Raw genomic sequence first — 57,671 nt, 5'->3', positions numbered from 1 at the left:
CGTACGCGCAAGAGATTTTGGACGCGTCGTATTCGCTAAGCGAGGAGTGAGAATGGTTCCATCGCAGCATTCCGTGCTAAAGGGTGCCTTTGAGTGGATCGTGGTCGTCGCGATTGCGCTCGTCGCCACCTTTTTGATTCGCTCGTTTGTGGTTGAACCCTTTGTGGTGCCTACCGGCTCCATGGAGTCTACGATCGAGATTGGCGATCAGATTCTGGCGCAAAAGGTGAGCCTCGAGCTCGGTCAGCCCGTCAAACAGGGCGATATTGTGGTATTCCACAACCCCGATGGCACCTCCGAGCACGATGTTCTCGTCAAGCGAGTTATTGCCACGGCCGGCCAGACGGTCGACCTTCAGGACGGACACGTGGTCGTCGACGGCCAGGCGCTCGATGAAGACTATACGACCGGCATGAGCTGGCCGCTTTCGGTCCAGGCGCCCGCTGCTCAGGTGAGCTATCCTTACACCGTCCCTGACGGGTGCGTGTGGGTGATGGGCGACAACCGCGAGAACTCTGCCGACTCCCGCTACTTTGGCCCGGTCGACCGTTCGGACCTGATCGCCGTGGCGCTTGTTCGCTACTGGCCGCTCAACCGTATCGGCGCTATCGACTAAAAACCGCTATAGTACAGTACCTAACCGTGTAATCGTTTCGACGAGGGGATATTAGAGGCATGAACGCTTCATCGCTTTCCTTCCAAGACATCATCCTGCGTCTCCAGCAGTACTGGGGCGAGCAGGGCTGCGTCATTATGCAGCCCTATGACTCCGAGGTCGGTGCCGGTACCTTCCACACCGCGACCACGCTGCGCTCGCTCGGTCCCGCCGAGTGGCGCACCTGCTATGCGCAGCCCTGCCGCCGTCCCGCCGACGGCCGCTACGGCGAGAACCCCAACCGCATGCAGCACTACTATCAGTTCCAGGTGCTCATCAAGCCCTCGCCGGTTAACGCCCAGGAGCTCTACCTGGGGTCTCTTGCCGCCATTGGCCTGGATCCCAACGACCATGACGTCCGCTTTGTCGAGGACGACTGGGAGAGCCCGACGCTCGGCGCCTGGGGCCTTGGCTGGGAGGTCTGGCTCAACGGCATGGAGGTCACGCAGTTTACGTACTTCCAGCAGGTGGGCGGTATCGAGGTCGACCCCGTGCCCGTCGAGATCACCTATGGCCTGGAGCGTATCGCCATGTACGCTCAGGGCGTCAACTCGGTCTACGACCTGGTGTGGAGCTACCTGCCCGACGGCACGCCCATGACCTACGGCGACGTGTTCCTCGAGAACGAGCGCGAGTTCAGTGCCTATAACTTTGAGGTCGCCAACGTCGAGATGATGCGTCAGAAGTTTGACGACTACGAGGCCGAGTGCCACTCCTGCCTGGAGCGCAAGCTGCCGCTGCCCGCATACGACTGCGTCATGAAGTGCAGCCACGCTTTCAATCTGCTCGATGCCCGTGGCGCGCTGTCCGCAGTCGAGCGCGCCAACTACATTCTGCGCGTCCGCGCCGTCGCCAAGGCGTGCTGCGAGGCCTACATGGCCGAGGTCGCTGGAGTCAACGAGAATGCCGACCAGGAAGGCGAGGTGGCGTAAGCCATGGCAGACGCTAAGGATTTCCTGTTTGAGATCGGTACGGAGGAAATGCCCTCTGCACCGCTGAACAATGCCGTCAAGCAGCTTGGCACCATGATTGCCAAGGGTCTCGACGAGGCCGGTCTGGCCCACGGCGAGGTCCGCGTGATCTCGAGCCCGCGTCGCCTGGCTGCGCTCGTTGCCGACGTCGCCACCGCGACCGATGAGGTTCACGAGGTTAAGCGTGGCCCCGCGGCCAACATCGCCTTCGACGCCGACGGAAACGCCACCAAAGCCGCCCAGGGCTTCGCCCGCAAGTGCGGTGTGGCTGCCGAGGACCTGGTCCGTCGCGAGGACACCGACGGCCGTGAGTACGTCTTTGCCGAGAAGAACATCCCTTCCGCCCCGGCCACCCCGATTCTGACGGCCCTGTGCGAGAAGACCATCGCCGGCCTGCAGTGGCCCAATTACCGCTCTCAGCGCTGGGGTCACCAGCACGCCACGTTCGTGCGTCCGGTCCGCTGGATCTGCTGCCTTTTGGGCGAGGATGTCGTGCCCGTGTCCTTTGCTGACGTGACGAGCGGCAATACCACGCGCGGCCATCGCGTGCTTGGCCCCGGTGACCATGTGGTCGCCAGCCCCGCTGTTTACGAGCAGGTGCTCGAGGACGCCGGCGTGCTCTCTGCCGAGCGCCGTCGCGAGGCCATCCTTGCCGGAATCGCCGAGGTCGAGGCTGCCCGTCCTGGCTGCCACGTCGATACGCCCAAGAAGGTCTTCGAGGAGGTCATCAACCTCTGCGAGTGGCCGACGGTGCTCGTCGGTACCTTCGATGAGGAGTTCCTCAAGGTCCCGCACGAGATCATCTGCGAGTCTATGCTCACCAACCAGCGCTACTTCCCGATTTATGACGGCGAGGGCAAGCTGACGCGTGAGTTCGTGATTGTCTCCAACAGCAAGCCCGAGAACGCCGAGCGCGTGATCGACGGCAACGAGCGCGTTGTGCGCGCCCGCCTGGATGACGCCAAGTTCTTCTACGAGGAGGATCTGAAGATCTCCCTCGACGAGTTCCGCGAGCGTCTGGCCAAGGTCGCCTTCCAGGAGAAGCTCGGCAGCGTGCTCGCCAAGTCCGAGCGTATTGAGCAGCTCGCGCTCGCTATTGCCCGCGAGGCTCACCTGGGTGCCCACCTGGCCGCCGATGCCGGCCGCGCCGCTCACCTGTGCAAGGCCGACCTGGTGTCCAACGCCGTCGTCGAGTTCACGAGCCAGCAGGGCGTGATGGGCGGTTACTACGCCATCGCGATGGGGGAGAACGACGAGGTCGCCCACGCCATTCGCGATCACTATCGTCCCCGCTTCGCCGGCGACGAGCTGCCCGAGGGTACCGCTGGCTGCATCGTGGCCTGCGCCGACAAGCTCGATACCATTGCCGGTATTTTTGCCATCGGCGAGCCCCCGACCGGCTCTTCCGACCCGTACGCGCTGCGTCGTGCCGCCATCGGCATCATCAACATCCTGCGCGACCGTCTGCCGATCGACCCCACGTCGCTCATCGACTTTGCGCTCGAGCTCTATAGCGAGCAGGGCATTGAGTTTGACGCCGCCGAGGTCGCCCAGCAGGTCCGTGACTTCTTCCACGGCCGTCTGGTGAGCATGGCTCGCGATGAGAAGATCCCGGCCGACACCGTTGCCGCCGTTTCCGCGGTGCACATTATTGCCCCGTCGGTCTTCTTCGCCCGCTGCGCCGCCCTCGACGAGGCCCGCAAGAACGACGCCGAGACCTTCGACAACCTGGCGACTGCCTACGCCCGCGCCGCGCATATCTCCAAGCCCGAGCTGGGCGTGGAGTACGACCGCGCCCTGATGGGCGAGGTCGAGCTTGCGCTTGCCGACGCCTCCGAGGCCGCCCAGACCGCCGTCGACGCCGCCCTTGCTGCCGAGGATTACCCTGCCGCGTTTGCCGCCCTGGCCGCCCTGCGCGCGCCCATCGACCGTTTCTTCGACGAGGTCATGGTCATGGACAAGGACGAGCAGCTCCGCGATAATCGCCTTAAGCTGCTTAACCGCTTCGAGGCTGTTTTCTCCGGCATCGCCAACATCGGTGAGCTTGCCCGCAAAAAGTAAGCTAGCCTGCGCATAAGCGCAAAAGGAGCCCCGCATGGATTGCCCGGTCACCGCTCGTCCCACCGTTATCGTTATCTCCGACTCGCTCGGTGATACCGCTTGTGAGGTGGTGCTTGCGGCGTCCGGGCAATTTGATGAAGGGGCTTTTCGTGTTTTACGTCTGTCTAAGGTGACCTCGGTGGAGCAGGTCAAGTCGTTTGTGGGCCCGCGAGTCGATGCCGACCATCGTGATATCGCCGTGTTCCATACCATCGTCGATCCGGCGCTTCGTGCTCGCGTGCTCGACTACTTGGGCATGCTGCACATTCGCTCGGTCGACCTGATCGGCCCGACGCTTGCCGTGCTGTCGTCGCTCATCGGTGTGCCGCCCAAGGGCGTGGCCGGCGTGATCCACAAGACCGACGACCGCTATTTCCATCGCATCGAGGCCATGGAGTATTTTGTCGAGCACGATGACGGACGCGGTTGCGACGATCTGTCGGACGCCGATATCGTGTTACTGGGTGTGTCGCGCACGTCTAAGACGCCGCTTTCGATGTATCTGGCCTATCAGGGCTACAAGGTCGCAAACGTTCCGCTGGCGCACGGCATGGAGCCGCCCAAGTCGATTTACGAGGTCGACCCGATGCGCCTGTTCGGCCTGATATCGACTGTCGATGTGATTTCCGAGATCCGTGATAGCCGCCTGGGCGATGACTACGCCCGCGCCGTTGCCGGCTCCTACGCCGAGCCCGAGAGCGTGCGCAGTGAGCTCGAGGAAGCCCGTGCCCTCATGAAGCGTCTGGGTTGCTTTGTAGTGCGCACCGACGGCAAGGCCATCGAGGAAAGCGCTGCCGAGATCATTAGTCACTTGGAGGAAATCCGGGAAGCCCGTGCCCGCCGTACCGCCCGCCGAGACCAACAAAAATAGCTAATTTGGGACGGGGCTTTTTTAGCTACCCCCGTCGGCAATCGGTCAAAAACTTCGCGACCTCAGCCGGGGTAGCTAAAAAAGCCCCGTCCCAAATTAGCTACTTATGGTAAAGCGATTTAGCAAAAACATCGCATCTGACCTGCTAATTTCTTGTAGTGGTATCTTCATAAGGTAACCACCTTTACCTACCGTTTACCGCTAGTTTTAGCACGTTTACCAAACCGCGTATCCTCTGCTCAAGCCCATTCAAAACCCGCCGTATAGTTCCCTCACGGCCCGCATCCGGCGGGCCGATTCGTTACCACGGTCGTGCGCGAGATCGCATGGAAGGGGAAGTATCGTGAGCGATTGCAAGAGGGTTTACCGTTTTGGAACCGATGCCCAGGGCACCTGTGTCACTGAGGGCGACAAGTCTATGAACTTCGTACTTGGCGGCAAAGGCGCTAACCTTGCCGAGATGAGCCGTATCGGCCTGCCGGTTCCCGGTGGCTTTACCATTACCTGCCAGACCTGCGTCGAGTACTCCGGTGCCGGCAACGTCTGGCCCGAAGGCGCGCTCGACGAGATCGTTGCCGCCGAGGCCGACCTCGAGGCTCGCTGCGGCAAGAAGCTCGGCGATGCCCGTGACCCGCTGCTCGTCTCGGTGCGCTCGGGCGCTCCGTTTTCAATGCCCGGCATGATGGACACGGTCCTCAACTTGGGCCTCAACGACGAGTCCGTTCAGGGCCTTATCGCCCAGACGCAGAACCCGCGCTTTGCCTGGGACAGCTATCGTCGCTTTATCCAGATGTTCTCCAACGTCGTCATGGGTGTCGATGCCGACTTGTTCGAGAATGCCCTGACCCAGGCTCGCCTGGTCGCCGGCGTTCGCGTCGATTCTGAGCTTTCGGCCGAGGACCTGCAGGAGCTCGTCGAGACCTTCAAGTGCATTTTCTCCGACAACGTCGAGGCCGCCCAGTACCCCGAGCTCGAGGTCGCGGAAGGCAAGCCCGTCTTTCCGCACGATCCGGAGCTCCAGCTGCGCCTTGCCATTCAGGCCGTCTTTGGCAGCTGGATGAACGAGCGTGCCTGCATCTACCGCAAGCAGCACGGCATTTCCGACGACCTTGGCACCGCCGTCAACGTCCAGGCTATGGCCTTTGGCAATAAGGGCGAGACCTCGGCGACCGGCGTCGCCTTTACGCGCAACCCAGCCGACGGCACCAAGGAATTCTACGGCGACTTTCTGGTCAACGCCCAGGGCGAGGATGTCGTCGCCGGCATCCGCAACACCGAGCCCATTGCCGACCTCAAGACCACCCCGGGCCTCGAGTCCGCAGGTGAGGAGCTTGAGCGTGTCTTCCTGACGCTTGAGGATCACTACCGCGATATGTGCGACATCGAGTTCACCATCGAGCAGGGTAAGCTCTGGATGCTCCAGACCCGAGTGGGCAAGCGTACCGCAACCGCCGCCCTGCGCATCGCTATCGAGATGGTCGAGGAAGGCCTCATCACCCGTGAGGAGGCCGTGAGCCGCATCGATCCCGCGCAGCTCGACCAGCTCCTGCACCCGCAGTTCGATTCCTCCAAGAAGTACGAGGCGCTCGCATGCGGCCTTAACGCCAGTCCCGGTGCCGCCGTGGGCGAGGTCGTGTTCTCGAGCGATGACGCCGTCGCGCGTTCTGCCGAGGGTCATAAGGTCATTCTGGTCCGCTGGGAGACCAACCCTGACGACCTGAAGGGTATGGTCGCCGCCGAGGGTATCTTGACGAGCCATGGTGGCAAGACGAGCCACGCCGCCGTTATTGCCCGTGGCATGGGTACCCCTTGTGTCTGCGGTGTCGAGCGTTTCCATATCAACGCTGCCGAGAAGGTCGTTCGTATCGAGGACAGCGATCGCGTGCTGCACGAGGGTGACATCATCTCCATCGACGGCACTCAGGGCATCGTCGTCGACGGCGCCGTCGATCTGGTTTCGGCCGAGCTCACTGGCGACTTGGACACCATCCTGTCCTGGGCTGACGAGATCCGTCTGGACGAGACCGACGGTCATGCCAACCACGTGCGCGTCAACGCCGACAACCCCGAGGATGCCGAGCTCGCGCTCGAGTTTGGCGCCGAGGCCATCGGTCTGTGCCGTACCGAGCACATGTTCCTGGGCGATCGCAAGAACATTATCCAGAGCTTCATCCTGTCCGACGACGAGGCTGTGAAGCAGCAGGCCCTGGCCGATCTGCTCAAGGTTCAGACTGAGGACTTCTTGGCGATGTTCAAGACCATGTCCGGTCGCGATGTGGTCGTTCGCCTGCTCGATCCGCCGCTTCATGAGTTCCTGGACAATCCTCGCGAACTCGAGGTCGCCATCACCAAGAAGGAAGCCGCCGGCGCCAGCGAGGAAGAGCTTGCCGCCCTGCGTGCCCGCCTGCGCCGTATCGACGGCATGGTCGAGTCCAACCCGATGCTCGGCCTGCGCGGCGTGCGCCTGTCAGTCGTCTTCGGTGATCTGCCGCTCATGCAGGTCCGTGCCGTGGCAACGGCTGCCGCTCGCCTTATCAAGGAAGGCGTCGACCCGTGCCCCGAGATCATGGTTCCGCTTGTTTCCATCACGGCCGAGCATGTCCAGACCCGCGAGGTCATCGAGCGCGTGATCGCCGAGGTTTCCGCCGAGGAAGGCGTCGAGCTCGACATTCCCGTGGGCACGATGCTCGAGCTGCCGCGCGCCTGCATGGTCGCTGACGAGATCGCACAGCACGCCGACTTCTTCTGCTTTGGCACCAACGACCTTACCCAGACGACCTTTGGCTTCTCCCGCGACGATGCCGAGGCCAAGTTCATTCCGCTGTACCTGCACAAGAAGATCTTGAAGGACAACCCCTTCGAGACCATCGACTCGGCGGTGCTGGAGCTCGTGCGCATGGCCGTCGAGAAGGGTCGTGCCACCAACCCCGGCATGCACTTTGGCGTGTGCGGTGAGCACGGCGGCGACCCCAAGTCCATCAAGGGCCTGTTTAACGTGGCCGACGTGGACTACGTGTCCTGCTCGCCCTATCGCGTGCCCCTCGCGCGCCTGGCTGCCGCTCAGGCCAAGCTCGAGGCCAAGCGCAACGCCTAGCGCCCCGCACATCGACGTCTAGTGTAGCCCCCCTCATGCCGCCCGTCTCATTCGTGAGGCGGGCGGTTATCATGTGCGGGTTTTGTCTTTTTGTCTGCGTAAAAAATTGTTCTTGCAGCAGAAACCCGCGCGTGTATACTCGAATACGTTTGTTCAACTACGTGCCGGCCAAGATGGTACGGCACCTCTAGAAGAGTAAGGAATTGCACATGGATTACATCCGCGCAATCGAGCGTCAGCAGATCCGCGAGGACATTCCTCAGGTTCGCGTCGCCGACAACGTCAAGGTTCACTACCGCATTAAGGAAGGCGACCGCGAGCGCATCCAGGTCTTCCAGGGCGACGTCATCCGCATGGCCGGCGCCGGTGCCCGCGAGACCTTCACCGTCCGCAAGATGTCCTTCGGTGTCGGTGTTGAGCGTACCTTCCCGCTTCACAGCCCCAAGATCGCCAAGCTCGAGGTCGTTCGTCATGGTCGCGTCCGTCGCGCCAAGCTGTACTACCTCCGCGACAAGGTGGGCAAGGCTGCTCGCATCCCCGAGAAGCGCTAAGAAGATCGCAGCGTCTGTCCACTCGTTTGGACACAAGGGTCACCTTCGGGTGGCCCTTCTTTTTATCTGATTTGCATGCAAGGAGGGCCTGGTATGGCCAACATGACGAGCTCGGTTTCGGCATCGCAGGTTGCCGGTGAGTTGGCGAGCGCCACGTTTGAGGAGATTCCCGCCCTCGTGGAGCATTATCGCGAGGACCCGCGCCAGCAGGTGATCAAGGCTTGCGAACGCGCCCTCAAACGCCATGCCAAAGAGCTTGCCGAGCGCGAGCGCGTCAATGACATGTACGAGCTTATGCATGAGCTTGGCGGCGATGGAGTGGTCGTTGGTGTCGACGAGGTGGGTCGCGGATCGGTGGCCGGTCCTTTGACGGTATGCGCTGTCTGCCTTCCTATGGAGCCGCGCGTCTGGGGCATCAACGATTCCAAAAAGCTCACGCCGGCGCGCCGCGAGTTGCTCTCAGTGAAGATTGCCGAGGTGGCGACGGCGATCGGTTTTTGCCATATCGCGCCTAAGGATATCGATGAGATGGGCATGGCCCGTGCTATCCGTACCGCCGTTGCGGGCGCCGTGGCCGATACGGGGCTCGAGCCCGATTGCGTGCTTATGGATGGCAACCCCTTGGGCGCCGTTCCTAACGAGCGCGATGTGGTGAAGGGCGATGCCAAGATCGCCTGCATCGCCGCGGCGTCCATCATGGCCAAGGTCACGCGTGACGAGATGATGGTCGAGTACGACGCCGAGTATCCCGAGTACCATCTGGCCGAGTCGAAGGGCTATGCGAGCCCCGAGCACATCGAGGCCATTCGCAAACATGGACTTTGTCCGCTGCACCGCGTGAGCTTTTGCGGAAACTTTCTGCAGACTGAGCGCCTTTTCTAGGCCAATTGTGGAGATAGGGACCCCTGGGGTTTTATAAACCTGCTGGTAGCGGGCCGTATGCAACACCATCGCTGCGTACGGCCCGTTTTTTGTCGGCATTTGGTCAGCTTTTGGTTTGCTTCCGGTACTTACCCGCATGAAAGGTGCCCTCATCATCGGGGCAATGCAGTGTGCGGGAAAGGAGACCCCATGAGTGCCGCAAGCAAAAAGAGCAAGACGCAGCAGCTCAAAGAGCGTTGGGAAAACGGCGAGCTCGACTGCGGAGCGATGACGCCCGAGTTTATCAAGGGACTCAGTCCTCGCGAGCTGGGCATGCTGGGTGAGCTTATCGCAATCGACTACTTTAACGAGCGCGGCTACACCTTGCTGGAGCAGGGCTATCGTTGCACCGAGGGCGAGGCCGACCTGGTGCTGCTCGATGAGCTCGACGATGTCGTTGTGATGGCCGAGGTCAAGACGAGACGCGTCGCCCTGGATTGCACCACGCGGGTCTTTCCCGAGGAGGCCGTGGATGCCCAAAAGCAACGCCGCTACCGCCGCATCGCAAGCTGCTATCTCATGGAGCATTATCCGCTCAAGGCGATTCGCTTCGATGCCGTGGGCGTCACCATTCGCGGCGGGCATATCGCCGAGATCGAGCACCAGTACAGCGCGTTCGATTGGCAGGTGTCGTGATGGCGTTCGAGACGTTTGCCGTTCACGCGGCCTGCATCCGCGGCGTCGAGGCGATTCACGTCACGGTCGAGGTCTCGCTTGCCGGTGGCATCCCGGGCATCCAGATGCTCGGCATTCCGAGTATGGAGGTGATGGAGTCACGTGGTCGTATTCGTTGTGCGATGCGCTCCGCCGGGTTCGAGATCCCACGCTCGGGCATTACCGTTAACCTGGCACCCGGCGATATCCGCAAGACCGGTAGCGGCTTTGACCTGCCCATCGCCATCGCGGTATTGGCGGCCGATGGGCAGATTCCCCGTGACAACCTCGATCGCTGCCTTATCGCAGGTGAGCTTGGTCTGGACGGTACGGTGCTTCCCGTCAAGGGCGAGGTGGCGTTTCAACTATTGGCGCGTGATATGGGGCTGTCTTTTATCGCCGGCAGGTCCGACCAGCATGTGCCACTCGCGGGCGTGGATTGTGGATTCATCGATCATTTGTCTCAGCTTGCTCATGGTATGGGCGATGCCGCGCGGCACTACTTGGATTCTGAGGGCGTCGAGGCGACCTTTGAGCCTGAGCTCGACTATGCAGACGTGCTGGGGCAGGAAGTCGCTAAACGCGGCATGGCGCTTGCGGCGGCAGGAGAACTCGGCTTGCTCATGATTGGGTCCCCGGGATCGGGCAAGACGATGCTTGCGCGCCGTATGACCGGCATCCTGCCCGAGCTTTCCGTTGAGGATCAACAGGAGGCGCTGTGCATCCATTCGGTTTTGGGTGAGAACATCGATGGACTGCTTGCGGGGCATCGCCCCTTCCGCAGCCCGCATCACAGCATTTCGACCGCGGGCCTCATCGGCGGCGGACGTCCAGTGCATCCGGGCGAAATTAGCCTGGCTCATGGCGGCGTGCTCTTTTTGGACGAGCTTGCCGAGTTTCCCACGGGTGTACTGCAGGCGCTGCGTCAGCCCATCGAACGCGGTTATGTGAGGATCGTACGCGTCGACGGGGCCTTTACCTTCCCGTCGCGCTTTCAGCTGCTCGCTGCGAGCAATCCCTGCCCCTGCGGCTTTTTGGGCGATCGCGAGGTACCGTGTCGCTGCTCGGCGGCGATGGTCGAGCGCTATCGGGCAAAGCTGCGCGGTCCTTTGGCCGACCGTATCGACATGATGATCGATGTGACTCGTCCCGACCCTCAGGTGATTATCGAGGGCGCGGAGGGTATGTCGTCGGCCGAGTTACGTGACTACGTTGTGCGCGGTCGCGCTTTTCGCGCTTGGCGCGAATCCCGTATGGACGATGCGGATGCCGAGGCCGAGGATGACGAGACGCGGTCCATTGACGGCGTCGTTTCGACCTTTGAGCTCGATGATGCTGCCGAGAAATGCGTACTCGGCCTGTCCAAACGCACACATCTCACAGGGCGTGGCACCGTGCGCCTGGTTCGCATTGCGCGTACGATCGCAGATGTCGCCGAGAGCGAGCAAGTGACGCAGGACCACGTGCTCGAGGCGGCGATGTACCAGGGAAGGAGGGACCAATGATGGCCGAGGGAACCTTCGAGCTGCATCCAGGCGATGCGTTGTATCCCGAGACCGTTTTGGAGCTTTCTGATATACCCCAGACGCTTTATGTGCGCGGCAACCCCGAGGTACTTTCGACGCCCGCGCTCTCCATCATCGGCGCGCGCAAGGCCTCGCCGTATGGTCTTGCCGTGGCAGAGCTTGCGGCGAAGGTGGCGATCGAGGCAGGAGTGACGGTTGTTTCGGGCGGCGCGGTCGGTTGTGACCAGGCCTCGGGTTGGGCTGTGGTCAACGCCGGCGGCAAACACGTCGTGGTGCTGGGGACGGGCGCCGACGTGGTCTATCCGCGTTCGAGCGCGGGGCTTATTACGCGCACGCTCGATACGGGTGGCGCGGTCGTGTCGATCTCTCCGTGGGGCATGGGTCCGCGCAAGTTTGCCTTTCCGCGCCGCAATCGCGTGATCGCGGCCCTGTCGCAAGCCCTCTTTGTATCCGAGGCGGGTATGCCTTCCGGGACGTTTTCTACAGCCGAGGCTGCTATGGATTTGGGGCGCGAACTTCTTGCCGTGCCGGGGTCGATCCTATCGCCCGAGTCGCGTGGCACGAATTACCTCATTGCGAACGGTGCCTGCTGCATCGTCGACGAGGAATCTATCGAGATGGCTATCTCACGCATCTACGGAACCCTGCGCTACTCGCGCCCCGATGCTCCCGGCATTGCCGACCTGGATCCAACGCAGCAGACCGTGATGCATGCGCTCATCGCCTCTCCGCTCAAGGTCGACGACATCGCGGCGCTCGTCTCGCTCGATGCTGCCGGCGTACTCAAACTCCTGGGTTCGCTTGAACTCGAGGGCCTTATCGAGCGCATGATGGATGGAAGGTATGCGCCCTCCAAGTTTGCCCTTCACGCCCAGACGCCCTTCGGTCACAATGGAAAACGTGTCAATTAGAAAGGTGTTTGCAGATGCAGTTCGATCAGGTGACGGTTATCGGTGGCGGTCTGGCGGGTTCGGAATGCGCGATCCAGCTGGCAGACCGCGGGTTTGCCGTAAAGCTGTGCGAGATGCGCCCCCAGGTGAGCTCCCCGGCCCACCATACCGATCACCTGGCAGAGCTCGTCTGCTCCAATTCGTTTAAGTCGACCCGTCCGGATTCCGCGGCTGGTTTGCTGAAGGCCGAGCTTGAGCGCATGGGTTCAGTCCTGCTCGATTGCGCCCATCGCGCGGCTGTTCCCGCCGGTGGCGCCTTGGCGGTCGACCGCGTCAAGTTTTCCGAGCTTGTCGAGGCCGAGGTTGCCGCTCGTCCCAATATCGAGGTCGTGCACGGCGAGGTCACGCAGATTCCCGAGGGTCACGTGGTCATTGCCGCGGGCCCGCTGTGTTCACCGGCGCTGAGCGAAGAGGTTATGAAGCTCGTCGGTGGCGATGCCCTGGCATTCTTTGATGCGGCGGCGCCGATCGTCGATGCCTCCACGCTCGATATGGACGTGCTGTTCTCGCAGTCGCGCTACGAGGAGCAGGGGAGCGGCGACTATCTCAACGCTCCGCTCAACAAGGAGGAGTACGAGGCCTTTATCGAGGCGCTTACCACGGCCGACCGCGTGGTGCTCAAAGACTTTGAGGGCGGCGATCTGTTCCAGGCCTGCCAGCCTGCCGAGGAAGTTGCGCGCACCGGCAAGGACGCCATTCGCTTTGGCGCCATGAAGCCCGTCGGCCTCACCGACCCGCGTACCGGACGTCGCCCCTGGGCGGCGATTCAGCTGCGTGCCGAGAACAAGGAGAAGACCGCCTATAACCTGGTGGGCTTCCAGACCAACCTGACCTTTGGCGAGCAGAAGCGCGTCTTCCATATGGTGCCGGGCCTGGAGAACGCTGAGTTCTTCCGCTACGGTGTCATGCACCGCAATACCTTTGTCGACGCCCCGCACGTGCTCGATGGCACCTTTGCCGTGCCCGGTACCGGCGTGCGCCTGGCCGGTCAGATCACCGGCACCGAGGGGTACATGGAAGCCGTGGCGACGGGCCTGCTCGCGGCGCTCAACACCTATGCCGAGGCTATCGGTGCCGCGGGCGTCGAGTTGCCGCGTGTGGGCGCCCTGGGTGCGCTCGTGGGCTATGCGACCGATCCTGCCACCGTGGGCTATCAGCCCATGCATGTCAACTTTGGCCTGGTGCCGCCACTCGAGGATGGTAAGCGCCGCAGCAAGCGCGACCGCTACCAGGCCTATGCGGACCGTGCGCTCGAGGCCCTTGATGCCTATCTGGCCACTCGCCCCGATTTGTTTGGAGGCGACCGGTCATAGCCTTTGACCTGTACGACACCGTCGACTCGTTTATCGCCTACATCGCACGTGTCGAGGGACTTTCTCCCAACACGGTGACGGCCTATGGCTCGCGGTTGGAGCGCTTTGCTGCCTGGTGCGAGCGCGAGGATATCGATGCTTTCGCTGCCGACGTGCGCACCATTCGTCGCTATCTTGCCGAGCTTTCGCGTGAGCAGGTGGCTCCCCGAACGCTTGCGGCGCATCTGTCTGCCATTCGCTCGCTCTATCGGTGGATGGCTGCCGAGGGGATTGTCGAGGGCGATGCAGTCTCGGCGATCGCGTCGCCCAAGCTGCCGCGCGACCTGCCGGGCGTCCTTACGACCCAGCAGGTCGAGGCGCTGCTCAAGACGCCTGATACCTCAACGCCCGCGGGACTGCGCGATGCGGCGATGCTCGAGCTGCTCTATGCCTCGGGTGCTCGTATCTCTGAGCTCGCAGCACTCAATGTGGAGTCCATCGCTTGGTCCGAACGCACGCTGCGCCTTTGGGGCAAGGGGAGCAAAGAACGTATCGTCCCTCTGTATCGTCGTGCGCTCGAGGCGACGCGTCTCTATATTGAGGAGGGGAGGCCGGAGTTGCTCTCTCGTGCAAAGCGCCTTGACCTCGCTACCGGGCCGCATCCGCTGCTTATATCGGCGCGCGGCAATCGCATGAGTGCCGCCATCCTCCGGCGGCGGTTCCATACGCTGGCGACGCTCGCCGGCATTCCGTCCGACATCGCCCCGCATGCGATGCGCCATACTTTTGCGACCGACTTGCTCGAGGGCGGTGCGGACTTGCGCTCGGTTCAAGAGCTGCTGGGTCATGCGAGCCTGTCCACGACGCAGATCTACACACATCTCACGCCCGATCGGCTCAAACGTGCCGTGGCTCAAGCCCATCCCCGCGGCGAATAGTGGCTGAGACGACCCGCGCCGCACTCAGGTGTGTGGTTTTGATTGCGGGTTGGCAGGAAGATGCATTCCTGCTATCATTCATCGGGTTGCTTCACGGCAACATGTTTTTATCACGCACGCGCGGCTACTTCATACCGTGGTGCCCGGGCTTTGGTAGCACATGTCCGGGTTGGTTTTGGAGGATGACCCCGCGCGGAGGCAAACCACAGGAGGTTTAACATGGCTACCAAGATTAATATCCGCACCCTGCTCGAGGCCGGCTGCCACTTCGGTCACCAGACCCGTCGCTGGAACCCCAAGATGAAGCCGTTCATCTTCGGTGAGCGCAACGGCATCTACATCCTCGACCTCAAGCAGACCATCCTCGACGCCGACCAGGCCTACACCTTCGTCAAGAACGTCGCCAAGGGCGGCAACGTGCTGTTCGTCGGCACCAAGAAGCAGGCTCAGGAGGCCGTCAAGAACGCTGCTGAGCGCGCCAACATGCCTTACATCAACCAGCGTTGGCTCGGCGGTATGCTGACCAACTTCGTCACCATCCGCTCCCGCATCAACCGCATGGAGGAGCTCGAGGCCATGGTCGAGGACGGCCGCATGGCTGTTCTGCCCAAGAAGGAGCAGGCTGTTCTCGGCAAGGAGCTCACCAAGCTCCAGACCAACCTCGGTGGCGCCCGCGACATGAAGGGTCTGCCCCAGGCTCTCTTCGTCATCGACACCAAGCGCGAGGAGAACGCCATCAAGGAGGCTCAGCGCCTGAACATCCCCGTCGTCGCTCTGATCGACACCAACTCCGATCCCGACGAGGTCGAGTACGGCATCCCCTGCAACGATGACGCTATCTCCGCTGTCACCCTTATGTGCGAGCTCATGGCTGATGCCTGCCTCGCTGGCTCCGGCAAGGAGCAGGTCTCCGAGGCCGAGATGGCCGCTGAGCCCAAGGCCGAGTAAATCAGTCTTAGTTAATTCTTTTTCATCTCTTTGAAAGGAACCACAATGGCCCAGATTACCGCCGCTATGGTCAAGCAGCTCCGCGAGATGACCGACTCCCCGATGATGGAGTGCAAGAAGGCTCTCGTCGAGGCTGACGGCGACATGGACGCCGCTGTCGACGTTCTGCGTAAGAACGGCCTTGCCAAGGCTGCCAAGAAGGCTGGCCGTGAGACCAACGAGGGCGCTGTTGCCGCGTTCGTCTCCGAGGATGGCAAGACCGGCGCTCTGCTCGAGCTCTCCTGCGAGACCGACTTCGTTGGCTCCAACGCCAAGTTCACCGGCTTTGCTTCCAAGGTCGCTGAGGTTGTCGCTACCACCGAGCCTGCTGACGTCGACGCTCTGCTCGAGAAGCCGATGGGCGAGGAGACTGTTTCCTCCGAGCTCACCGAGATGATTCACATCATGGGCGAGAACATGAAGATCTCCCGCTTCGCTGCCCGCAAGGCCGAGAACGGCGCTCTCGCTTCTTACATCCACATGGGTGGTAAGATCGGCGTCCTCGTCGAGTTTGCTTTTGAGAAGGCCGAGACCGCTCAGGCTGAGTCCTTCAAGACCTTCGCTCACGACGTTGCCCTTCAGGTTGCCGCCGTCGCCCCGATCTGCGCTACCCGCGATCAGGTTCCGGCCGAGACCGTCGAGCACGAGAAGCAGATCTACATGGCTCAGGCTGCCGAGTCCGGCAAGCCCGAGGCCATTCAGGAGAAGATGGCTGTCGGCCGTCTGGAGAAGTTCTACAAGCAGTCCGTGCTCACCGAGCAGGAGTTCATCAAGGACAGCTCCCTCACCATCAAGAAGTACGCTGAGCAGGTCTCCAAGGAGCTCGGCGACACCATTACCGTCGTTGCCTTTGACCGTCTGGTCCGTGGCGAGTAAATAAGCTCTTGTAGCTGGTAATGAGCAGGCTGTGGGTTTTACTCACAGCCTGCTTTTTCATGGCTCTTCTTAGAGCCTTTGATAGAATGTTGAGAGTTCAATCTAAAGGAGGATCGCTTTGTCCGACATCCGATATAAACGCGTGCTTCTTAAGCTTTCTGGCGAAGCACTGATGGGCGACGGCCAATATGGCATCGACCCCAAGGTTACCGACCATCTTGCCAAACAGGTCAAGGAGCTGCTCGCCGTTGGCCATGAGGTCGGCGTCGTTGTCGGCGGCGGCAATATTTTCCGCGGCATGGCCGGCGCTGCCGGTGGCATGGAGCGTGCTCAGGCCGACTACATGGGCATGCTGGCAACCGTTATGAACGCGCTCGCCCTGCAGGATGCCTTCGAGCACAACGATGTTCCCTGCCGCGTTATGAGCGCTATCCAGATGAACGAGATCTGCGAGCCCTATATTCGCCGTCGCGCCATCAACCACCTTTCCAAGGGCAACGTCGTTATCTTTGCCGCCGGTTCGGGCAATCCGTACTTTACGACCGACACCGCCGCGGCTCTTCGTGCGTGCGAGATCGGCGCCGAGATTCTGATTAAAGCCACCAAGGTTGACGGCATCTACGACAAGGATCCCGTCAAGTGCGCCGACGCCGTCCGTTTTGACAAGATTACCTATCACGAGGTGCTCGTCCGCGGTCTGCAGGTTATGGATTCCACGGCTACGGCACTGTGCCAGGACAACCGTATGCCGATTTTGGTCCTCAACATCGATGGCGAGGACACCGTCAAGCGCGCGCTCGCGGGTGAGCCCGTCGGCACGCTCGTCTATCAGGAGGATTAAGCATGGCAGAGAACATCACCGCCCATATGGACAAGTCGCTCGAGTCCCTCAAGCATAACTTCTCCAAGGTCCGTACCGGCCGCGCCAATGCCAACATTCTGTCCGACATCACCGTCGATTATTACGGTGTTCCCACGCCGGTCACGCAGATTGCCGCCGTCAAGACCCCCGAGGCCCACATGCTGCTCATCGAGCCGTGGGACAAGGCACTTATCAACGCTATCGTCAAGGCCATCGGCGCTTCCGATCTGGGTATTACCCCCAACTCCGATGGCACCGTCGTTCGTCTGCCGTTCCCGGCTCCCACCGAGGAGCGCCGTCGCGAGCTCGTCAAGGAGTGCCGCGAGTACGCCGAGCAGGCCAAGGTGTCTATCCGTAACATCCGTCGCGACTTCAACAACAAGCTCGAGCGCGATGAGGAGCTCACCGAGGACGATGTCCGTCGCGAGCAGGCCAAGGTCCAGAAGCACACTGATGAGTATGTCGCCAAGGTCGAGGAGCTTCTGAAGGAAAAAGAAGCCGAGGTCATGGAGATCTAAGGTGCAATACGACGAGCATAAACTGGTCGAGTACTTTGCCGACGCCCCTGCGGGCGTCGGTTTTTCAGACCTTGACCTCAATAACATTCCGCACCATATCTCATGCATCATGGACGGCAACGGTCGTTGGGCCACGTCGCGCGGTCTTGCACGCACTGAGGGCCACAAGGCGGGTATCGTCTCGCTGCGCGAGATCATTACCGCCTGCGTGCGCCTGGGCGTCGACGTGCTTTCGGCCTATGCGTTTTCTACCGAAAACTGGAACCGCCCGCAGCATGAGGTCAACGTCTTGATGCACCTGTTTGCCAAGACGTTCATCGACGAGTTGCCGCTTCTGAAGCGCGAAAACGTGCGCGTTGTCTTTTTGGGTGATATTTCCGCGCTGCCCAAGAAGACCCGCGACGTTTTTGAGCGCGGTCTTGCTGAGTGCGCCAATCACACCGGCATGACGCTGGCGCTTGCCGTCAACTACGGCGCGCGTGCCGAGATTACCCGCGCTGTCCGTCAGATCGCACTCGACGCTGCCGCCGGTAAGATCGATCCTGGCTCAATTGATGACGACATGGTGGCTTCTCACCTCTATACTGCCGGTCTTCCCGATCCTGAGCTTGTGATTCGCACCTCTGGTGAGCTGCGCCTTTCGAACTATCTGCTGTGGCAGGTGGCTTATTCCGAGTTCTACGTCACCGATACCTATTGGCCCGATTTTGATCGTTGGGGCCTTGTCGACGCCATTTTGGCCTATCAGGGCCGTGACCGTAGGTTTGGTGGACTGAGCAAGACCGAGGAGGCTTAATCGTGTCCAATCGTCCCAAGGCATCTTCTCCCAAGACGCCTGCGCGCAAAGCTGCCACTTCGGGAGCGCCTGCAGCGAAGAGCGGCACCGGTTCGTGGCTGGCGGGCTTTATTACCCGTGCCGCCGCCGGTATCGTCTACGCCGTTGTCTTTATCTTGTGCTTGGTTTTGGGTATTGTGCCCACGGCCATCTTTGTTTCTGTCATGAGCGGTCTGTGCTGCTATGAGTTTTTCCGTATGACGAGGCTCGATGGCAAGATGGCTAACGAGCGCATGGGTATCGCTGCTGCCGTACTCTTTCCGCTGTCGGCGTTGGGCGATTCGATGTTGCTGAATGCCCTGCTTTTTGCCCTGATGCTCGCTGTGGGCATTTGGTATGTCTGGTCGCCGCGTACCCGCATCTCTGATGTGGCCGTGACGCTCATGGGTCCCATCTACACTGGCTTTATGCTGTCGGCTATCGTGCTGCTGCGCGATGCCGTGCCCGGTTTTGCCGGCGCCCTGCTTTCGGTGGGCATTTGTGCGTCCCTTTGGGTCTCCGATTCGTTTGCCTACATCGTGGGCAGCCGTATCGGTAAACACAAGATGGTCCCCAAGATCTCTCCCAAAAAGAGCTGGGAGGGGTTTGTTGGCGGCATTCTTGGCTCGGGTTTGATTTGGCTCATCCTGTGGGCGACGCACTTCTACAAGCTCAGCCTGCCCTATGCGCTGCTGTGCGGCGTGGTCGTGTCCGTCCTGGGCGTTATCGGCGACCTCATCGAGTCGCGCATCAAGCGCGGTGTGGGCGTCAAGGATTCCGGCAACCTTATCCCGGGCCACGGCGGCATGCTCGATCGTAGCGATTCGCTTATCTTTGGCTGCATTACCGCGCAGCTGCTTTTGATGATCGGAGGCGTGCTGTAATGTCCTTCCAGACGACGTATGGCCCCGATGGACGTCTCCGTGTTGCCATCCTGGGTTGTACGGGCTCTATCGGCACCCAGGCGCTCGATGTGTGCCGCCAGCATGCCGATCGCCTGCAGGTGACGGCGCTGTCCGTTAACTCCAGTACCTCCGAGCTCGTTGCCGCTGCCCGCGAGTTCTCGGTTCCGGCGGTTGCCGTGGCCGATGTCGCTCATGGCGATGACGCCGTGCTGCAGGAGTTGCCCGAGGGAACGAAGCTCGGCGTTGGCGCGCAGGCGGTTTGCGAGCTCGCGTGTCGCGACGATGTCGACTGCGTGCTCGTCGCTATTGTGGGCGCCGCCGGTCTCGAGGCGAGCCATGCGGCCTTGACCTCGAATAAGCGTCTTGCCCTTGCCAACAAGGAGTCCCTCGTCGTCGGCGGCGACTTGCTTATGCCGTTGGCGCAACCGGGCCAGCTTATTCCAGTCGACTCTGAGCACTCCGCCATCTACCAGTGCTATCTGGGGGAGAACCCACGCGAGGCTCATTGTATTTGGCTCACCTGCTCGGGCGGTCCGTTCTTTGGCCGCACCCGCGACGAGCTCAATCGCGTGACGCGTGCCGATGCCCTCGCACATCCCACGTGGGCCATGGGCGCCAAGATCACCATCGACTCCGCCACCCTCATGAACAAGGGCCTGGAGCGCATTGAGGCCATGCATCTGTTTAACTGCGACCTCGATTTCATTAACGTGGTCGTGCAGCGTCAGTCCAAGATTCACTCTATGGTCGAGTTTGCCGACGGCTCCGTGATGGCGCATCTCGGTGCTTCCGACATGCGTATTCCCATCCAGTTCGCGTTCTCGTATCCCGAGCGTTGGGATACCCCGGCGCCTCGTATCGATTTCCGCGAGCTGGGGCAGCTCACGTTTGATGCTGCCGACATGGATACCTTCCGCTGTCTGGCACTGGCCGAGCGTGCCGGCAAGACGGGTGGCACCATGCCGTGCGTGCTCAATGCCGCCAACGAGGTCGCCGTCGATGCCTTCCTGCACGATGGCTGCAGCTTTACCGATATCGATCGCATTGTGGAATCCTGCATGGATGCCCACGATATGCAGGCGGTCGATTCGTTTGAGCAGCTTCGCGACATCGATGCGTGGGCGCGTGAAAAGGCTGCGCAGGTACTCGCCGCAACCCGTTCCTAACCCATAAGGATTGCTTTTTCGTTTTATGGATACTGTTCTGAGCGTTCTCTCATCGGTCTTTTGGGGCCTGCTGATGCTTTCCGTCCTCGTGTTTTTGCACGAGGGCGGCCACTTTTTGGCGGCGCGTGCCTGCGGCGTCCGTGTGACCGAGTTCTTTTTGGGCCTGCCGTGCCGCTTTGACATCCATTACACGTCGCGTCGCATTGGAACCAAGTTTGGCGTGACCCCGCTGCTGCTGGGTGGCTACGCTGCCATCTGCGGTATGGATCCGACCGATGTCTCCTGCGCCGATCGCGTGCTCGCGGCTATCTACCGTCATGGTCGCGTGACCGTGGCCGACCTTGCCTTCGAGCTCGAGCTTTCCGAGGAGGATGTGCTCGAGGCTTGTGCTCTGTTGCTGGGCTGGGGCTCCATCGCTCCCTGGTATGAGGAGGGGGAGAAACCCTCGCCGAGCTACTATCCCACCAAGTATCAGACGCTGCCGCGAGACGCGGCGGGTTACACCACCTTTGACGGCCGCCGGTTCGATCGAGAGCATGCGACTGCCGAGGGCGATGTGTGGGAGCTGCCGTGCGGCGAGGCTGATTTCTTGGCGCAAGAGCGCTCGCACACTTATCTTGGCCAGGGTTTTCTCAAGCGCGCCTTTATGCTGCTCGCGGGCATTCTCGTCAATATCCTGACGGGTTTTTTGCTGCTTATGAGCATCTATTCCATTGCGGGCGTCACCGTGCCGATCGATACCAACGTGATCGGTCAGGTTGACGAGGGGTCTATTGCCGCCAAGGCGGGTATCGAGGCTGGTGATGCGATCCTTTCGGTTGACGGTGTATCGTGCTCCACATGGATGAACGTTTACGATGCCATCGGCAAGGCCGCCGGTAAGGACGATATCGCCATCGAGTACGAGCGTGACGGCAAGCAGCATTCGACCACGGTTGCGCTCAAAGAGGACGAGCGCCTAGGTGTGTATGCCTCTACGCAGGTAGTCCGTTTGGACCCCATCACCTCGGCGCGTCTGTCATTCTCCTATGTTGTGCAGACCGCGGAGGGCGTGATGCGCCTGCTCCAGCCGCAGCATACGATGGAGATTCTCGATCAGTCTTCTTCGATCGTGGGTATTAGCGTTATGTCCTCACAGGCTGCTGCTGCCGGTCCTGCCACATTCCTTTCGTTTGCCGCCCTCATTTCGTTCTCGCTTGGCTTTATGAACCTGCTGCCCATCCCACCACTCGATGGCGGCAAGCTGGTCATCGAGATCATTCAAAAGATTGCGGGCCGCGAGCTACCTCTCAAGGTCCAGACGATTGTGAGCTATGTGGGCATCGCGCTCTTTGCGCTGCTGTTTGTCTATATGCTTCGTTCCGACGTCCTTCGATTTATCCTGTAGGGGAGTGTTTGGATTGTCTTTATCCCATCCTTTGCCTCGCGAGTTGACGCGCCCCGTGCATGTGGGCGGTGTGCAGATCGGTGGCGGCGCGCCGGTGGTGGTCCAATCCATGACCTGCACCGATACCGCTGATGCCCAGGCAACGCTTGCGCAAGTGTGCGCGTTGGCGCAGGCTGGCTGCGATATCGTGCGCGTGAGCGTGCCCACCGAGGCCGCGCTTGAGGGTTTCCGCACCATCTGTGCCGAGTCTCCGGTGCCGATCGTCGCCGATATCCACTTTAACCATAAGCTTGCCATTGGTGCCGTCGAGGCTGGTGCCGCCAAACTGCGCATTAATCCCGGCAATATCGGTGATTGGGCCAAGGTCGATTCCGTTATCGATGCCGCCGGCGCTGCGGGTTGTGCGATTCGTATTGGCGTGAACGCGGGCTCGCTTGAGCAGGATATCGCCGAGCGCGACGACCTTACGCAGCCCGAAAAGCTCGTGATGTCGAGCGAGCGTTTCGTCAAGCACTTTGAGGACCGCGGATTTACGAACATTGTGCTTTCGGCTAAGGCCCATAGCGTGCAAACGACGCTCGATACCTATCGAGCCCTGTCGCGTGAGATTCCTCACGTTCCGCTTCACTTGGGCGTAACCGAGGCGGGTACCAAGCTTCAGGGCACCATTAAGAGCTCGGTGGGCCTTGGTATTCTGCTGTCTGAGGGTATCGGTGACACCATGCGCGTCTCTCTCACGGCCGATCCGGTTGAGGAGCCGCCGGTTGCCTGGGGTATTCTGCAGTCGCTGGGCCTGCGTCGCCGTGGCCCCGAGATTGTCTCGTGCCCCACGTGCGCCCGCTGCCAGGTTAACCTCATTCCCATCGCCGAGGAGGTCGCCGAGCGGCTTAAGAACTACTCCGCGCCGCTTTCTATCGCTGTGATGGGATGTGCCGTTAATGGCCCCGGTGAGGCTTCTGATGCCGACCTGGGCGTTGCTTGCGGACGTGGTCAGGCCTTGCTCTTTTCGCATGGCCAGATCATTGGTAAAGTAGCTGAGGACCAAATTGTCGACGCGCTTATGGCAGAGGTCGACAAACTTATTGAGGAGAAATAAATGACCCGAGCAATGTATATGTCTAAGCTCTATGCGCCGACGCTTAAAGAGGATCCGGCGGACGCTGAGCTCGCCAGCCACCGCCTGCTGCTCCGTGCCGGCATGATCCGCAAGGAGGCCGCCGGTCTGTATTCCTACCTGCCGCTCGCATGGCGCTCGATTCGCAAGATCGAGAACATCGTGCGCGACGAGATGGATGCCGCCGGTGCCCAGGAGCTCATGATGCCCATTATGGTCGACGCTGAGCTATGGCGCGAGTCCGGCCGCATCGACGCCTATGGCAAGGAACTCGTGCGCTTCGATGACCGCCACGGCCGCGAGTTCGTGCTGGGCCCCACGCACGAGGAGACCGTGACCGCCCTGGTTCGCAATGAGCTGCGTTCCTACAAGCAACTGCCCGTCAACCTGTACCACATCCAGGACAAGTTCCGCGACGAGTTCCGTCCCCGCTTTGGCCTGATGCGCGGTCGCGAGTTCATCATGAAGGACGCCTACAGCTTCTCTGCCACGCAGGAGAGTCTGCAGGAGGAGTACGACAAGATGAAGCAGGCCTACGCCAACATTTGCGAGCGCTGCTACATCAAGGCCCTGCCCGTTGTCGCCGACTCCGGCGAGATCGGCGGCGACACTTCCGTCGAGTACATGGCTCTGGCCGACGCCGGCGAGGCTTCACTGGTCTACTGCGACGATTGCGGCTTTGCTGCCGATGACGAGGCGGCAAGCACCAAGGTCGTCGTGACTGAGGGCCCCGGCGACGGTACGCTCACCAAGGTCGAGACTCCGGGCATGGGCACCATCGAAGCTGTTGCTAAGTTCTTTGGCTTCCCCGAGAACGGCACGCGCAAGTCGCTGGCATTGATCGACTCCGAGGGCAAGCCGGTCGTGGCCATTGTTCCGGGCGATCATGAGCTCAATGACTGCAAGGCCGAGCATGTCTTTGGCAAGGGTTATCGCATGATGACCGATGAGGAGCTCCAGACCTACGGTCTGCATAAGGGCTTTATCGGACCGGTTAACCTGCCCGAGGGCATTCGTCTGGTCTGCGACGAGAGCCTGCGCGAGTCCAAGCAGTGGGCCTGCGGTGCCAACGAGGTCGACTATCACTTTACCGGCGCCTGCCCCGAGCGCGACTTTACCGTCGACGAGTGGGCCGACCTGGTCACCGTCGTTGCCGGCGATCCTTGCCCGCACTGCGGCAAGCCGCTCTCTGCTGCTCGCGGCATCGAGGTTTCCCAGGTCTTCCAGCTGGGCACCAAGTACTCCGAGGCCATGGGTGCCACCTTTATGGATGAGGACGGCAAGGAGAAGCCGCTTATCATGGGTTGCTACGGCGTGGGCGTTTCTCGCTCGCTCGCTGCCGTCGTGGAGCAGCACAACGACGAGCACGGCATCGTCTGGCCGGTCTCCGTTGCCCCGTACGAGGTTGCGGTGATTCCGCTCGACCCCAAGAAGGAGGAGTGCGCTTCCGTCTGCGAGCAGATCGTTGATGGCCTGTGCGCCGAGGGTATCGAGGTCGTCGTCGACGATCGCGATGAGCGTCCCGGCTTTAAGTTTGCCGACAACGACCTTATGGGCTTCCCGTATCAGGTGGTGCTCGGCAAGCGTGGCCTTAAGAACGGCACCGTCGAGCTCAAGGACCGTGCCACGGGCGAGCGCGAGGACGTGGCGATCGACGAGGTCGTCACCAAGGTTGCCGAGCTTGTGAAGGCGGCACGCCGTTAATCGGCGATTTCGCTTGTAGTTCGATATACGGGACGGCCCCTGCATTTCTCCAGATCGGGGAGATGCAGGGGCCGTCCTTTTATCTTGTCGGCACGCTCAAGTGTTAAAAGGAAACCCCGCAGCCCATGCGAGCTGCGGGGTTTCCTTAGTGCCTCCGATGCGAAATAAATCGCTCAGATATTACTGATAATCGACGACGTCGATCCAGTTCTTCAGGAACTCATCGTTCACGTTGCGCTTACGAGCGAGCTCGGAAGCGGCGACGATGCTCGTCCACTGACGCACGACCTGCATGGGCATGTCGGCGCGGTCGCAGTAGAGCTCCAGGTAGGCCTCGGCCTGGTCCTTGCTGTTGAGGGCGAAGAGCAGGTAGGTGGTGGCAACGTCGGCAGCAGGGGAGCCCTGGGTGGCGTGTGCCCAGTCGCACACATAGAGCTGGCCGTCGTCGCCGACGATGACGTTGGAGGGGTTGAAGTCGCCGTGGCAGACCTTGAACTCCTTGGTCATGCCGTCCAGACGCTCCTGGAGGTTGTAGCGCGTGGTGGCATTGAGCTGATCAAGGCTGTCGATCATGCGGGCGTACTTGTCGCGCTGACGGTTGAGCAGCGGGGAGGTGTAGCCGTGGATCTCGATCTGGAGGTCGACGAACATCTCGAGGTACTCACCAAAGCGCTGGGGCTCGGCAGTCATCTTCTCGGCAAGGGTGGTGCCCGGAACCTTCTCGGTCACGAGCGCCCAGCCGTTGGCGTTCTCAAGCTGGGAAACCTCGAGCGCCTTGGGGCTGCGGATGCCGCACTCATTGATGCGGGCAAGATTCAAAGCCTCGTTGAACACGTCGGAGACAGGCTTGGTCTCGTTAAAGACCTTGACGATCTTGTCGCCCAGGTCGTAAACGACCTTGTTGCCACGGCGGACGAGCTCGGTCTTGGAATCGGGTAGCAGCATGGTTGCATCCTTTCAACGATGCGATAGAAGCGACGGCGGGGGTGTGTGAAACACCCGTGCACCCCCGCCGTTAAAACCGTGCTAAAACTAGCAGACGGCGTAATCCTGGGGCTCGCGGCCGTAGTAGGCGTCCAGGTAGAGCTCTTTGATCTCGCTCATGAGCGGGTAGCGCGGGTTAGCGCCGGTGCACTGGTCGTTGAATGCCTGCTCGGTCATCTCGTCGAGGGTGTCGAGGAAGTACTGCTCGTCAACACCGTAGTCGGCGATGGTCTTCTTGACACCGATGAAGTCCTTGAGCTCCTCGAGCTTCGTGATGAAGTTCTCGAAGACCTCCTTGTCGTCCTTGCCCTCGATGCCGCAGTACTTGGCCATCTCGGCGTAGTTGTGCAGCGCGTTGGGGTAAGGATACTGGGAGAAGGTACCCATCTTGACGGGAGCCTCGGCGGCGTTGTAGCGCATGACGCGGGTCAGGATGACGGCGTTAGCGATGCCGTGGGGCAGGTGATGGAAAGCGCCGAGCTTGTGAGCCATGGAGTGGTTGAGGCCCAGGAAGGCGTTGGCGAAGGCCATACCGGCCATGCAGGAGGCGTTGTGCATCTCCTCGCGGGCGTGCGGGTCCTTGGCGCCGTTCGTGAAGCTGGAGGGCAGGTTCTCAAAGACGAGCTTGGCAGCGCGCTCGGAGAGGCCCTTGGTGTAGTCGGAAGCCATGATGGAGACGTAGGACTCGATGGCGTGGGTCATGACGTCGATGCCGGAGGCAGCGGTCAGGCCGCGCGGGGCGGTCATGCAGTTGTCGGCGTCGACGATAGCCATGTTGGGGAGCAGCGCGTAGTCGGCGAGCGGCCACTTGATGCCGGTCTCCTTGTCGGTGATGATGGCGAACGGCGTGCACTCGGAGCCGGTACCCGAGGAGGTCGGGACGGCGACGAAGTAGGCCTTCTTGCCCATCTCGGGGAAGGTGAAGATACGCTTGCGGATGTCCATGAAGTCCATGGCCATGTCCTCAAACTTGCACTCGGGGTGCTCGTACATCATCCACATGATCTTGCCGGCGTCCATAGCGGAGCCACCGCCGACGGCGATGATGACGTCCGGCTCAAAGAGAGCCATCTGCTTGGCGCCGCGACGTGCGCACTGCAGCGACGGATCGGGCTCGACGTCGTAGAAGCAGTCGTGGGCGATGCCCATCTCGTCGAGCTTGGCCTCGATGGCGCGGGTGTTGCCATTCTTGAAGAGGAACTGGTCGGTAACGATGAAGGCGCGCTTCTTGCCCATGACGTTGCCCAGCTCGTCGAGGGCGACGGGCGTGGAACCCTTCTTGAAGTAGACCTTCTCGGGAGCGCGGAACCACAGCATGTTCTCACGGCGCTCGGCCACAGTCTTAACGTTGATCAAGTGCTTCACCCCAACGTTCTCGGAGACGGAGTTGCCGCCCCAGGAGCCGCAGCCCAGGGTCAGAGACGGCTTCATGCCAAAGTTGTACAGGTCACCGATGCCACCGTGCGAGGACGGGGTGTTGATGACGATGCGGCAGGCCTTCATGACGTGCTCGAACAGGCTGATCTTCTCGGCCTGGGCGGGGTGCACGTACAGAGAGGCGGTGTGGCCCGGGCCACCGGCGAGCACCAGGTGCTCGGCCTTGTCGACGGCCTCCTGGAAGTCCTTGGCGTGGTACATGGCCAGGACCGGGGAGAGCTTCTCGTGGGAGAACTCCTCCTTGGCGGGGTCGGTGGAGGTGACCTCGGCGATCAGGATCTTAGTCTTGGCGGGAACCTCGATGCCGGCGAGCTCGGCGATCTTGGCGGCAGCCATGCCGGGGATGCGGTGATCGAGGGCGCCGTTCTTGAACATGGCGGCACGCAGGGCCTCCATCTCGGCACCCTGCTTGACGAAGTAGCAGCCGCGCTTCTGGAACTCGGCCTTGACCTGGTCGTAGATGGTGTCGATGACGGTCACGGACTGCTCGGAAGCGCAGATCATGCCGTTGTCGAAGGTCTTGGAGTGGATGATGGAGTTGACTGCGAGCAGAACGTCGGCGGTGTCGTCGATGACGACCGGGGTGTTACCGGCGCCAACGCCCAGGGCGGGCTTGCCCGAGGAGTAGGCGGCCTTGACCATGCCCGGGCCACCGGTGGCGAGGATGATGTCGACGTCGCGCATGACCATGTTGGTCAGCTCGATGGAGGGGACATCGACCCAGCCGATGATGCCCTCGGGGGCACCAGCCTTGACGGCGGCGTCAAGCACGAGCTTGGCGGCGGCGATGGTGCACTTGGCGGCAGCCGGGTGCGGGGAGATGATGATGGCGTTGCGGGTCTTCAGGCTGATCAGCGTCTTGAAGATTGCGGTGGAGGTGGGGTTGGTCGTCGGGATGACGGCGCCCACGATGCCGATGGGCTCGGCGATCTTGGTGATGCCGTAAGCCTCGTCGCGCTCCAGGACACCACAGGTCTTGGTGTTCTTGTAAGCGTTGTAGATGTACTCTGCGGCGTAGTGGTTCTTGATGACCTTGTCCTCAAGAACGCCGCGGCCGGTCTCCTCGATGGCCATTTTCGCCAACGGGATACGAGCCTTGTTGGCGGCCATGGCGGCCTCATAGAAGATCTTGTCGACCTGCTCCTGCGTGTACGTAGCAAAAAGCGCCTGGGCCTCTCGCATCTGAGCGAGCTTAGCCTCAAGCGCCTCTACGTTGTCCACAATTGCGGGAGTAGTGTTTTCCGGTGACTTTTTCACCATTTGTGTCTCCTTGCGATCGGAGATTTACCCTACAAGATGCATGATAGCAAGAAATAATTCGGTGAACGGTCAGATTCCCGTAAAAGACAAACTAAAACGCTTCAATAAACTGAAACGTTTTAACTAGAACTATCTGCCCGCTGCATCTCCCCGCTTATCCCCGCTTATTGGGGACAGACTTACATGAGTGCTTTCACTCATTTGGGACAGACATCGTTTTGCCATTTTGCCGTTCTGGGCCTGTTATTGCCGCTTATTGGATATAAATAGGTTGCAGGCTCAGCATTTCGCGTTGCTTCTCTCCTTTTAGGTGTTGCCTGAACAGTTTTGAAAGGAGAGATTATGCCCCGATGGCCCGCCCCGTTTCGATCACCGGCTATTACCACGTCTTTGACCGCGGCAACTCCAAACAGATTATTTTTGAAGATGACTCCGACCGTTATCGTTTCTTATCGGATATCTCGGACAGGTTTGCGCGCCATGAAGTGGCGGTGTTGGCTTGGTGCCTTATGGACAATCACTTCCATTTGATGGTTGATGACCCATTTGACAACCTTTCAAAGGCAATGCAGTGCGCGCTGACGGCATATGCTAAGTATTTCAATGGAAAAACGGGGAGAACGGGACATCTGTTTGACAATCGCTATTCGCGGGTCGCGGTTGAGTCGGACACGCAGGCGGTGCAGCTGCTCGACTATATTCATCTCAATCCCGTGAAGGGTGCGCTTGACTCGCTCGATGCGTACCGCTGGTCAAGCTATAAGGCGTATCAGCTGGGCTATGATCCCTTTGACATCTGTGATGCGGCCCCTATGCTCGATATTGTCGGTGGCTCCCGTTGCTATTGCGAGCATCTCGAGGAAGTTGCCGGGCGCATCTGGTCAATGGAGGTTCTTCCACGCCGGCGGATCCCCGATGAGGAGGCCCTTTCCGTTGCGCGCGAAGTTCTGCCGAGCATAGATCCTGCACTGCTCAAAGCCCTGCCACGCCCCGAACGCGATGCGTGTCTGCTGAGGCTTAAGCGGGCGCATCTCACGGTTAAGCAAATTGCCCGTATCACCGGCATCGGCGCTACAAGCGTGACCAAGGCAACTGCAGGCTGGAAGGATGCTGCGTGAGGCAGGGGCCGGAGCCAGTCAGTGCGTCGCATGCGTGCTTCATGTCTGTCCCCAATGCGTGAAAGCACTCATGTAGGTCTGTCCCCAATGAGTGCAAAAAGGAACCCTCCGTAGGGGAGGGCTCCTTTGGTAAGTTCTATGTGAACGCGAGGTCTTTGACCCGGAGAGTCCGAGGTACTTGTTGGTAAGACCTTATTTAGGAGCGCGCAACCTTGCCAGACTTGAGGCAGGTGGAGCAAACGTTCATCTTGCGACGGTGACCATCGACGACGACGTAGACGCGCTGGATGTTGGGGCGGAACTTACGGTTGGTGACGCGGTGAGAGTGGCTGATGGAGCGACCGGCAACGGGGTGCTTACCGCAAACTTCGCAAACTTTGGACATAACTGACCCTCCTTGGGCGACAAACGAACATGTCGCGTTAACAAACAAGCCTGAACTATAGCACAGAAGCAGCTCCCTGTGCGTAATCTACACAGAGATATTCCTCTTCTGGCGATAGTGCTCACGCCACGGCCCTGGACGTAGATCCGATTTGCGTGCAGCAGAGGGGATTATGCCAGCTCGTGCGTGTGTTTTCAAGCTCGTCCCACAAATATATATAGGTTTATTGAGCATTGGGCTCCGTTTACGGATTGCTCTGTATTAATGCTCGCAATTAAGCTCGAGGTTGGCTACACTATCCCATGACCATTAAAGGGGTACGAGATACCCACATGGAATTACATAGCTGCCAAAGAGCAGCCCTTCCTGTGGGTGTCTGGTCCGCTTTAAGCGGTCGGGCATCTATTTTTTTTGACTGTGTCAGCAGTCAAGACATGTGAGGAAGGAGATCGATGGGCACGACTTCCCCCAAGGCGGTCATCATGGACGAGACCGCCGTCAATCGAGCGATGACCCGCATCGCGCACGAGATTCTCGAGCGCAACGAGGGCTGTGAAGACCTCGCTCTGGTCGGCATCGTCACGCGCGGCGACCTTCTGGCAAAGAAGCTCGCCGAGGAGATCAAGGAGATCGAGGGCGTCGACGTTCCGCTCGGCAGCCTCGACATCAGCTTCTACCGCGATGACTACGCGACCAATTTCGCTCCCGCGATCCACGCTACCAACATTCCCTTCAGCGTCGACGGCAAGCGCGTCGTGCTGGTGGACGACATCCTGTATACGGGCCGTACCATCCGCGCCGCTCTCGACGCCGTCATGGACCTGGGCCGTCCGAGCCGCATTGAGCTGGCAGTCCTCGTTGACCGCGGCCACCGCGAGCTCCCCATCTCGCCGGACTTTGTCGGCAAGAACGTTCCCTCGTCGCATGAGGAGAACGTGCACCTATATATGAAGGAAGTCGACGGCCACACCGCTGTCGAGATTAATGACGTCGCGCCGGGTTCCCACGTGGGCTCCGCGCCGCTGGGAGGTGAGTAGTACCGTGGCGTTCAACCATAAGCACCTGATCGACATTACCGAGTACTCCGAAGAGGATATCAAGCTCATCCTCGAGACCGCCAAGGCGTTCTCCGAGGTCAACGAGCGTGCCATCAAGAAGGTCCCCACGCTCAAGGGCAAGACCATCGTCAACATGTTCAACGAGCCCTCGACGCGCACCCGCAGCTCTTTCGAGCTCGCCGAGAAGCGTCTTTCGGCCGACAGTCTTAACTTTGGCGGCTCCTCGACCTCCACGGTCAAGGGCGAGAGCCTCGTCGACACCGTTGAGACCCTCAACGCTTATAAGATCGACTGCATTGTCGTGCGCGACAAGCACGCCGGCGCTCCCTACATCGTCACGCAGAACTCGCCCGCAAGCGTCATCTGCGCCGGTGACGGCAAGCACAACCATCCTACGCAGGCCCTGCTCGACCTGTACACCATCTGGGAGCACAAGGGTGACTTCCACGGTCTGAAGGTCGCCGTCGTCGGCGATATCGCCCACTCCCGCGTTTGCGGCTCGCTGATCCCCGCCCTTAAGATCATGGGCTGTGAGACCTACGCCGTCGCCCCCGGCACGCTGCTGCCGCCGTCGCCCGAGGTCCTGGGCTGCGATCACGTGACGAGCGACCTCGATTCCGTCCTGCCCGAGCTGGACGTCGTCTACATGCTGCGCGTGCAACAGGAGCGCCTCGAGGGTGCCCCGTTCCCGACCATTCGCGAGTACCACAAGCTCTTCGGCCTGACCAAGGACCGCGAGAAGCTCATGAAGCCCGACGCGATCATCTGCCACCCGGGCCCCATCAACCGCGGCGTCGAGTTCGACTCCTATATGGCCGACCACCCGCAACGCTCCGTCATCCTGGAGCAGGTCTACGCCGGTATCTGCGTGCGTATGGCTATCCTGTATCTGCTGCTTGGAGGTGCCGATAATGGCCTTGCTTCTTAAGAATGCCCACGTCGTCGACCCGTCCGTCGAGCTTGACGGTGTCGTTGACGTCCTGATTGACGGCGACAAGATCGCCGAGGTCGGCGAGAATCTCGCCGTCGAGGGGGCCGAGGTCCGCGACCTTTCCGGCAAGTACCTCGTCCCCGGCCTGGTGGACATGCACGTTCACCTTCGCGAGCCCGGCTACGAGGTCAAAGAGGACATCGAGAGCGGCACCCGCGCAGCTGCCAAGGGCGGCTTTACCGGCGTGTGCGCCATGCCCAACACCGATCCCGTCACCGATAACGGCACTGTCGTTGAGTTCGTCAAGTCCCGCGCTGCCGAGGTCGGCCACTGCCGCGTCTATCCGTCGGGCGCCATGACCCGCGGTCTTAAGGGCGAGGCCATGTCCGAGATGGGCGATATGGTCGCCCACGGCGCCGTCGCCTTCACCGATGACGGTCGCGGCGTGCAGGGCGCGGGCATGCTCCGTCGCTGCATGGACTACGGCAAGATGTTCGGCAAGGTCTTCATGAGCCACTGCCAGGACGAGGACCTGGTCGGCCATGGCCAGATCAACGAGGGCAAGGTCTCGACCCGTCTGGCCCTCGAGGGTTGGCCGGCTGCCGGCGAGGAGCTCCAGATCGCCCGCGACATCGAGATCGCCAAGCTGACCGGCGCCAAGCTGCACATCCAGCACATCTCCACCGCCCATGGTCTGGAGATCGTGCGTGCCGGTAAGGCCGCTGGCGTTCAGGTTACCTGCGAGGCCACCCCGCACCACATGTTCCTGACCGAGAACGACCTGGACGAGACCTACAACACCTCGCTCAAGGTCAATCCGCCGCTGCGCACCGACGAGGACGCCGAAGCCATTCGTCAGGGCGTCATCGACGGTACCGTCGACGTGATCGTTACCGATCACGCTCCGCACACCCCGTGGGAGAAGGCCCGCGAGTTCGAGCTCGCACCCTTTGGCATGATCGGCCTCGAGACCTCGCTGTCGCTCGTGCTCACCGAGCTGGTCAACACGGGCAAGATGAGCATGGGCCGCATGGTCGAGCTCATGGCCATCAAACCGCGTGAGATCCTGGGTCTCGACCAGGTTCAGGTCAAGGCGGGATCCGTTGCCGACCTGACCGTGTTCGACCCCTCCGCAACCTGGACGGTTGGCGAGGACGGTTACGAGTCGCGCGCCGAGAACTCCGGTTTTGCCGGCCGCACGCTCACCGGTCGTGCCACCGATGTATTTGTCGGCGGTAAACAGACGCTTGCCGACGGCTGCATCTGCTAGCATAGCCTTATCGCTTTTGTGCGCGGCGCCCTTGCGGTGCCGCGCTTTCTATTCGTTTGGACCATGCAACCGCATGGGGGATTGGAGCGTTTATGCCCACACCTTCCACTGCACGCATGCACGACTTCGAGGTCGTCTCGAACCGGGAGATTGCCGACGGCGTCTTCTCGCTCGTCATCTCGGCCCCCAAGCTTGCAAGTGCGCTCAAGCCCGGTCAGTTTGTGAACATCGCCGTACCCGGTGATGCGTCCTCGCTGCTTCGCGTGCCCCTGAGCTACTACCGCGCCGACGCCGAGGCCGGCACCGTCGAGCTGTGGTACGCCGTCGTGGGCGACGATACCCGTCGTTTGTCCCAGATGGGCCCCGGCTCCACCTCTAACCTGTTGGGCCCTGGCGGCCGCGGCTGGCTTGTTCCCGAGGGCACCAGGAAGGCGCTGCTCGTGGCGGGCGGCATCGGTGTTCCGCCCGTGCTGTGCCTTGCCGGCAAGCTTGCCGAGCAGGGTGTGGCCGTCGACGTGTGCCTGGGTTTTGGCACCGCTTCCAAGGCCGTGGGCATCGATGAGTTCCGCGCGCTGGGCGCCACGGTCAACGTTTGCACCGACGACGGCTCGCTCGGCACGCACGGTTTTTGCACCGATCCTGCCGCCGAGCTGCTCGGCGAGGGCGGCTACGACTACGTCGCCAGCTGCGGTCCCGCCGTCATGATGAAGAAGGTCGCCGCTGCTGCCGCCGAGGCCGGTGCGTACTGCGAGGTGTCCCTCGAGCGCATGATGAGCTGTGGCTTTGGCGCCTGCAACACCTGCAATGTCGAGACGGTCGACGGTATGAAGGGTGCTTGCATGTGCGGCCCCGTGTTCGATGCTTCCAAGGTGGTGGTCTTCTAGTGGGTACCGTGAACATGGCCGTCGATTTCGGCGGCGTCAAGATGCAGAACCCCATCAACACCGCAGCCGGTACTTTTGGTTACGGTTGGCAGTTCCAGAACTTCTTTGATGTTTCCCAGCTGGGCGCCATCACCACCAAGGGTTGCGCAGCCGAGCCCTGGCCCGGCAACCCCGCGCCCCGCATGGCCGAGATCCCGGGCGGCATGATCAACTCCGTGGGCCTTCAGAACCCCGGCGTGGCCGCCTTTGCCCGTGAGTCAGGCCCGTGGCTCGAACAGCTGTCCAAGGACGGTTGCCAGGTCATCTGTCAGGTTGCCGGCCACTCCGTTGACGAGTTTGTGCGCGCGCTCGAGATGTATGTCGAGCTATGCCCCTGGGCTGCCGGCTACGAGATCAACGTGAGCTGCCCCAACATCGCCGCCGGCGGTGCCGCCATGGGCTCCACGCCCGAGGGCGCCTCTTCCGTCATGGCCGCCTGCCGCAAGGTGACTGATAAGCCGCTGTTCGTGAAGATGGCGCCGGTCAACGTCGCTGAGATCGCCAAGGCCCTCGAGGCTGCCGGCGCCGACGGCCTTTCGGTCATCAACTCCATCCAGGGCATGGCCATCGACGTCCATACCCGCAAGTCCCGCGTGGCCAAGCCCAAGGGCGGCCTTTCGGGCCCGCTGTGCCACCACATCGCCGTGCGCATGGTCTGGGAGGTTGCCCAGGCCGTCGATATCCCCATCAACGGTGTCGGCGGTGTCATGACTGGCGAGGATGCGGCTGAGTTTATCCTGGCCGGCGCCACCTGCGTGTCGGTCGGCATGGCCAACTTCGTCGATCCGTGTGCTTCGCTTAAGATCGCGCATGAGCTCGAGGCCTGGGCCGAGTCCCAGGGCGTAAAGGACATCAACGAGCTGGTGGGTGCTTTCGAATGCTAGAGAATGATGCCCGCGACCGTGCTATCGTCGCCCTCGACTGCGACCGTGAGCGCGCGCTCGAGCTCGCCCACGAGCTTTCGGGCCATGCCACCTGGCTCAAGGTCGGCATGACGCTCTATTACGCTGAGGGTCCCCAGATCGTCAAGACCTTTAAGGACCTTGGCTTTAAGGTCTTCCTCGACCTTAAGTTCCATGACATTCCGCATCAGGTGCGCGGCGCTGCCCGCTCGGCCTCGCTTGCCGGTGCCGACCTGCTTTCGGTCCACGGCCTGGGCTCGGGTGCTATGCTCGCTGCCTGCCGCGAGGGTGCCGAGGAGGCGCGTGAGGACCGCGCAAAGCTCGTCGCCATCACCGTGCTCACGAGCATGAATCAGGATGCCTTGAGCGAGATCGGCGTCGAGTCTCCCGTGGCCGAGGAGGCCGCCCGCTTGGCAAAGCTTGCTCAGGCCAACGGCATCGATGGCATCGTGTGCTCACCGATGGAGGCTCACGACATGCGTGAGCTGCTGGGTCCTGATGCCCTGATCGTGACTCCGGGTGTGCGTCCGGTGGGTGCCGCCCTTGGTGACCAGTCCCGCGTGGCGACGCCTTCCCAGGCTATCGAGCGTGGCGCAAGCCACATTGTGGTGGGCCGTCCCATCACCGGTGCCCACGATCCGGTTGCCGCCTTTGACGCCATCGTCGCCGAGCTGGTCGAAAACGTCGCGTAAAAGATTCCCCTAAGTCACCACTTTTGGGTCTCATTAGCACAAAATAGCCCCTGTGCCTGCGTAAACTTTCCCATCCTTTGTGTGGAATCGCAGGTCAGGGGCTTAACTTTGGGCGCAGTATATTGCACTTTTTGCGGGTATCGTCTAACCTATGGAGCCGCGATTAGGCTTTTTGTGCGTTCTACGTGCTAAAATGCCAATTATTGAATCAGATATAACCCAACTATTTGGAGGTACGAATGGCACTCCCTCAGCTTACCGACGAGCAGCGCAAGCAGGCTCTTGAGAAGGCTGCTGCCGCACGTCACGCCCGCGCTGAGCTTCGCGAGCAGATCAAGAAGGGCGAGAAGTCCCTCGAGTCCGTGCTCAACTCCGATGACCCCATCGCTTCCCGCATGAAGGTTTCCACCCTCATCGAGTCTCTCCCCGGTTATGGCAAGGCCAAGGCCGCCAAGATCATGGAGGAGCTCGGTATCTCCGCTACCCGTCGCGTCCAGGGCCTCGGTGTCCGTCAGCGCGAGCAGCTCCTCGAGCAGCTGACCAAATAAGTGAGCGCTCAGGATTCCAAGCTCTTTGTGATTTCTGGACCGTCAGGCGCAGGCAAGGGTACGCTCGTCACTCGTGTGCGCGAGCGCCGCTCGAACCTGGGTCTGACGGTTTCGGCTACCACGCGAGCACCACGCAAAGGTGAGGTCGACGGCGTCAACTACTTTTTTCTGACGCGCGAGGAGTTCGACCGCCGCGTGGCAAACGGTGAGTTTGTTGAGTGGGCCGAGGTCCACGGTAACTGCTACGGCACGTTGGTGAGCGAGGTCACATCCAAGCTCGCCTCGGGCTCGTCTCTGATTTTGGAGATCGATGTCCAGGGCGCCCTGCAGGTGAAGGAGCGTTTCCCCGAGGCCGTGCTGATCTTTATCAAGCCGCCTTCGCTTGAGGTGCTCCGCGAGCGTCTAGTCGGTCGCGGTACCGAGACGCCCGAGACGATTGAGCTGCGTATGGCAAACGCCGCCGATGAGCTTGCCCTTGCCGACCGCTACGACGACGTCGTGGTGAATGACGATCTCGACCGCGCGACCGATGAGCTCGTTCGCGTTCTCGATATGCATGAAAGGATCTGAGGTCCGTGTCCGTTGTAAAGCCTTGCATTGACGATCTTCTGGAGAAGACCGATCACAACCGCTTCCTGCTCGCTTCGCTTGCCTCCAAGCGCGCCTGCGACATCAATAGCATGCTGCGTGGCCAGCACAACCGCGTGCTTGCCGTCCAGGATGTCGATGACATCACCATCGGGCTTTCCGGTGCCGATACCATCTCGATGGCTATGGACGAGATTGTCGACGGCGACATCTCTTACGACGAGGCCCGTTACGAGAAGGCGCTCGGCCACAAGGTTGCTGAAGCCTAAATGGCGGCTCGCGTCTGCCTAGTCCACTATCACGAGGTTGGGCTGAAGGGCAAGAACCGCGCACATTTCGAGCATATCCTCATGGATAATATCAAGGCGGCCTTGGCCGCCTTTTCCGTGAACGCCGTGTCTCGAATTTCCGGTTATATCCTCGTGACCTTTAACGAGCATCAGGCCGACGAGGCGGCGCGTGTCATCCGCACCGTCCCCGGCGTCGCCCGTGTGTCTTTGGCGTATCACACCAACCGCGACCCGCAGGAGTACTGCGCCGCCGCTGTGAAGGCGCTGCGCGAGTTTGGTTCCTTCGATTCGTTTAAGGTGCACGCCAAGCGCTCCAATACTGACTATGAGCTCACCTCGATTGATATCAATCGACAGGTTGGCGAGGTGCTGTGTGAGGCGTTTCCCGATAAAAAGGTCCAGATGCACGACCCCGACGCGATGGTGCACGTTCTGGTGGTTCAGGGTAGTGTCTACGTGTATGCGCGCTCCGAGCGCGGCGTTGGCGGCCTTCCGGTGGGTTCTGCCGGCAAGGTCGTGACGCTGCTGTCGTCGGGTATCGATTCTCCGGTGGCGACTTGGATGCTCGCGCGTCGCGGCGCGGTCTGCGTGCCGGTGCATTTCTCCGGTCGTCCGCAGACGCCCGATACGAGCGAGTATTTGGTGCAGGATATCATCCGTGCGCTTGAGCCGGGTGTCCAGATCGGCCGCCTGTACGTGGTGCCGTTTGGCGACTGCCAGCGTGAGATTTCGGTCACCTGTCCCAGTAACCTGCGCGTGATCATGTATCGCCGCATTATGTATTCGGTTGCCGAGCGCATTGCACACATCGAGGGTGCCAGGGCCATCGTTACGGGCGAATCGCTTGGGCAGGTTGCCTCCCAAACGCTTGAGAACATCATGGCCGTCAACGAAGCCGTGAAGATTCCCGTGTTCCGTCCTCTCATCGGTTCGGACAAACAGGAGATCATCGCACGCGCCGAGGAGATCGGTACGTTCGATATCTCGACTGAGGCCGCTCCCGACTGCTGCACGCTGTTTATGCCGCGCCGTCCCGAGACGCACGCTAAACTCGATGCCGTGCATGAGGCCTGGGAACTGTTTGATCACGAGGAGATGATTGAGCGTCTGCTCAAGCAGACCGAGTACATCGACTTCGAGAGCAACACGTACAAGGCCCCTAAGACCTTAAAACGCAAACATTCTGAGCTTGCTCCGCGTGAGATTTACCAAGATCACGAGTAAATTTGTGCATAGACCGACGATGCGCCTGCATCGTCGGTCTTTTGCTATCTGGGCATTTTGCGGCTAAGTGTTCATTTGCTGACGTGTGCCTGAATAAACGGGCACATTTGCGCAAGGTTTTGGTTAACTTTTGGTTTGTCCGCGAAAACCGGCGTGGGCGTGCGGAGGCTGCGGCGTTCGTTTCCTGACACGATGGTGTTGGGAGGTGTTTGCTATGGCGCAGCGCGAGCAACACGAACGGGTTAAACGGATGGACCGCTGGGCAGAAAAGCTGCTCGGCCACAAGGCGATGGTCCTGGCGATTCTGGTTGTCATTGCCGCCGCGAGCGGCTTGGCGATAGCAGGTTTTGGTGGCCACTCCAGCGACGTGTCGTTTGAACGTAGCGATGAGGCGGGCGCCTCGGATGTGCGCGGGGCCGGGGATGCGTCACCTGACGATGCCGATGAGTCGTCTGACAAGAGCTCTTCTGCTGCCGAGGTGTACGTCGATGTTGATGGCGCCGTTGTGAGGCCTGGCGTTTACCGGCTCAAAGATGGAGCACGGGTATCCCAAGCGATCGACGCCGCCGGAGGGCTTACGGCCGAGGCGGATGTGACAGGGCTTAATCGCGCGTCCAAGATCACGGATGGACAAAAGATCTATGTTCCGGCGGTGGGGGAGCAACAAGCGGCTGCGGCGGTCGGCGGGGGCGAAAGCGGTGCCGCCGCGACTTCTGGTGTGGGGTCTTCGTCGGGACTCGTGAACATCAATACGGCAAGTGCGGCGGAGCTGCAGACGCTTTCGGGCATCGGGCCTTCTATGGCTCAATCGATTATCGACGAGCGGACGCAAAACGGGGCTTTTACCTCGGTCGATGACCTCATGCGCGTATCGGGGATCGGTGAGAAAAAACTTGCCAAAATCAAAGATTGCATCTGCGTATGAGTGCGACCGAACGAGAGCACGTGATGCCTCCGCGGCCCCTGATTCCGTGGACGATGGCCCTGTGTGCCGGCATGTGCGTGAGCTGCGCCTTGGTGCTCAGCATAGCCGCTGATGCGCTGCTGAGGGAGCGGGCGACGGCGGTCGGGCCGCTATGGGCCATTCCCGTTGCGGCAGCGGTTTTCGTTGTGCTGGCTCACTCTTGTGCGAGGCTTGCCCCTTTGAAGCGGTGGCTGTATGCCGCGTCCGTCGGTCTCATAGCGGGTGCGGTCGTTTCGGCGTGGTGGGCCGTGGGTGCGCTCAACGCCTCGAAGACGCTCGACGGTCGAGCGGCAAGCAGTCTCGAGTTTGTCGTGCAGGGTGACCCATCCATAAATGACGACGTGTATTCCTATACCTGCGAGGCACGCTCGGACGGTAAGAACTTGGCAACGGTTCGCCTATCGTGTGACCGTGAGTTCAAGGTCGGGGCGCACGTGCGTGTTATCGGTCGCGTGTCACGTTTTGAGAACGATGCGTATGGACGATCGCGCGTGCTTCGAGGCGAGGTGCGCAAGGTTAAAGCCGTTCGAGTCGTGTCGGTCGATGAGGGTTCTCCGAGGCCGCTGCTTCGGCTGCGAAATGGGCTGCTTGCGTCCATCGCGCCTGCGACCGACCCGGCGCGTGCGCTCATAGCCGGTGTCGTCTGCGGTCGTTCGGCCGAGCTGCGCGCCCAGCCGGCGGGCGACTGGTTTTCGGTGACGGGAACGGCGCATCTTATCGCAGTCTCGGGCAGCCATTTGGCTATCGTGGGCTTTGTAATCGAGGGTGTATTGCAAAAGACTCGGTGCTCACGTGGTCTTCAGCGGGCGATATTGGCGATAACGCTTGTGGGCTACGCTGCCTTTACGGGCGCGTCTCCCTCGGCCGTGCGCGCGTGCTGCATGGTGTTCGTGACGCTTGTCGTAAACGGCGCGGGGCGTCGTCGGCACGGCCTTTCGGCACTCTTCGTAACCATGTCCATCTTTGTGCTACTGCGGCCGACGGTGCTGTTCGAGATGGGCTTTCAGCTTTCATGCGCCAGCGTCTTAGCCATTCTGTGCTTTTGTCCCTATGCGACCTACGCGTTGGGTGAGCTAGGTGTGCCATCGGGCGTTGCCAGCGTGCTTTCCGTCACGCTGTGCTCGCAACTGGCGACACTTCCCATTACCATTCCTGCCTTCGGTACATTCTCGCTCATTGCTCCGTTGGCAAATGCGGTCCTCGGTCCGGTGGTGAGCGTACTGCTCGCTGTGTCGATCGTGCTGGTTCCCTTTTCGTTCGTGGCACCGTTGCGGACTTGGGCGCTCGTTGTGCCCATGATTGCCGCCCGTTGCGCGCTGTTCTTCGAGCAACTGTTTGCCGCCGTGCCGGGTGCATACGTGAGCGTGCCGCCCGATAGCATGTGGATTTACCTAGTGCCGTGTTTTCTGGCGGTTCTGCTGGTCTGGTGGCCGCGTCCCCGTGCACGTCCTATGGCGGTGGGGCTTGCATGCCTGATGCTCTTGGCTGCGATTCCGTACGTCTATTGGGATCGATTCGCTCCGCCTTCGGTGACGGTGCTCGATGTGGGCCAGGCCGATGCGATTCTTATCCGCCAGGGCGGCGCAGTTGCACTTGTCGACTGCGGGCTCGACGAGCGTGTGGTTGCGGCGTTGGTTCGCAATAACGTGCACCATATCGATGCCGTTTTTGTGACGCATTGGGATGAGGACCACTGGGGTGGTTTGCCTGCCGTGCTCGAACAGTTTTCGGTCGGAACGATTGCCGTGGCGGCGGATGCGCTGGAGGATGCTCCTGCCGAGGTATTGAACCGACCTGGCGTGGAGTATCGGCAGGTGCGCCGTGGGGATACGGTCGACATCGGCTCATTTTGCGCTCGCGTGATGTGGCCATTCGAGTCCGTGGATGGCGAGGGAAATGAGGACTCGCTTGTCCTTCTGCTCTCTTATGTTCAGGAAGGCAAGGGCCTGCGTATGCTCCTCACCGGTGATGCCGAGCTCGACCAAGAGCGGGAATTCGTGCAGGAGGTGGGGGATATCGATATCCTTAAACTTGGGCATCACGGCTCCAAGGTTTCAGTCGATGGCGAGTTGCTGGACGTCCTGAAGCCCGAGCTTTCCCTCGCAAGCGCCGGTGAGGGGAATCGATACGGCCATCCGTCCGATGCCTGCATCGATGCCGTTAAGGAAGCGGGTGGTGTGTTCGCGTGTACCATCGAACACGGCGACATTACCGTCACACCGACTGCGAATGGCTTTGCGATGCGATGCCAGCGACCGTGACGACGTCGTTGGCGTGTGGTGGGCCCCTGGGCTAGAATGGCACGGAACGAATACGAAGGCCTGCGGGAGGGGGGCGCAATGTCCGAAACCGGTTTGCTGCCGGCATATCTGATCGTCGGTACCGACGGAGTTAAGCGCGACCACGCCGTCTCGCGTATGAAAGCGCGTCTGGAAAAGTCGGGTATGGTCGAGTTCAACCTCGACGAGCGAGACATGACCAAGGACCCCGATATCGAGTCCATTATCGGATCGCTTAACACCTTTCCGATGATCAGCGAGTTTCGTCTGGTAATCCTCGATGGCTGCTCAAAGCTCGCCAAGGCGGTCTCGGAGCCGCTCGTTGGGTATCTGGCGAGTCCCAGCCCAACAACGGTCTGCCTCATCATCGCTGACTCACTTGCCAAGAATACGCGCCTGTATAAGGCAATCGCCAAGATCGACAAGAAGGCTATCGTCGATTGCTCGGGTACCAAGCGCTGGGAACTGCCGCGCCGTGTTCAGCAGATGGCGACGCAGCGCGGTAAGTCGATTTCGACGGCGGCCGCCGAGGAGCTCGTCTCGCGTTCGGGCGAAAACACCCGCATGCTCGATAACGACTTGGCCAAGCTTGCCCAGATGGTCGAGGCGCCGCAAATTGAGCTTTCCGATGTGGAGCGCTGGATCGTGCGCACGGCCGAAGTTCAGCCCTGGGACTTTCTCAATGCGGTCTCGGCCCGTGACATGCGCCGCTCGCTTGAGCTCTTCAATCTACTGCCCGCCAAGAGCTACGTGTGGACTTACACATTACTGTGCGGGCGTATTCGCGAGCTTATCGTTGCCAAGGCGCTCGATGCGCGTGGGCAGGGGCGTGAGCTTGCCGCGACACTGAAGCTTCAGGCCTGGCAGGTCAAGAATCACCTGACCTGGGCTCGTCGTTTTTCGATGACCGAGCTCGTTGCTGCGCTCGAGGGAGCGGTCGATGTGGAGCTCGCACTGAAGGGTTCGGCCGATTCCCAGACCGCGCTTTTGCTCTGGATTACGAACATCTTGAGAAAATCGTGATGATACCTGCCTATTTGACAAATTCGTTCTATCCCTTTGAGGGGGAGCGTGCTATAGTAGGCGCTTGCATGACCTCACCGTGTCTCAGAGGTGTCATACATTTTTTGCAAGGAACTCGAAAGGAACTCCAGAAGTGGCAAACATCAAGTCTCAGAAGAAGCGTATCCGCACCAATGAGGCAGCTCGCATGCGTAACAAGGCTGTCAAGTCCGAGCTCAAGACGCTGACCAAGCACGTCCAGTCCGCTGTCGCCGAGGGCGACGCCGAGAAGGCCCAGGCTGCCCTCAAGACCGTCACCAAGCGTCTCGACATGGCTGCCGCCAAGCATGTTATCCACAAGAACCAGGCTTCCAACCGCAAGTCCGGTCTTGCCAAGCTCGTGAACAGCATCAACGCCTAAGTTGTAAATTTCACACCACACAGATTACGCGCATAAATGGAGCCTGTTTTATGGAACAGGCTCCATTTTTTGTACCGCTCGGGTAAGATAGTCCGCATGAATACTTCAATTGACATTTCCCACATCCGCAACTTCTCGATCGTTGCGCACATCGACCATGGCAAGTCCACGATCAGTGACCGCATCCTCGAGCTCACCCATACCGTCGACGAGCGCGATATGGAGTCGCAACTGCTCGACACCATGGATATCGAGCGCGAGCGCGGCATCACGATCAAGTCCAATGCCGTTCGTGTTTCCTATGACGCCGACGATGGCGAGACGTATCAGTTCAACCTGATCGATACGCCGGGTCACGTGGACTTTACCTATGAGGTCTCGCGCTCGCTGGCCGCCTGTGAGGGCGCGGTGCTCGTCGTCGACGCCACGCAGGGCGTCGAGGCGCAGACCGTCTCCAACGCGACGCTCGCCATGAACGCTAATCTGGATATCGTGCCCGCCATCAATAAGATCGACCTGCCCTCGGCCCATCCCGACGAGGTTAAGACCGAGATCGAGGATGATCTGGCGATTCCTGCCGACGATGCCGTATGCGTATCGGGCAAGACCGGCGAGGGCATCCACGACCTACTGGAGTCCATTGTCTTTTTGATTTCGCCGCCCAAGGGCGATGCGAACGCGCCGCTCAAAGCACTTATCCTGGATTCGTATTTTGATGAGTACCGCGGCGTCGTTGCCACGGTCCGCGTCTTTGACGGTTCCATCAAAAAGGGCGATACCCTGCGCATGATGCAGGCCGAGGGCAACTTCTTGGTCGACGGCGTGGGCGTCAAGCGTCCCGCCGAGACCCCGGTCGACGCACTGACGGTTGGCGAGGTGGGCTACGTGGTCACGGGCCTGAAGGATCCCGAGGCCGTGCACGTGGGCGATACCCTCACGTGGGCGTCGAATCCCTGCCCCGAGCCGCTTCCCGGCTACCGCGAGGCCAAGCCCATGGTCTACACGGGCCTGTTCCCGATCGACAACAAGGATTACGAGAATCTGCGCGACGCTCTCGATAAGCTGCACGTCAACGATCCATCGTTGGTGTGGGAGCCCGAGACCTCGGTGGCGCTCGGTTTTGGCTTCCGCGTGGGCTTCTTGGGCCTGTTGCATATGGAGGTCGTCAAGGAGCGCCTGGAGCGCGAGTTCAATCTGGATTTGATTGCCACGAGCCCTTCGGTGGACTATCACGTCTACAAGACCGACGGCGAGATGATTGATGTCCGCAGCCCGCAAGATCTGCCCGAGGCTACGCGTATCGAGCGCATCGAGGAGCCTTACCTCAAGGCCAAGATTATCTGCCCGCCCGAGTATACGGGTGCCGTCATGCAGCTCGCCATCGAGCACCGTGGCATTACAACCGACATGATCCATCTCACGAGCAAATCGGTCGAGATGCGCTTTGACATGCCGCTTGCCGAGCTCATCCTGGACTTCTTTGACCAGCTCAAGAGCCGTACCAAGGGCTATGCCTCGCTCGACTATGAGTTCAACGAGTATCGTCCCTCCGAGCTCGTCAAGCTCGATATTTTGCTTTCGGGCGACGAGGTGGACGCGCTTTCGTTTATCGTGCACAAGGACAAGGCCTATGGCCTGGCACGCGGTCTGTGCGACAAGCTCAAGGAGATTATCCCCCGCCAGCTGTTCGAGGTGCCTATTCAGGGCGCTATCGGCAACAAGATCATCGCCCGCTCCACCGTCAAGGCGCGCCGCAAGGACGTTTTGGCCAAGTGCTATGGTGGCGATATCTCGCGTAAGCGCAAGCTGCTCGAAAAGCAGAAAGAGGGCAAGAAGCGCATGAAGGCCATCGGCTCGGTCGAGGTTCCGCAGGAGGCCTTTATGGCGATTCTCAAGGTGGACGATTAGGTCCATGGCGCTTTCTGAATACAGCAAGCGGCTGCTGGGTGCCTATGCCGAGCAGCCGTTCCTTATGGCTCCCATGGCGGGCGTAACCGACCCCGCCTATCGCATCATGTGCCGTCGCCGTGGTGCCAATCTTGCCTATAGCGAGATGGTGAGCGTGGCAGGCCTTGCCTATGCCAGCAATAAGACGTGGCGTCTGGTGCTGCCGGCCGACGAGGAGCAGCAAATCTGCGTGCAGCTCTTTGGTTCCAAGCCCGATCAGTTTGCGAGTGCTGTCGCTGCCGTCGAGGAACGTGTGGGCGATCGCCTGTCTTTGATTGATATCAACATGGCGTGCCCAGCTCGCAAGGTTGTCACCAAGGGCGAGGGCTCGGCGCTTATGCGCACGCCAGAGCTGGCAGAGAAGATCGTCGAGGCGGCGGTGGGCGCGGCGCACGTGCCCGTGACCGTAAAGATCCGTAAGGGCTTTTACGCCGAAGACCGCAATGCCGCGACGTTTGCCCAGATGCTCGAGGGAGCAGGTGCATCTGCGGTGGCGGTGCATGGCCGCTGCGCCACACAACTCTATACGGGTCAGGCCGATTGGTCGGTCGTCGATGAGGTGGCCGACGCCGTCGAGATTCCCGTTATCGGTTCGGGCGACGTGTTCTCGGCCGAGGATGCGGCGGAGCGTCTGCGCAGCTCGGGTGCCAGCGCCGTGTTTATCGCGCGCGGTATCTATGGCAATCCCTGGGTGTTCGGCGATGCCCGTGCCCTTGCACTCGACGCTACGCCGGTGCCCTCTCGCTCCTCACGCGAGCGCTTGGATGCCCTGCGCGAGCACCTGACGCTCACGCACGAGCTGCTGCCGCTTATGTCGCGTGCCCGCACGTACGCAAGCTGGTATCTAAAGGGCATGCCCCATGCTGCCGCCTGGCGCGCCCAAGTGGTGCGCTGCTCCACATACGAGGAGTTCATGGCATTGGTCGATGATATCGAGCGCGATGTGGTGGCCTGCGAGGCCGCGCTTGCCGCCGGCGAGTCGGTGCCCGCTCATCCGCTGGAGGCCTAACGGTGGCCGTTACCGCACTGTACGTGCATGTGCCGTTTTGCGCCCAAAAGTGCCGGTACTGCGACTTTGACTCGCGCAGTTTTGCTCCGTGCGACCTGAGCGCTGCGCTTGATGCCTATTTTGAGCAGTTGTATGTGCGCCTCGATGCCTTTGGCGACGCAGGCGCGCTCGAGGGCATCCGCACCGTCTATGTTGGTGGCGGCACGCCGTCGCTGGCAGGGGAGCGTCTGGTAGAACTTGCCCGGCGTATCTCTGCGTGGTGCAAGCCCGTTGAGTTTACCTGCGAGGCCAATCCCGAGTCGTTGACTTCGCAGCTCGCCGCGGCGCTTGCCGGGGTGGGCGTCACGCGCATTTCTCTGGGAGTCCAAACCCTCGACAACGCCGAGCTTGTTGCGATTGGCCGCATTCACGATGCCGATCGGGCGCTCGCTGCCATCACGACGGTTAAGGACGCTGGGCTCGATGTGTCCTGCGACCTCATGTGTGGCCTTCCCGGGCAGACCGATCTAAGCTGGCGGCGCACGCTTGATGGCGTGCTGGCGGCGGCGCCGCATCATGTGTCGGTGTACCCGCTCACGCTCGAGGAAGGCACGCCGCTCTACCGCATGGCGTGTCACGACGAGTCGCTCGAGCCCGACGAGGATTTTCAGGCTGCGTGCATGGACGCGGCGCGTGAGTGCTTGGGTGCGGCCGGCTATCACCCGTATGAGGTGGCAAGCTATGCACTCGAGGGCCATGAGTGCGCCCACAACATTGCCTATTGGACCGGACGGGGCTATCTGGGTTTGGGTCGCTCTGCCGCCGGTATGCTCGACACCGAGGATTTCGATCGCTTGGCCGGGCTGTTTCCCGACGTGCCTGCTCGCGGCGATGCTTATCGCGTGCGCTTGGTGCAACGCGACGATGCCGCGACGACGTTTGATGCCGAGTATCTGTCGCAGCGCGAGGCCGCGGCCGAGGATTTGATGCTCGCCTGTCGCATGACGCGCGGCATTGGGCCCGACCTGTTGGTTCGCTCGGCAAGCGTGATCGCTGCAGACGAGCTGGCGGCGGCCTGTGACCGTGCGCTCGAGTTGGGCCTTGCCGCTTGGGTGCCCGATGGCGTTGAGGGGCTTGCGGAGCGCGTCGCCTCGAAAGGCGTTAGCGCAGGTCGTGCCCGCGCCCGCTTAGCGCCCACCCACTTGGGCTGGCTCGATGGAAATGTGCTGTTCGAGCTGTTTTGGGGTCTAGCCTAGGCCGCTCGGGTAGAATTACCGCAATATATACGCTGCTGTGAGCAGGAGGTTGCCGCGCATGGCGACGATGAACGAAAAAGATTACTACGAGATTTTGGGTGTCTCCAAGGACGCCACCTCGCGTGATATACAGAAGGCCTTCCAGCAAAAGGCCCGCAAGCTCCATCCGGACGTCAATAAAGAACCGGATGCCGAGGAAAGGTTCAAAGAGGTTTCCGAGGCCTATGCCGTGCTTTCGGACGAGCAGAAGCGTGCGCGCTACGACGCCATGCGCTCGGGTAATCCCTTTGCCGGCGCTCCTACGGCTTCTCCCTATGGCGGCGGCTACGCCGGTAGCGCGGGCTATGGCAACCCCTTTGAGGGCGGCTTTCCCTTTGGTGGCGCCTGGGGCCAGCCCCGTCGCGGCCAGGCGGCCTACAACCCCGAGAGTGGCGCCAACGTGGTCGTCGATATCAAGCTCGACGCCAAGGAGGCCAAGGGCGGTGCCCGCAAGACCGTCCGCTATACGCGCTTCGATACCTGTGGTCACTGCGGAGGCTCGGGATCTGTTTCGTCCGAGCATGCACATACCTGTCCGAGCTGCGGCGGTCGCGGTCACATCGACGTCGACCTGTCCTTCCTGTTCGGTGCCGGCACGTTCCAGTCTGTCTGTCCCGAGTGCGGAGGTTCCGGTAAGGTCGTCGCCGACCCCTGTCCCGATTGCGGCGGCAGCGGGCGGACCCGTGTGACCTCTGAACAGATGATTGAGTTTCCTGCCGGCACGCACGATGGCGACGAGGTCCGCATTGGCGGCATGGGTCACGCCGGCACCAACGGTGCCTCGGGTGGCGATCTGGTCGGCCGCGCCCATGTCGAGGCCGAGCGTCTGGAGGGCAAGGCTCGTACCGGTTTTTACCTGATGGGCATCGTGGCGCCGTTTTTGGTGCTGTCGGCCATCTCGGGCGTGTTCTCGGCCTTTGCCGTGATGTGCTTTATTCCGTTTGCCATGGGCCTGTTCATGGTGGTCTCGGACGGCGTGCTGCACCGCAGCCTGCTGTGGTGGAAGCGCGGCGCGATGCAGTTTGTCAACGGTTTTGCCAACGGATTTATGTTTGCGCTCGTGTCGGTTTGGTTTGCGAGCTGCTCGCAACGTGCCATGCTTTCGCCCTACGCAATGCAATAACATCTAGCCCTCTGTTTGCGGCCGGCCCAGCTTGGGTATAGGACGCACTGTGACAAAAATGAAAGTCGGAAGGATTCGGTCGTGTCGGAAAATAGGGATTACTACGAGGTGCTTGGCGTCGACAGGGATGCCGACGCGCGGACGATCAAGCGTGCGTTTCTAAAGAAGGCCCGTACCGTACATCCGGATGTTTCGGACGACCCCGAGGCCGAGGCCAAGTTCAAGGAGCTCAACGAGGCCTATTCCGTTCTTTCCGATGAGCAGAAGCGTGCTAACTACGACCGTTACGGCACTGCCGACGGCCCTGGTGGTTCGGGCTACGTCGATATCAACGATATCTTTGGTGGCATGGGCATGGACGACTTGTTCTCGTCGTTCTTTGGTGGCGGTGCCGGCGGTGGCGCCCACAGCCGTCGTGAGCGTCGTCGCGGACGTGACATGGCCATCTCGCTTTCGGTGACGCTCGAGGAGGCGGCGCTCGGCTGCAAAAAGACGATCAGCTATGACCGCCTTGCTCCTTGCGAGGACTGCAACGGCACCGGTAGGGCCGAGGGTGCACAGGAAAAGCAGTGCAGCCGCTGCCACGGCACGGGCTATGTCACGACGGTTCAGCGTTCGTTCCTGGGCCAGGTTCAGTCTTCCTCGCCTTGCCCCGACTGCCATGGCGAGGGCACGGTCATCGACCATCCCTGCGAGACCTGCGACGGTCAGGGCCGCACGCCTTCGCATGAAAAGATCGACATCGATATTCCCGCCGGCGTTTCGACCGGTCGCCAGCTGCGTGTGAGCGGCTTTGGCGAGGCCGGCCTTCGCGGCGAGCCTTCGGGCGACCTGATTGTCAGCGTGCGCGTTGCCGACCACGAGCGCTTTAAGCGCAACGGTGACGACCTGTACCTGGTGAGCGATATCTCGATTGCGCAGGCTGCGCTCGGCTGCGAGATCGAGGTCGAGGGCATTATGCCCGACGAGGTCGTTAAGGTGACGGTTCCCGCCGGCGCCCAGTACGGTGATACCGTGAGCGTCAATAATTACGGCATGCCGTGCATTGGCGGTGGCGGTTCGCGTGGCCGCCTGATCGTGCAACTGCGCGTGGTCGTTCCCACCAATCTTTCCAATACGCAGCGCGAGCTGCTCCGTGCTTTTGCCGATGATACGGGCGATGACGTCGCTTCCGGTAAGAAGTCGGTGACCGACCGCATCAAGAGCGCCCTCGACGATATCCTCGATTAAGGAGCCCGCGTGCTCGCACCCCATATTTCCGTCGTCAACCTCGGCTGCCGTGTCAACCGGGTTGAATCCGACCGTATCACTGCCGATCTTATGCGCCTGGGCTTCGCTATTGTGGAGCCCCAGGATGCCGATCTGATCGTCATTAACACCTGTGCCGTTACGGGCGAGGCCGAGGCCAAGACCCGTAAGGCCGTTCGTCATGCGCTGGCCTATCCAAACGAGCCCTTTGTGCTCGTGACCGGTTGCGTGGTCAATTTGCATCCTGAGGAGTTGTTGGAGCTTTCGGATCGCGTGATCGCCGAGCCGTCCAAGATCGATGTCGCCGAACGTGTCTGCGAGGTGCTGGGCGTTGAGTCCGATAGCGTTCCCGCCTGCAGCGATGGCGAGGTGGTCGATGCGCTCGGTCGCTCTCGCCTGGGCGTGAAGATTCAGGACGGCTGCAACCATCGCTGCACCTATTGCATTGTGTGGAAGGCACGCGGCCCCGAGCGCTCCGTGCCCGTCGAGTCCGTGCTCGAGCAAGTTCGCGAGGCCCAGGAGGCCGGCGTGCCCGAGGTGGTGCTGACCGGTGTGAACCTGGGTGCCTACGATGGCAAGAGCGCGACCGACGAGCATGTCGAAATCGATGAGCTGCTCGAGGCCATCATGGAGCGCACGTCTATTCCGCATGTGCGCATTTCCTCGGTCGAGCCCATGGATATCTCTGAGCGCCTGCTTAAGGTTATGGCGCGCTATCCGCAGCGTATCGCCCCGTTTTTGCACCTGCCCGTGCAGTCCGGCTGCACGGCGACCCTGCATCGCATGGGCCGTCCCTATAGCGCCGAGGCCTTTGAGGACACGGTGCGCATGATTCGCGCCAACCTGCCGCAGGCGTCACTTTCGTGCGATGTCATCGTCGGTTTTCCTGGTGAGACGGACGAGGAATTCGAGGAGTCGCTGGCGCTGTGCCGCCGTGTGGGTTTCTCGCGTATGCACGTGTTCCGCTATAGCAAGCGTCCCGGTACCCCTGCTGCCGACATGCCCGACCAAGTGCCGCCCGAGGTTATGGCCGAGCGCAGCCGCCGTATGCGGGCCGCCGCGCAGGAGCTCGCCATTGCCGACGCTCGTCGTCGCGTGGGCACGGTCGAGCGTGCGGTGCTCGAGTATGGCGACAACCTGACGCTCGGTTCGTTCCATCATGCCCGTCTTGACGATACCTGTGGACTTACAGCCCCGTGCCTGCTCGATGTTGCTATCATCGGAGTCGATGATTCCGGCTTGGTCCATGCGCGCAGGGAGGTTCATGGAAGCCTCGAAGATTAGACTTACCGTTCCCGAGGGGATTGATCCCTCGCGCGTTTTGGGCGCCGGCGACGGCGTCCTTCGTGCGCTCGAGAGCTTGGTTCGCGCTCACGTGGTCGCCCGTGGCGATAGCATCTCCGTGAGCGGCGACCCGGACGAGGTCGAACTCGTGGCGCGCTTTTTCGAGCACGCTTTTCGCGAGGCGGCCGCCGGGCGCACGCTGCCTGCCGACGATGTCTCTCGCTGCCTAGCCGTCTTGCGCGACGGTGAGCACGAGGCTACGTCGCTTCGCGATGACGTGCTGCTTTCGTATCGCGGCCGCGTCATTCGTCCCAAGACGCTCGGGCAAAAGCGCTATGTGGATGCCATTCGCTCGCATACCATCACCTTTGGCTTGGGTCCTGCCGGTACCGGTAAGACCTATCTGGCCATGGCGCTCGCCGTTGCCGCGCTCAAGCGTCACGAGGTGGGCCGTCTGATCTTGACGCGTCCGGTTGTCGAGGCGGGGGAGAACCTGGGTTTTTTGCCCGGTACCCTTGAGGAAAAGATCGACCCCTACATGCGTCCGCTCTACGACGCCCTTTTTGACATGATGGATCGCGAGCGCACCGATGAGCTTATGGAGCGTGGCGTGATCGAGATCGCCCCGCTTGCCTACATGCGCGGCCGCACGCTGAGTGATGCCTTCGTGGTGCTCGACGAGGCGCAAAATACCACGCCCGAGCAGATGAAGATGTTCCTGACACGCCTTGGGTTCAACTCCAAGTTCGTGATTACCGGCGACCTGAGCCAGCGCGACCTGGTGGGTCGTCGTGGCGGTCTTGCTGACGTTGAGCAGATTTTGGGCCGTGTCGACGATGTCGCATTTTCTCACCTCGAGCGTGCCGACGTGGTGCGCCATGCCCTGGTGGGTCGTATCGTCGAGGCATATGAAGCTTATGATGACGTGCGCGAGCAGCGCCCGCGCGACCGAAAGGAGTCCCGTTGAGTGTATTGATCAGCAACGATGCCGAGCTCGATACGCTGCTCGACGCGCAGGAGGTGGAGCACATCTGCGAGGTTGTGCTTGCCGCCGAGGGCGTTGAACGTGGAGTCGAGATTTCCCTTTCGTATGTCGACGAGGACGAGATGCACGAGCTCAACCACGAGTGGCGAGGTATCGACCGCACCACCGATGTGCTCTCGTTTGAGTGCGATTCGGCCTTTGACGATGACATTCCCGCCGATGAGACGCTCGAGCTCGGCGATATTATCTTGGCCCCGCAGGTTATTGCCCGTCAGGCCCCCGGTTTTGGCAATAGCCCCGCTGACGAGTGCCGTCTGATGCTCGTACACGGAATGCTGCACCTGCTGGGCTATGACCACATCGAGGACGACGAGGCCGAGGTCATGGAGGCCCGCGAGGACGCCATCCTGCGCGATCTGGCGCTAGAGCGCGGCGAGGACCCTAAGCTAGTCCACGTCGGCCCCATCACCAACCACGCCCACGACTAGGAGCCGTCTATGATTCCCGGATCGAACAAGGACCATCCGTCCTTCTTAAAGTCGTTTTCCTACGCCATGGAGGGCTTCGTCACCGCCGTCAAGACCGAGCGCAACATTAAGGTCATGCTCGTTGCGGGCGTGTGCACCGTCATTGCCGGCTGCGTCGTGGGACTCGACATTGCCGAGTGGGCCACGATTATCATCTGTTGCGGCCTGGTGATTCACGGCGAGCTGTGCAACACCGCTATGGAGGCTATCGTCGACCTAGCGACCCAGGAGCTCCATCCGCTGGCCAAGCGTGCGAAGGACATCGCCGCCGCCTCTGTATACGTTCTTTCCATCACCGCCGCGATTGTGGGCGTGCTGGTATTTGCCCGCGCGCTCGGCATTATTTAGAAAGGGATTCCCATGTCCGACAATATGCAGCCTACCGATGAAGTTTTGGATGACGAGGTCCTGGATGCGGTGGATACCGAGGAGCTCGAGGATGTCGAGGAGTTCGACCCGTTTGAGGGCATGAGCGACGAGGAGCTCGACGCCCTGTGCGACGAGGGCGACAGCCTCGCGGGCTTTGGTGACGTGGAGCCCGGTTTCCGCAGCGGTTTTGTGGCCCTGGTCGGTCGTCCCAACGCCGGCAAGTCCACGCTGCTTAATGCCTGCTATGGCAAAAAGGTCGCCATCACCTCGCCGGTGGCCCAGACGACTCGCCGCCGCATGCGCGCCGTCGTCAACCGTCCCGGCTACCAGCTGGTCTTTGTCGATACTCCGGGTATCCACAAACCCAAGGACGGCCTGGGGTCCGAGCTCAACAAGAGCGCGCTGTTCGAGCTGAACGATGTCGATGTCGTCGCGTTTTTGATTGATGCCACCAAGCCGATCGGCAGGGGAGACGCCTGGGTTGCCGAGCGCGTCAGATGCTCCCGTTCCAAGAAGGTCCTGGTGCTCACCAAGGCCGATGAGGCCGATCCCGCCCAGGTTATGGAACAGCTCAAGGCCGCCCACGAGCTCATGGAATATGACGACGAGATCGTGACGTCGTCGGTCAAGAACTTCAACGTCGATGCCTTTATCGAGACCGTTGCGCACTTTTTGCCCGAGGGTCCGCGTTGGTTCCCCGAGGATATGGGTACCGACGCTTCCGATGAGACACTCGTTGCCGAGTTTGTGCGCGAGAAGGTCTTGCGCCGCACCCGTGATGAGATCCCGCACTCCGTTGGCGTGATCTGCGATGCGCTCGAGCAGACCAAGAAGGTGCTGCGCGTGCACGCCACCATTTACGTCGAGCGCGAGGGCCAAAAGGGCATCATCATCGGCAAGGGCGGCGAGATGATCAAGCATATCGGTATCGACGCCCGTCGCGATCTTGAGCGCATCTTTAGCACGCAGGTCTTTTTGGAGCTGGATGTGAAGGTCAAGGCCGGCTGGCGTGACGACGAGGCCCAGATTCGCCGCTTTGGCTACAACGCCGAGGACTAAGGACGCGCGGCGCGCATGGCAGGCTCCCGGACATATCGTACCAAGGTGCTCGTCCTCGACAAGACGAAGCTCAAAGAGACCGACCTTATCTTGACGATGCTTGACGAGCGGGGGCGGCAGGTTCGTGCCGTGGCAAAGGGCGCCCGCAAACCCGGCGGACGCCTGGCTGCGCGCTGCGAGCTGTTCTGTACGGTAGATATGCTGCTCGCACATGGACGGTCACTCGACGTGGTTTCCCAGGCCGAGCTTATGGAGGCGCCGCTCGGCGTTGCGCCCGATTACGAGACGACCTGCGCCGCAAGCGCGATCGCCGAGGTCGCGCGCGTGTGCTCGTTCGAGGACGCCGAGGACCCGTTTACCTTTGCCATCACGCAGCGGGCGCTTGCCCTGGTGGGCAGCGGGCTCGACACAGCGCACATGGATCTACTTGTGGCGGCATATGTGTTTAAGCTGCTATCGCACGTTGGCTATCGACCCGATTTTTCGGCCTGCGTGCTGTGCGGAGACCCCATGCTGTCGTATTTTTCGCCCCAGGCCGGCGGGCTCATGTGCGGCTCGTGCGCGTCGAGCGTTCCGGGTGCAGAGTTGGTATCGACCGGTGAGGTCGCATGGCTGCGCGCCCTCATGTCCATGACCTTCGATGCGCTTTTGGCTGAGAGGATCGATCCCCATACTGCCGCTTTTTTGTTGGGGCTTTCGCATGTCTGGGCGGCAACACATGCCGATCAGCGCCTCCGTGCGATGGAATTCATGTTGGGTCGGTGATGATGCGCGGGCGCGGGCTGCTTGTGGTAACATACCGACCTGTTGGTACCTCGACCTTGGTTGCTCGCTCCACCGGCGGCTTCCCAGTCCGAGGCGAATCGAGTCGCCCGCGGGCGACGTAAAACGAAAGGTGAAACAATGACTGTTTCCAAAGAGCGCAAGGCGGAGCTGACTGCCCAGTTCGGTAACACCCCGGTCGACACCGGTAACCCCAAGGTTCAGGTCGCCATCCTGTCCGAGCGCATCAAGGAGCTGACCGAGCACATGAAGTCCCACCAGAAGGACTTCCACACCCGTCGCGGTCTGCTCATGCTCGTCGGCCGTCGTCGTCGTCTTCTCTCCTACATCAAGAAGAACGACATCGTCGAGTACCGTGAGCTCATCAAGGCTCTGGGCATCCGCGACAACATCCAGTAGGATTTGTACATGCTAAGAGCGTCCTGCGCAGCGGGGCGCTCTTTTTGTGTAAGGGCGTGAACAATCACGCTCTGAAGCGTGGCGGGGGCAGGGGGCCCGCGTCACATGAGAAGCCCGCAGGCAAGGGGCCTGTGGGGTAAAGGAGAACAATGACACTCGTATCCAAGACCTTTGAGCTGTACGGCAAGACCTACACCTTTGAGTCGGGCGAGCTTGCCAAGCAGGCTACCGGCGCGTGCCTGGTCAAGCAGGGCGACACCACGATGCTCGACACCGTGGTCGTCTCCAAGGAGCGCAAGAACTACGACTTCTTCCCGCTGACCGTCGACTTCAACGAGAAGATGTACGCCGCCGGCCGCATCCCGGGTGGTTACCTCAAGCGTGAGGGCCGTCCCAGCGAGAAGGCCACGCTTACCGCGCGCATGATCGACCGTCCGATTCGCCCGAGCTTCCCGGACGGCTTCCGCAACGAGGTGCACATCGTCGCCACCTCGCTCGTCGCCGACCAGGTCAACCCATTCGACGTCATCAACGTCATGGGTGCCTCTCTGGCCATGACGCTTGGCGGCGTGCCCTTCGAGGGCCCGCTTGCCTGCGTGCGCATCGGCCGCAACGTGGAGACCGGCGAGTTTATCGTCAACCCCACCTATGAGGAGCGCGAGAACTCCGACCTGGACCTGGAGCTGGGCGGCTCTGCCGACTTCATCTCGATGGTCGAGGCCGGCGCCGAGGAGATCTCCGAGGACGACATGCTCGCCGCCATGAAGTTTGGCCAGGAGGCCCTTGCTGCCTTCTGCCAGGCTCAGGACGAGTTCGTCGCCGAGTGGGAGCAGGTCAACGGCCCCATCGTCAAGAAGGAGTACCCGCTCGATCAGCCCGTCGAGGAGGTCCAGGAGCGCATCTTCGCCCACTACGACGAGATGGCAGCCGCCCTTCGCGACGCCGACAAGCTCTCCCGTATCGGCAAGGTCGAGGCTCTGAAGGAGTCCATCCGTGCCGAGTTCACCGAGGAGGAGCAGGCCGCTTGGGAGCGCGAGATCCCCGTGGCGCTCAAGAAGCTCGAGAAGAAGGCCATGCGCACCATGGTCGTCGAGACCGGTGAGCGCGTCGACGGCCGTGCCGCCGATGAGATTCGCCCCATCATGGTGAAGGACAACTACCTGCCGCTCGTTCACGGCTCCGGCCTGTTCCAGCGTGGCCAGACCCAGGTGCTTTCCGTCCTGTCGCTCGGCATGCTCAACGAGGGCCAGCGCTTGGACACCATCGAGCCCACCGAGGGCAAGCGCTACATGCACCACTACAACTTCCCGCCGTTCTGCACCGGCGAGACCGGCCGCATGGGTAGCCCCAAGCGCCGCGAGATCGGCCATGGTAATCTGGCCGAGCGTGCCCTGCTTCCGGTGCTTCCCGACGAGAACGAGTTCCCCTACGCCATCCGCGTCGTCTCCGAGGTTATGGAGTCCAACGGCTCCTCTTCGATGGCTTCGACCTGCGGCTCCACGCTCGCCCTTATGGACGGCGGCGTGCCCATTAAGCGCCCGGTCTCCGGTATCGCCATGGGCCTGATCCAGGAGGAGGGCAAGACCGTGGTCCTGTCCGACATCCAGGGTCTCGAGGACTTCCTGGGCGACATGGACTTTAAGGTCACCGGCACCACCGAGGGCATCACCGCCCTGCAGATGGACAACAAGGCCACCGGCCTCACCTTCGACATCCTGGCCCGCGCCCTGCAGCAGGCCAAGGAGGGTCGCGCCTTCATCCTGCAGAAGATGCTCGATGTGATTCCCGAGCCGCGCCACACCACGCGCAGCACCGCCCCGCGTATCGTCTCCATCCAGGTTCCGACCGACAAGATCCGCGACGTCATCGGTTCCGGCGGTAAGGTTATCCGCGGCATCCAGGACGAGACCGGCGCCTCGGTCGACATCCAGGAGGATGGTACCGTCTTTGTCGGCGGCACCGGCGAGTCCGTCGACCAGGCCGTCGAGCGTATCAAGCTCATCATCAAGGTTCCCGAGCCGGGCGAGGAGTACACCGGTCGCGTGGTCTCCATCCAGCCCTTCGGCGCCTTCGTCAACCTGCTGCCCGGTAAGGACGGTCTGCTGCACATCTCCCGCGTCGCCAAGGGCCGCGTGGAGAAGGTCGAGGACGTCCTCAACGTGGGCGACGAGGTCAAGGTCGTCGTCATTGAGGTCGACGATCGCGGCAAGATCTCGCTCGATCGTCTTGACAAGCCCGAGGCCCCGGCTCGCGCCGAGGGTGCCTCCGAGGGCGACGGCGAGCACTTCCAGCGCCGTGAGCGTCCGCGTCGCGAGCGCTCCGAGCGCAGCGACCGTCCGCGCCGTCCCGGCGACAACGGAGGCCGCAAGCCCCGCCGTCACCACGACGCCGAGTAACAGCCGCACATAAGCAGCTCAGAAAGGGCGACTCCGCACTGGGGTCGCCCTTTTTGCTTGCGCGCGGGGGCGGCGCATATGAAGTTTCCTGCTCTACAGTCCTGCGCAAGACGGAAAGCACATTAAGTGCTTTCCT

At 61.2% G+C, this 57,671-nt stretch carries 54 protein-coding genes (1 of these 54 running past the window's edge); 51 read left to right on the top strand and 3 right to left on the bottom strand.

Annotated features, from left to right (window positions below):
* The 23 genes from trmD to I2D41_RS03460 all read left to right on the top strand — a co-directional run.
* Positions 1-50, top strand: partial view of a tRNA (guanosine(37)-N1)-methyltransferase TrmD gene (gene trmD, locus I2D41_RS03570; RefSeq protein WP_195363563.1) — the 3' end only. Its footprint begins 709 nt before the window's first position; the window shows 50 of its 759 coding nt (coding positions 710-759); its start codon lies beyond the left edge, outside the window; its stop codon occupies positions 48-50.
* A gap of 2 nt (positions 51-52) precedes the next feature.
* Positions 53-616 (top strand): signal peptidase I, encoded by a 564-nt coding sequence (gene lepB, locus I2D41_RS03565; RefSeq protein ID WP_117799082.1) that lies wholly within the window; start codon positions 53-55, stop codon positions 614-616.
* A gap of 59 nt (positions 617-675) precedes the next feature.
* Positions 676-1,587 carry a glycine--tRNA ligase subunit alpha gene (locus I2D41_RS03560; RefSeq protein ID WP_006236091.1) on the top strand — a complete coding sequence of 304 codons (912 nt, stop codon included), beginning with the start codon at positions 676-678 and terminating at the stop codon, positions 1,585-1,587.
* 3 nt (positions 1,588-1,590) lie between these two features.
* Entirely contained in the window at positions 1,591-3,687 is a 2,097-nt protein-coding gene (gene glyS, locus I2D41_RS03555; RefSeq protein ID WP_195363562.1) for a glycine--tRNA ligase subunit beta, read from the top strand.
* 34 nt (positions 3,688-3,721) lie between these two features.
* Positions 3,722-4,597 (top strand): pyruvate, water dikinase regulatory protein, encoded by an 876-nt coding sequence (locus I2D41_RS03550; RefSeq protein ID WP_195363561.1) that lies wholly within the window; start codon positions 3,722-3,724, stop codon positions 4,595-4,597.
* 343 nt (positions 4,598-4,940) lie between these two features.
* On the top strand, positions 4,941-7,691 hold the full coding sequence (gene ppdK / locus I2D41_RS03545) for a pyruvate, phosphate dikinase (protein WP_195363560.1): 2,751 nt from the start codon (positions 4,941-4,943) through the stop codon (positions 7,689-7,691).
* A gap of 209 nt (positions 7,692-7,900) precedes the next feature.
* Positions 7,901-8,242: a 50S ribosomal protein L19 gene (gene rplS, locus I2D41_RS03540; RefSeq protein WP_006236098.1), complete on the top strand. Its 342-nt coding sequence runs from the start codon at positions 7,901-7,903 to the stop codon at positions 8,240-8,242.
* 93 nt (positions 8,243-8,335) lie between these two features.
* Positions 8,336-9,124 carry a ribonuclease HII gene (locus I2D41_RS03535; RefSeq protein ID WP_055250018.1) on the top strand — a complete coding sequence of 263 codons (789 nt, stop codon included), beginning with the start codon at positions 8,336-8,338 and terminating at the stop codon, positions 9,122-9,124.
* Positions 9,125-9,313: 189 nt separating this feature from the next.
* Positions 9,314-9,799: a YraN family protein gene (locus tag I2D41_RS03530; protein WP_195363559.1), complete on the top strand. Its 486-nt coding sequence runs from the start codon at positions 9,314-9,316 to the stop codon at positions 9,797-9,799.
* Positions 9,799-11,322 (top strand): YifB family Mg chelatase-like AAA ATPase, encoded by a 1,524-nt coding sequence (locus tag I2D41_RS03525; RefSeq protein ID WP_195363558.1) that lies wholly within the window; start codon positions 9,799-9,801, stop codon positions 11,320-11,322. Before I2D41_RS03530 ends, I2D41_RS03525 begins: the two co-directional genes overlap by 1 nt.
* The gene (locus I2D41_RS03520) at positions 11,319-12,254 is read left to right on the top strand and encodes a DNA-processing protein DprA (RefSeq protein ID WP_324249160.1); all 936 of its coding nucleotides are present in this window, start codon (positions 11,319-11,321) and stop codon (positions 12,252-12,254) included. The genes I2D41_RS03525 and I2D41_RS03520 overlap by 4 nt, the downstream gene beginning before the upstream one ends.
* Positions 12,255-12,268: 14 nt before the next feature.
* Positions 12,269-13,606 carry a methylenetetrahydrofolate--tRNA-(uracil(54)-C(5))-methyltransferase (FADH(2)-oxidizing) TrmFO gene (gene trmFO / locus I2D41_RS03515; protein WP_161144691.1) on the top strand — a complete coding sequence of 446 codons (1,338 nt, stop codon included), beginning with the start codon at positions 12,269-12,271 and terminating at the stop codon, positions 13,604-13,606.
* Positions 13,603-14,523 (top strand): tyrosine recombinase XerC, encoded by a 921-nt coding sequence (locus tag I2D41_RS03510; RefSeq protein WP_195363584.1) that lies wholly within the window; start codon positions 13,603-13,605, stop codon positions 14,521-14,523. Before trmFO ends, I2D41_RS03510 begins: the two co-directional genes overlap by 4 nt.
* Before the next feature lie 219 nt (positions 14,524-14,742).
* Complete coding sequence (gene rpsB / locus I2D41_RS03505) at positions 14,743-15,471, top strand: 30S ribosomal protein S2 (protein WP_006236109.1); 729 nt, start codon at positions 14,743-14,745, stop codon at positions 15,469-15,471.
* 45 nt (positions 15,472-15,516) lie between these two features.
* Positions 15,517-16,386: a translation elongation factor Ts gene (tsf, locus tag I2D41_RS03500; RefSeq protein ID WP_022094736.1), complete on the top strand. Its 870-nt coding sequence runs from the start codon at positions 15,517-15,519 to the stop codon at positions 16,384-16,386.
* Between the two features lie 118 nt (positions 16,387-16,504).
* Positions 16,505-17,227 carry a UMP kinase gene (pyrH, locus tag I2D41_RS03495; RefSeq protein WP_040359955.1) on the top strand — a complete coding sequence of 241 codons (723 nt, stop codon included), beginning with the start codon at positions 16,505-16,507 and terminating at the stop codon, positions 17,225-17,227.
* 2 nt (positions 17,228-17,229) lie between these two features.
* Positions 17,230-17,766 carry a ribosome recycling factor gene (gene frr, locus I2D41_RS03490; RefSeq protein WP_089573404.1) on the top strand — a complete coding sequence of 179 codons (537 nt, stop codon included), beginning with the start codon at positions 17,230-17,232 and terminating at the stop codon, positions 17,764-17,766.
* A 1-nt stretch (position 17,767) separates the two neighbouring features.
* The gene (locus I2D41_RS03485; RefSeq protein ID WP_195363557.1) at positions 17,768-18,562 is read left to right on the top strand and encodes an isoprenyl transferase; all 795 of its coding nucleotides are present in this window, start codon (positions 17,768-17,770) and stop codon (positions 18,560-18,562) included.
* A 2-nt stretch (positions 18,563-18,564) separates the two neighbouring features.
* Positions 18,565-19,464, top strand: coding sequence for a phosphatidate cytidylyltransferase (locus I2D41_RS03480; RefSeq protein WP_271741635.1), 900 nt, complete (start codon positions 18,565-18,567; stop codon positions 19,462-19,464).
* The gene (gene dxr / locus I2D41_RS03475; RefSeq protein ID WP_195363556.1) at positions 19,464-20,651 is read left to right on the top strand and encodes a 1-deoxy-D-xylulose-5-phosphate reductoisomerase; all 1,188 of its coding nucleotides are present in this window, start codon (positions 19,464-19,466) and stop codon (positions 20,649-20,651) included. Before I2D41_RS03480 ends, dxr begins: the two co-directional genes overlap by 1 nt.
* Positions 20,652-20,676: 25 nt before the next feature.
* Positions 20,677-22,038 carry a M50 family metallopeptidase gene (locus I2D41_RS03470; protein ID WP_195363555.1) on the top strand — a complete coding sequence of 454 codons (1,362 nt, stop codon included), beginning with the start codon at positions 20,677-20,679 and terminating at the stop codon, positions 22,036-22,038.
* Between the two features lie 13 nt (positions 22,039-22,051).
* On the top strand, positions 22,052-23,134 hold the full coding sequence (gene ispG / locus I2D41_RS03465) for a flavodoxin-dependent (E)-4-hydroxy-3-methylbut-2-enyl-diphosphate synthase (protein ID WP_195363554.1): 1,083 nt from the start codon (positions 22,052-22,054) through the stop codon (positions 23,132-23,134).
* A complete protein-coding gene (locus tag I2D41_RS03460) occupies positions 23,135-24,856 on the top strand; it encodes a proline--tRNA ligase (RefSeq protein ID WP_229042083.1) in 1,722 nt (573 codons plus the stop codon).
* Positions 24,857-25,036: 180 nt separating this feature from the next.
* Here the strand turns inward: I2D41_RS03460 and I2D41_RS03455 are convergent, their stop codons facing one another.
* Complete coding sequence (locus I2D41_RS03455) at positions 25,037-25,801, bottom strand: aminoglycoside phosphotransferase family protein (protein ID WP_035138543.1); 765 nt, start codon at positions 25,799-25,801, stop codon at positions 25,037-25,039.
* 87 nt (positions 25,802-25,888) lie between these two features.
* Positions 25,889-28,537 carry a bifunctional acetaldehyde-CoA/alcohol dehydrogenase gene (gene adhE / locus I2D41_RS03450; RefSeq protein WP_117716641.1) on the bottom strand — a complete coding sequence of 883 codons (2,649 nt, stop codon included), beginning with the start codon at positions 28,535-28,537 and terminating at the stop codon, positions 25,889-25,891.
* 350 nt (positions 28,538-28,887) lie between these two features.
* Here adhE and I2D41_RS03445 point away from each other — a divergent pair, with 350 nt between their 5' ends.
* Complete coding sequence (locus I2D41_RS03445) at positions 28,888-29,655, top strand: transposase (protein ID WP_195363553.1); 768 nt, start codon at positions 28,888-28,890, stop codon at positions 29,653-29,655.
* A 196-nt stretch (positions 29,656-29,851) separates the two neighbouring features.
* Here the strand turns inward: I2D41_RS03445 and rpmB are convergent, their stop codons facing one another.
* Positions 29,852-30,040, bottom strand: coding sequence for a 50S ribosomal protein L28 (rpmB, locus tag I2D41_RS03440; protein WP_022094725.1), 189 nt, complete (start codon positions 30,038-30,040; stop codon positions 29,852-29,854).
* Positions 30,041-30,492: 452 nt separating this feature from the next.
* On the opposite strand from rpmB, the gene pyrR reads away from it, so the two are divergent.
* The 27 genes from pyrR (at position 30,493) to I2D41_RS03305 (ending at position 57,535) form a co-directional block, all read left to right on the top strand.
* Entirely contained in the window at positions 30,493-31,077 is a 585-nt protein-coding gene (pyrR, locus tag I2D41_RS03435) for a bifunctional pyr operon transcriptional regulator/uracil phosphoribosyltransferase PyrR (protein WP_006236123.1), read from the top strand.
* A gap of 4 nt (positions 31,078-31,081) precedes the next feature.
* Positions 31,082-32,026, top strand: coding sequence for an aspartate carbamoyltransferase catalytic subunit (locus tag I2D41_RS03430; protein ID WP_055309882.1), 945 nt, complete (start codon positions 31,082-31,084; stop codon positions 32,024-32,026).
* Entirely contained in the window at positions 32,010-33,299 is a 1,290-nt protein-coding gene (locus tag I2D41_RS03425) for a dihydroorotase (RefSeq protein WP_195363552.1), read from the top strand. The genes I2D41_RS03430 and I2D41_RS03425 overlap by 17 nt, the downstream gene beginning before the upstream one ends.
* 116 nt (positions 33,300-33,415) lie before the next feature.
* On the top strand, positions 33,416-34,183 hold the full coding sequence (locus I2D41_RS03420) for a dihydroorotate dehydrogenase electron transfer subunit (RefSeq protein ID WP_195363581.1): 768 nt from the start codon (positions 33,416-33,418) through the stop codon (positions 34,181-34,183).
* 14 nt (positions 34,184-34,197) lie between these two features.
* Positions 34,198-35,106, top strand: a complete 909-nt coding sequence (locus I2D41_RS03415; protein ID WP_006236128.1) for a dihydroorotate dehydrogenase — start codon at positions 34,198-34,200, stop codon at positions 35,104-35,106.
* The gene (pyrF, locus tag I2D41_RS03410) at positions 35,100-35,816 is read left to right on the top strand and encodes an orotidine-5'-phosphate decarboxylase (protein ID WP_195363551.1); all 717 of its coding nucleotides are present in this window, start codon (positions 35,100-35,102) and stop codon (positions 35,814-35,816) included. The genes I2D41_RS03415 and pyrF overlap by 7 nt, the downstream gene beginning before the upstream one ends.
* 239 nt (positions 35,817-36,055) lie before the next feature.
* Positions 36,056-36,364 (top strand): integration host factor, actinobacterial type, encoded by a 309-nt coding sequence (gene mihF / locus I2D41_RS03405; protein WP_006236130.1) that lies wholly within the window; start codon positions 36,056-36,058, stop codon positions 36,362-36,364.
* Positions 36,365-36,934: a guanylate kinase gene (gene gmk, locus I2D41_RS03400; RefSeq protein ID WP_099431806.1), complete on the top strand. Its 570-nt coding sequence runs from the start codon at positions 36,365-36,367 to the stop codon at positions 36,932-36,934. It begins immediately after the preceding gene.
* 5 nt (positions 36,935-36,939) lie between these two features.
* A complete protein-coding gene (locus I2D41_RS03395) occupies positions 36,940-37,221 on the top strand; it encodes a DNA-directed RNA polymerase subunit omega (RefSeq protein ID WP_035138532.1) in 282 nt (93 codons plus the stop codon).
* Complete coding sequence (thiI, locus tag I2D41_RS03390) at positions 37,222-38,466, top strand: tRNA uracil 4-sulfurtransferase ThiI (protein ID WP_117635259.1); 1,245 nt, start codon at positions 37,222-37,224, stop codon at positions 38,464-38,466. It abuts the gene before it with no gap.
* A gap of 214 nt (positions 38,467-38,680) precedes the next feature.
* Positions 38,681-39,391, top strand: a complete 711-nt coding sequence (locus tag I2D41_RS03385) for a ComEA family DNA-binding protein (protein WP_117806317.1) — start codon at positions 38,681-38,683, stop codon at positions 39,389-39,391.
* Entirely contained in the window at positions 39,388-41,691 is a 2,304-nt protein-coding gene (locus I2D41_RS03380) for a DNA internalization-related competence protein ComEC/Rec2 (RefSeq protein ID WP_195363550.1), read from the top strand. The genes I2D41_RS03385 and I2D41_RS03380 overlap by 4 nt, the downstream gene beginning before the upstream one ends.
* Positions 41,692-41,769: 78 nt before the next feature.
* Positions 41,770-42,732: a DNA polymerase III subunit delta gene (holA, locus tag I2D41_RS03375; protein ID WP_195363549.1), complete on the top strand. Its 963-nt coding sequence runs from the start codon at positions 41,770-41,772 to the stop codon at positions 42,730-42,732.
* Between the two features lie 133 nt (positions 42,733-42,865).
* Positions 42,866-43,132 carry a 30S ribosomal protein S20 gene (rpsT, locus tag I2D41_RS03370; RefSeq protein ID WP_022094714.1) on the top strand — a complete coding sequence of 89 codons (267 nt, stop codon included), beginning with the start codon at positions 42,866-42,868 and terminating at the stop codon, positions 43,130-43,132.
* Positions 43,133-43,228: 96 nt separating this feature from the next.
* Positions 43,229-45,040: a translation elongation factor 4 gene (gene lepA / locus I2D41_RS03365; RefSeq protein WP_195363548.1), complete on the top strand. Its 1,812-nt coding sequence runs from the start codon at positions 43,229-43,231 to the stop codon at positions 45,038-45,040.
* A 4-nt stretch (positions 45,041-45,044) separates the two neighbouring features.
* A complete protein-coding gene (gene dusB, locus I2D41_RS03360) occupies positions 45,045-46,088 on the top strand; it encodes a tRNA dihydrouridine synthase DusB (protein WP_195363547.1) in 1,044 nt (347 codons plus the stop codon).
* Positions 46,089-46,090: 2 nt separating this feature from the next.
* A complete protein-coding gene (locus I2D41_RS03355) occupies positions 46,091-47,323 on the top strand; it encodes a coproporphyrinogen-III oxidase family protein (RefSeq protein WP_195363546.1) in 1,233 nt (410 codons plus the stop codon).
* Positions 47,324-47,381: 58 nt separating this feature from the next.
* Positions 47,382-48,485, top strand: coding sequence for a DnaJ domain-containing protein (locus tag I2D41_RS03350; RefSeq protein WP_195363545.1), 1,104 nt, complete (start codon positions 47,382-47,384; stop codon positions 48,483-48,485).
* Positions 48,486-48,566: 81 nt separating this feature from the next.
* Positions 48,567-49,715 carry a molecular chaperone DnaJ gene (dnaJ, locus tag I2D41_RS03345; RefSeq protein WP_195363544.1) on the top strand — a complete coding sequence of 383 codons (1,149 nt, stop codon included), beginning with the start codon at positions 48,567-48,569 and terminating at the stop codon, positions 49,713-49,715.
* 9 nt (positions 49,716-49,724) lie between these two features.
* Positions 49,725-51,017: a MiaB/RimO family radical SAM methylthiotransferase gene (locus I2D41_RS03340; protein ID WP_195363543.1), complete on the top strand. Its 1,293-nt coding sequence runs from the start codon at positions 49,725-49,727 to the stop codon at positions 51,015-51,017.
* Positions 50,998-51,984: a PhoH family protein gene (locus I2D41_RS03335; RefSeq protein ID WP_195363542.1), complete on the top strand. Its 987-nt coding sequence runs from the start codon at positions 50,998-51,000 to the stop codon at positions 51,982-51,984. Before I2D41_RS03340 ends, I2D41_RS03335 begins: the two co-directional genes overlap by 20 nt.
* On the top strand, positions 51,981-52,490 hold the full coding sequence (ybeY, locus tag I2D41_RS03330) for an rRNA maturation RNase YbeY (protein ID WP_117770331.1): 510 nt from the start codon (positions 51,981-51,983) through the stop codon (positions 52,488-52,490). The genes I2D41_RS03335 and ybeY overlap by 4 nt, the downstream gene beginning before the upstream one ends.
* 9 nt (positions 52,491-52,499) lie before the next feature.
* Positions 52,500-52,877, top strand: coding sequence for a diacylglycerol kinase family protein (locus tag I2D41_RS03325; protein ID WP_195363541.1), 378 nt, complete (start codon positions 52,500-52,502; stop codon positions 52,875-52,877).
* A 12-nt stretch (positions 52,878-52,889) separates the two neighbouring features.
* On the top strand, positions 52,890-53,957 hold the full coding sequence (gene era, locus I2D41_RS03320) for a GTPase Era (RefSeq protein ID WP_195363540.1): 1,068 nt from the start codon (positions 52,890-52,892) through the stop codon (positions 53,955-53,957).
* A gap of 15 nt (positions 53,958-53,972) precedes the next feature.
* Positions 53,973-54,722 (top strand): DNA repair protein RecO, encoded by a 750-nt coding sequence (gene recO / locus I2D41_RS03315; protein ID WP_195363539.1) that lies wholly within the window; start codon positions 53,973-53,975, stop codon positions 54,720-54,722.
* 138 nt (positions 54,723-54,860) lie between these two features.
* Complete coding sequence (gene rpsO / locus I2D41_RS03310; RefSeq protein ID WP_035138510.1) at positions 54,861-55,139, top strand: 30S ribosomal protein S15; 279 nt, start codon at positions 54,861-54,863, stop codon at positions 55,137-55,139.
* A 149-nt stretch (positions 55,140-55,288) separates the two neighbouring features.
* Positions 55,289-57,535 (top strand): polyribonucleotide nucleotidyltransferase, encoded by a 2,247-nt coding sequence (locus I2D41_RS03305; RefSeq protein ID WP_055309899.1) that lies wholly within the window; start codon positions 55,289-55,291, stop codon positions 57,533-57,535.
* The last annotated feature ends 136 nt before the right edge of the window (positions 57,536-57,671 follow it).

Origin of the sequence: Collinsella aerofaciens, from assembly GCF_015552075.1 — a bacterium.
GTDB classification, from domain to species: Bacteria; Actinomycetota; Coriobacteriia; order Coriobacteriales; family Coriobacteriaceae; genus Collinsella; species Collinsella aerofaciens_Y.
Note: the sequence above shows the minus strand (reverse complement) of the source record. Positions and strands in the feature narration are given on the sequence as shown.

What these genes read in the sequence shown, in the direction of transcription:
- recO (WP_195363539.1), top strand. Translation starts at nt 53,973, where the DNA reads ATGGCAGGCTCCCGGACATATCGTACCAAGGTGCTCGTCCTCGACAAG.
- I2D41_RS03550 (WP_195363561.1), top strand. Translation starts at nt 3,722, where the DNA reads ATGGATTGCCCGGTCACCGCTCGTCCCACCGTTATCGTTATCTCCGAC.
- I2D41_RS03560 (WP_006236091.1), top strand. Translation starts at nt 676, where the DNA reads ATGAACGCTTCATCGCTTTCCTTCCAAGACATCATCCTGCGTCTCCAG.
- I2D41_RS03525 (WP_195363558.1), top strand. Translation starts at nt 9,799, where the DNA reads ATGGCGTTCGAGACGTTTGCCGTTCACGCGGCCTGCATCCGCGGCGTC.
- rplS (WP_006236098.1), top strand. Translation starts at nt 7,901, where the DNA reads ATGGATTACATCCGCGCAATCGAGCGTCAGCAGATCCGCGAGGACATT.
- I2D41_RS03520 (WP_324249160.1), top strand. Translation starts at nt 11,319, where the DNA reads ATGATGGCCGAGGGAACCTTCGAGCTGCATCCAGGCGATGCGTTGTAT.
- era (WP_195363540.1), top strand. Translation starts at nt 52,890, where the DNA reads ATGTCCGACAATATGCAGCCTACCGATGAAGTTTTGGATGACGAGGTC.
- mihF (WP_006236130.1), top strand. Translation starts at nt 36,056, where the DNA reads ATGGCACTCCCTCAGCTTACCGACGAGCAGCGCAAGCAGGCTCTTGAG.
- adhE (WP_117716641.1), bottom strand. Translation starts at nt 28,537, where the DNA reads ATGGTGAAAAAGTCACCGGAAAACACTACTCCCGCAATTGTGGACAAC.
- trmFO (WP_161144691.1), top strand. Translation starts at nt 12,269, where the DNA reads ATGCAGTTCGATCAGGTGACGGTTATCGGTGGCGGTCTGGCGGGTTCG.
- I2D41_RS03350 (WP_195363545.1), top strand. Translation starts at nt 47,382, where the DNA reads ATGGCGACGATGAACGAAAAAGATTACTACGAGATTTTGGGTGTCTCC.
- I2D41_RS03420 (WP_195363581.1), top strand. Translation starts at nt 33,416, where the DNA reads ATGCACGACTTCGAGGTCGTCTCGAACCGGGAGATTGCCGACGGCGTC.
- rpsB (WP_006236109.1), top strand. Translation starts at nt 14,743, where the DNA reads ATGGCTACCAAGATTAATATCCGCACCCTGCTCGAGGCCGGCTGCCAC.
- glyS (WP_195363562.1), top strand. Translation starts at nt 1,591, where the DNA reads ATGGCAGACGCTAAGGATTTCCTGTTTGAGATCGGTACGGAGGAAATG.
- pyrR (WP_006236123.1), top strand. Translation starts at nt 30,493, where the DNA reads ATGGGCACGACTTCCCCCAAGGCGGTCATCATGGACGAGACCGCCGTC.
- I2D41_RS03530 (WP_195363559.1), top strand. Translation starts at nt 9,314, where the DNA reads ATGAGTGCCGCAAGCAAAAAGAGCAAGACGCAGCAGCTCAAAGAGCGT.
- pyrF (WP_195363551.1), top strand. Translation starts at nt 35,100, where the DNA reads ATGCTAGAGAATGATGCCCGCGACCGTGCTATCGTCGCCCTCGACTGC.
- I2D41_RS03325 (WP_195363541.1), top strand. Translation starts at nt 52,500, where the DNA reads ATGATTCCCGGATCGAACAAGGACCATCCGTCCTTCTTAAAGTCGTTT.
- lepB (WP_117799082.1), top strand. Translation starts at nt 53, where the DNA reads ATGGTTCCATCGCAGCATTCCGTGCTAAAGGGTGCCTTTGAGTGGATC.
- I2D41_RS03535 (WP_055250018.1), top strand. Translation starts at nt 8,336, where the DNA reads ATGGCCAACATGACGAGCTCGGTTTCGGCATCGCAGGTTGCCGGTGAG.
- I2D41_RS03380 (WP_195363550.1), top strand. Translation starts at nt 39,388, where the DNA reads ATGAGTGCGACCGAACGAGAGCACGTGATGCCTCCGCGGCCCCTGATT.
- I2D41_RS03425 (WP_195363552.1), top strand. Translation starts at nt 32,010, where the DNA reads ATGGCCTTGCTTCTTAAGAATGCCCACGTCGTCGACCCGTCCGTCGAG.
- I2D41_RS03335 (WP_195363542.1), top strand. Translation starts at nt 50,998, where the DNA reads ATGGAAGCCTCGAAGATTAGACTTACCGTTCCCGAGGGGATTGATCCC.
- I2D41_RS03415 (WP_006236128.1), top strand. Translation starts at nt 34,198, where the DNA reads ATGGCCGTCGATTTCGGCGGCGTCAAGATGCAGAACCCCATCAACACC.
- I2D41_RS03455 (WP_035138543.1), bottom strand. Translation starts at nt 25,801, where the DNA reads ATGCTGCTACCCGATTCCAAGACCGAGCTCGTCCGCCGTGGCAACAAG.
- I2D41_RS03445 (WP_195363553.1), top strand. Translation starts at nt 28,888, where the DNA reads ATGGCCCGCCCCGTTTCGATCACCGGCTATTACCACGTCTTTGACCGC.
- tsf (WP_022094736.1), top strand. Translation starts at nt 15,517, where the DNA reads ATGGCCCAGATTACCGCCGCTATGGTCAAGCAGCTCCGCGAGATGACC.
- dusB (WP_195363547.1), top strand. Translation starts at nt 45,045, where the DNA reads ATGGCGCTTTCTGAATACAGCAAGCGGCTGCTGGGTGCCTATGCCGAG.
- I2D41_RS03385 (WP_117806317.1), top strand. Translation starts at nt 38,681, where the DNA reads ATGGCGCAGCGCGAGCAACACGAACGGGTTAAACGGATGGACCGCTGG.
- I2D41_RS03470 (WP_195363555.1), top strand. Translation starts at nt 20,677, where the DNA reads ATGGATACTGTTCTGAGCGTTCTCTCATCGGTCTTTTGGGGCCTGCTG.
- dxr (WP_195363556.1), top strand. Translation starts at nt 19,464, where the DNA reads ATGTCCTTCCAGACGACGTATGGCCCCGATGGACGTCTCCGTGTTGCC.
- I2D41_RS03460 (WP_229042083.1), top strand. Translation starts at nt 23,135, where the DNA reads ATGACCCGAGCAATGTATATGTCTAAGCTCTATGCGCCGACGCTTAAA.
- I2D41_RS03305 (WP_055309899.1), top strand. Translation starts at nt 55,289, where the DNA reads ATGACACTCGTATCCAAGACCTTTGAGCTGTACGGCAAGACCTACACC.
- rpmB (WP_022094725.1), bottom strand. Translation starts at nt 30,040, where the DNA reads ATGTCCAAAGTTTGCGAAGTTTGCGGTAAGCACCCCGTTGCCGGTCGC.
- holA (WP_195363549.1), top strand. Translation starts at nt 41,770, where the DNA reads ATGTCCGAAACCGGTTTGCTGCCGGCATATCTGATCGTCGGTACCGAC.
- thiI (WP_117635259.1), top strand. Translation starts at nt 37,222, where the DNA reads ATGGCGGCTCGCGTCTGCCTAGTCCACTATCACGAGGTTGGGCTGAAG.
- frr (WP_089573404.1), top strand. Translation starts at nt 17,230, where the DNA reads ATGGCAGAGAACATCACCGCCCATATGGACAAGTCGCTCGAGTCCCTC.
- lepA (WP_195363548.1), top strand. Translation starts at nt 43,229, where the DNA reads ATGAATACTTCAATTGACATTTCCCACATCCGCAACTTCTCGATCGTT.
- rpsO (WP_035138510.1), top strand. Translation starts at nt 54,861, where the DNA reads ATGACTGTTTCCAAAGAGCGCAAGGCGGAGCTGACTGCCCAGTTCGGT.